This window comes from uncultured Rhodospira sp., assembly GCF_937138205.1.
GTDB lineage: Bacteria > Pseudomonadota > Alphaproteobacteria > Rhodospirillales > Rhodospirillaceae > Rhodospira.
Map to the genome: position 1 here is coordinate 1 of NZ_CAKZOT010000075.1, position 42,674 is coordinate 42,674.

Here is a 42,674-nt window from a genome sequence, read left to right on the forward strand (position 1 = left end):
CCGCGTTTCCGGTCAGGACGGATCGGCCGGTCGCCGTGCTGTCGGTGATGTCGGTGGAGACCACGGCACCGCCGCTGATCGGTGTTTCCCAAACCGTGCCACCTGCCCCGTCGGAGGTGAGACGGTCGCCGGTATTACCGGATGCGGCCGGGGCACGAAGGTTAGCGAGTCGTCGAGGTAGAGACATTGTGATCTCCCTCCTATGCGGGCCAATACGCGTTTGACCTGAGGTCGCTCGGGATCGGCTCCATGGCCAGCAGCGCGTCCTGGGCCGCCAGAATGGTGCCGGCAGCGACGGCGTGCGCATCGCGGCGGGACAGCACGAGCGACGCCATGTCGGTCACGGTCAGGCCGCGCGCCGACGCCCGGGCCGACAGCAGCGGCGCCGAGGCCTGGGCGTCGGCCGTCACCGCCAGGGCCTCGGCCACCTGCTGGTGCCAGGTCTCGCGCTCCTCGCGCGTGTACGCACTGGCCAGGGCCTCCAGTCGCCGCGCGCCCTCGGCCCGCACATCGGCCTCGGTGGGCGTAGGAGGCACACGCGCCGCGATTTCCTCCGCCGTCATGTCGCGGACGACGGTTTGTCCACCAGATACGATGGCTTTCTTAGGCATGATTACCTCGCAAAGATACGGATTGTCCCCGCGTCAATTTCATCTGCACCGAGGGAAACCTTGAGCGCGTTTATGCCATCGTCGTGGCGGACGAACACATGGCGCAGGTTCGCACTTAGAGTATTCGCAGCAGTTAGATTCGACGACAGCGCGGCATAATCTACTGCATAGAACAGAGAACTGTATTTCTCTGCGTAGCCATCAAAGATGTATGTTGCATCAACCGAAACACCCGCGCCGTGATTGCTGCCGCCTACAAGTCCGACTGTATATGTCGTGCCGTTATCGTCTGATACAGCAATAGAGAAACTTGTATCGCTCGCATTATTGTGCGAAAGGTCATCGAACTGCACCATCAGGCTGGAATATGACCTATCAAGATCAGTGAACTCTACTTCGGACACGTCCGTGCTGTGCGTCCATGATGCCAGTTCGACCCACCCGCTCGCAATGGGGTCAGCCGGCGTCCACTCACCCGCGCCATTGTCCCACGTCAGGACCTGTCCATCCGTCGCACCGGCCTGATCCATGTTTGACGGGTCGGTTGCGTCTTCGTTGGGAACGTTACCGAGTCCGACTTGCGATTTGGACAAGCTCGTCAACTGACTGCCGTCGATGGCAGGCAACCCTGTCGCGTCGGCCTGGATAATCTTGCCGTTGGTGGTGCCGACGTCGCTATCTCTCAGGACATCAGCGACATCGCTGGTGCGGACTACATCCGAAATGTCGGCGATGCGGACCATATCGGCGACCGCGAACACCCCCCACCCGGTGATGACCACAGTGTCGCCGGCCGAGGCGGGCGACGTCAGGACGATGGATGTTCCCGTATCTGCCGCGTAATCGCCCCCGGGACTCAGGTGCACACCGTTCAGGAACACGTCCACGTGAGGTGGCGGGCCGACATCGTAAGCGGCTGCGAACGTGTCCTGCCCGGCGGTCGCGGTGTAGGTGCGGCGATCCGTGGTCGCACCGGCCGCCGCGTTGATCCACACCTCGGCCGCGCTCTGCGCCGCCTCGGCCCCGGCGCGGGCGACTTCGGCCCCGGCGCGGGCGGCTTCGGCCCCGGCGCGGGCGGCTTCGGCCCCGGCGCGGGCGGTCTCGGTATCGGCCAGCAGGCCGGACCAGGTGACATTGGCGGCCTCCACAGCCAGCGCGCCGGCGTAATGCAGTGCCGCCCAGCGCGGCAGTGACACACCATCGACGGTGACGGGCGACACGAGCGCGAAGTCGGTGGTGAAATTCGCGGTGTCCCAGGTGACACCGTACAGATCGAATGCCGCCATCAGGCCACCTCCTCCAGGAATTTGAACGTGGTCGTGATCCAATCGTGCCGGGCCAATTCGCTCGACGGCAGGCTGGCCATGCGCGCAATGCCGGATCGGCGGTGGCGGTGCATGGTCTCAGTCGGGTCCCAGGTGACGTACATCTGGCCGCTGATGCCGCGCCGGCCGATCGCGTCATACACCTGCCTCATGGCTTCGGCCTCCGGCAGCCCGTCGATCCGGACGGTCATGGTGCGGCGCGTCGGGCCGATGTCGGCGTCGGTGCGGCCGGACAGCAGGGTGCGCAGGTCGGTCAGGTCCTCCCAGCCCCATTCGGCGGCATACTCGACGGGGACGCTGGTCTGCCAGCCGGAGCCGGTCCAGGCGCGCATCAGGGTCACCGATCCGGCGGGGTTGGTGGGGTCGCTGATGTAGATGTGCTCGTAGCGGCCGAGCTTGGCTTCGGGGGCGACGTCATGCCAAATCCAGCGCGGGTACTGGCGCAACTCGCGGTCGGAGATGCGGCCGTGGCCGTAGCTGGGATCCGCGCGGGGCAAGGTGAAGGCGCCGCCGATGACGGGGCACCAGTCGGTCCATCCGCCGTCGTGGACGATCTCGGTCCCGGCGGGATCGGTGGAGATGACGCGACGGACGCGAGCGAGCTTGGACATGCTGCCGATCAGCACGCACACGCGCAGGTCGGTCAGACCGCCGTAGTCGATGCGGAATTGGGTCGCGGCCTCGTCGAGACCATCCGAGACGGCCGTCAGGATGAAACGCCGGTCCAGCAGGTGAGATAAGGGGCGCTCCGCCAGCCATGCACCGCCGGTGATCGTGGCCGGGGTGCCGTCGCCGACGTCGTCCAGGCGATTATCGGGCACAATCAGCAGATTGCGGAGGGCCTGCGATGCCGTCTGGTCCATCGTCACCCCCACACCGTGATGCGCGGCTGGGATCGGTCGCGGCGCACACCCACCACCCACGCGCCGGACAGGCCCAGGCGGGGGATGGCGCTCAGGTCCACGCACGTGCCCAGGTCGCAGGCGCGGGCGGCGTCGCGCGTCACCCCCAGGCGCCACGCCCGGCGGGGGCGCTCGAATAGCGGCACCAGGTCGCCGCGCAGGGTCGCCGCGTCGGTGGCCGAGGCCAGCGCGGTCGTGCGCGCGGCGGTGCGGTATTCCGGCCAGCGGGCCTGGACGGCGGACAGATCGGCCGCGTTGAGGCGGTAGTCCCGCGTCACCAGGTCGCGCCAGGCGATGCGCTCCGGCGTGTCGGCGTCGACGAGCTGGTCTTCCGTGAGTGTCGTCCAGGCGCGGCGATACTCGATTTCGATCCGGCCCCCCGCGACCTCCAGGCCGGTGGCCACCAGCTCGGGCGCGCCGTGCAGGTCGTCCGTGGTCAGGACGGCGGTGGGCGTGGCCAGCTCGGGTGGCGTGGGGCGCCAGGCGGCGATCCGCCCCAGGGCATCGTCGTGCCAATACCCGACGCCGCTCATCAGGCCGTCGATCACCTGGCCCACGGTGGCGTCGGTGGCGCCGGTCCACCATCCGGCCTCCCACCCGGGCAGGGCATCCACCGACGGCAGGATGCCGGCCGGCGCGACTCCGCCCGCCCCCTCCAGGATCGCGCGGACCAGGGCCGGCAGGGTGCAGTCCGACTGGTGGCGCAGGCTGACCACCAGCGCGCCAGCGGCCGGGCCGTACAGCCGGATCAGGCCCTCGGTGGGGCAGCCGGCGACGGCGCCGGGGGCCAGCGTGGCGGCCAGCAGCGCGGCCCAGTCGGGATACATGGCACCGACGGTCAGGGGCGCGCCCATGTCGGCCGCGCCGGTCAGGGTGTCGTATGGCCCCACTCTATATATATGGTCATGGATATTGCCCTCGACGGGCGAGACGGCCTCGGCCACGCCATATCCCACGGGCACCGGGCGGCCGGCCAGGGACGGGCCGCCCTCCGGCGCCAGACCGCCGGCGGTGGCGGTGCCGGCCAGGGTCGCGGTGGTGAGCGGCCGGTCGCGCAGGGCCTGGAGCCGGTCGCGCAGGATCAGGTCCACGTCGCGCCAGCCGACGTCGCACCGCTCGGTGATCCCGGTCATGACGACGCTGAAATCCGCCGTGGGCGCGCCGGCCGGTCCCTCCAGCACCTCCACGTCGTAGCCCCACGCGGCGTCGCGCAGGGCGTCGTAGCGGCCCGACGCCGCCTCGCCGATCGTGATGGCACTGTATGACGTGTCGGCGCCGCGCGATGGGTCCAGCGCCGGGTCGATGGACCGCGACCAGGTCGGGCGCGTGAACAGGGCGCCGTCGTAGACGGCATATCCCTCCTCCGGCCCGGCCGCATAGCCGATGTCGGACAGATGCAGCGTCTGCATGGCGCCGTCGGCGTCCATGTAGTGGGCGCGTACCCTTGTTTCTGTGCGCTCCATCAGCGTCTCCCCCCGACGGCGGCGCGGCGCGCCAGGCTCGCGGCGCCGGTGGCGTCGGCCAGGGCCTCGCGGATGCCCAGCAGATGCCCGGACAGCTCGCCCGTCAGGGCGCCATCGGCGCGGCGGGTGTCGCGGGCCTCGTCGTGGAGGGCCGTTTCGATGCTGTCTAAACGGCGTTCAATGGCCTCCAAAAGGGCCACCGTGCGGCCGTCATCGGCCGGCGCCGGCGAGGCTGGGGCCTGATCCACCCACGGCAGCGGGACGACGACCGGCTGGACGATCTGCGACTGCGGCTCCACGATGCGCAGGGTGTTGTCGTTGATGGCTTCGAGGAGGCCGCCGTGCTGCGCGGCGGCCGCCGCGCGCACCACGTACTCGCCGGCGGACAGCCGCGCCGGCACCGCGTCGTCGGTGGGGCCGCCGGGGCCGTCGACCCAGCCGCCGTCGGCGTATGGCCAGGCGCGGCCTTCGGCAGCACCGTACAGAGCGTAGTGTGTCCGTGCGACGTCGAGCGCACTGCCACCCGAGGTCTGATCTTGCCACCAGTCTGACCCCACCGCCGCCGCCACGTCCGGGTTGGCGGCCAGGTACGATGCGGCCGCCAGGTCCTCATCGTTGACACCACCGCCACCACCACCGCCACCACCACCGCCACCACCCCCAGCGGCGGCGGTCACGGTCACCGATACCTCCATCTCCCTCACGGCTGTCTCGATCGCCGCCAGCAGACGCTGCTCTTCCGCCGCCGCCGCCTGCGCGTGGGCGTCCAGCGCGGCGACGGCCGCCGCGTGATGGGCGTCGGCCTGCGCGAGCTGGGCGAGATACCCGCGCTCCTGGTGCCAGATCTCGCGCGCCACGTCGGACGATGCGTCGATGGACTCGACGGCCGCCCACGTCGCCTCCTGGCCCGCCACCTCATCCGGGGATCCCAGCGCGCTGGCCAGCGGCTCCAGGAGCTGCTGGATCCGCTCCTCGACCCGGAAATACTCCGCCGAGCTGGTGTGGTAGGCGCGCGCGGCCTCGCGGTACGCCTCCGCGTATGTGGCCAGACTCTCGTATGCCGCGCGGGCGGTCTCAGGGTCATCCGACTGTGTCAGATGGATCTGGCGGGCGAAGTCCTGCTCGGCGGCCTGCAGGCGGTCGCGCTGCGACAGCGTGGAGCCCGACCCGCCGGTGATGTCGTCCAGATAGCGGCGCAGGTCCTGGCCGACGGCCGTCGCGACCGACGCGAGGTCCTGCCAATACTCCACCGCCGCCCGCAGGGCATCGCGCTGCGCGGACTCGGCCTCGCGCCACGCGTCCAGCGCCGAGCGCGCGGCCTCGACCTGGGCCTGGGCGGCGGCCCGCTCTGCCTCTCGGGCGACCTCGCGCTCCTGGCCCATCAGGGCCGCCGCCAGCCCGGCCACGGCGACGTGCCCGCCCTCGACCGTCGCGGCCCATGTCTGGATCTCGCCGATCAGGCGGGTCAATGTGATCTGGTCGAGACCTTCCCCCAGCGCCCGGATGCGCTGGATCACGGTATCCGTCACCAGCGCCGTGTCGCCGCCCACGGCCGCCATGTCGGCCAGCGCCTGCTGGTACGCGGCCACCTGGTCCCGGATGTCGTTGACGTAGCCCCTGCCGCGCGAGTCCTCCAGCGCCCGGACCCACTGATCCTCCAGCCCGGCCCGGGCATCGGCCATCAGCTGCTCGCGTAGGCCGGCGACCGTGGCCGCCGCGTCCTCGGCGGCCGTGCCAGTGGCCACCAGGATGCGCTCCAGTTCGGCGAGGCGCGCGTCGGCCTGGGCCACGGCGGTCTCGACCGCCGACAACGTGCCGCCGCCCTCGCCCAGGCCCACCATGGCGCGGACCAAGCCCTCCATGTCGGCCGCCGCCTGTCCGGCGTCGAGCTGCCCGGCAGCCACCAGGATGTCGCGGACCTCGATCGCGGGCCGCAGCATTGCCTCGGCCTGCTGGCCCCACGCGGCCGCGTCCGCCTCGATCGCCGCGCGCTGGGCGGCGGCGCCACTCGACAGCGCGGCCACGGCCTGGTCGATCGCGCCGGACCAGTCCGCTGCGATCGCGATATGCTGTGCCAGTTCCTGCGCGGATGAGGCCGCGCCGGACTCGACCACGGCCAGGGCACCTGCCAGACCGTCCAGCGACTGCCCGGCGGCGGCGGCCTGGGCGGCGGCATCCCGGACGACGCGGCCGGTGATATCGAGACTGGCCCCCGCCAGATCGTCCTCGGCATAATAGGTCTCGCCAACCGTGCCCCCGAAGACGCCGATCCGGCCCTTCTTCGTGTTCAGGGCATACGGCTCGGCGTTGCCAGCGAAATCCAACCCGTACCCGATGGCGGCCAACGCATCCGCCGCCGACTGCATCGGCGCCAGCACGGCCTGTGTGACGGTATCGCCCCAGGCCTGGCGGTCCTCGCCGTCCACGAGGCGCCCGCCGATCGTACCTTGGGCGAATTGGCCGTCGGTGTAGCCGAGCTTCTGGGAAATGTTCGGGAGCGGCGCGCCGAACATGCCGCCGATCATGCTGCCCGCCACCGCCGCCAGGAAGGCCCCGGCCGCCGCGCCGATCGGTCCGCCGACGCTGCCCAGCGCGGTGCCGGCGGCAATCGCCGAGCCGGCCATGCCACCGCCGATGCTGCCCAGCGTCGACAGGCCCATGTCGGCCCACTGGTTGCCCGTCCCGCCGAACCCCAGCATCGACGCGCCCAAGGTCCCGACCATCCCCCACGGCGCGGCGTTGATGCCCGACGCCAGTAGGCTCCCGGTTGTCGTCGCGATCACGCCCGCGCTGGAGCCCGCCACGCCCCCCAGGCTGGCCGGCCCGGCGGCCACGCCGGCCGGCGCCGTGAAGGCTGACGACAACCCCAGCCACTGCCCGACCTTGGAGGTCACCAGGGACGTGCCGATGGACGATCCGCCGGAGCCCAGCCCCACCAGGTCCAGGATGTTGCCCAGACCGAAGCCCCCACCGCCCGCCGCCTGCCCGCCGGCACCGCCGGCCGCCGCCGCCGCCGTGCCGCCCAGGCCGAGCACCGAGCCGACGGTGCGCGCCAGCGACGACGTGATGCTCTGCGCGGCGATCTTGGTGATCTCATTGAGCACCGCGTTGCCGAGGCTCGACACCAGGTCGCCGATGTCGGCGACGCCCCGGCTGAAGTCGCGGAAAAACTCTTGAAAGGAGTCGGTCCAGCTCTCGAAAACCCCCGAGAACGCCTCCTCGGCGATGGCGGCGTTGTCGTTCGCCGCCACGGCGACGTCATGGATCGCCGCCACGGCCCCGTCGCGCCACGACGTCGACGCCGCCCGCGCCAGTTCCACCGCCCGCGTCTGATCGGCGATGGCGTCGGCCAGGCGCAGTTCCTCGCGCGCCTGTTTCGACGTCAGGTCGATCTGGCGATCGGTCAGCGACGCGATCACTTCCAGCTGATCACGGGTCAGCGACCGCTGACCGGCGACCCGCGCGAGGTACGCCGCCTCGGCCTCCAGCACCGCCAGCCGGTCGCGCGCATCGCCCAGCGGCGCGGCCTGTTCGCGCGCCTCCCGCTCTTCGTGCAGGCGCTCAATGAGGTGGCCGATCAGCTCGGCCTCCTCGGTCCCGGCCTCGATCGCCAGCGCGCGCAGGGTCTCGTGGGTCTCGCGCGCGATCGTCGCCTGTTCGATCGCCTCCGCGCCCTCGGCCGTCGCGGCGGCCAGGGCGGCCTCGGTGTCGATGGCCCGCTCCAGGTCGTCGACCTGGCGCGCGATCTCCAGGCGCTGGCGGGCGTCGGCCTCGGCGGTGACCAGGGCGATGATCTCGGCCCGGCGCTGGGCGCCGAACTGCAGGACGAACCCCTCGGCGGCCGCCGCGATCTCCGCCGCGCGCGTCGCCGCCGCGCCCTGCCCGGCGGCGACGGCCAGGGCCTCGTGCGCGGCGGTGGCGAGGCGGATCTGCGCCACCCACCGGGCGTAGCCGTCGGCGGCGGGCGGTTTGGGGGGATCGTTGTCGTTGTCACCGCCGCCACCACCGCCACTATTGTCGTCGTCCATGTCGTCGCGCGCCGCCAGATCGCGGGCGTTGAGGGCGATCAGCTGGTTCTGGAGAGCCGCCGTGTGGGCCTCCAGTTCCTCGCGTTCCGCGATGAGATCGCGCCGCGCCTGCCCGCGCACGCCGCCCGGCCGGATCATGGCCCGCACGACCTCCAGGCGGGCGAGTGCGTTCTCCAGTTGAGCACGCGTGTTGGTGCGCGTCTCCTGGCTCTCGTCCAGGAGGGCGTCGGTGGACAGACCGATCTCCTCCCGGTACCGCTTCATCTGCTCGCGCAGGCTGGTGGTCGCCCGGTATTTTGCGTTGACCTCGGTGACTACGTCGTATGTGGCGCCGGCGAGGAGTACGAGGCCGGCGGCGGCGGCGGTGTAGGGGTTGGCCAGGACCGCCGCGTTCAGGGCGAGGATGGCGGTCCGCGCCGCAGCGGCCCACTTCACGACCTGGATCGTGATCAGCGCCCCGACGGCGCCGGCCAGGGTTTCCCAGTGTTCGGCCGCCCAGCGCGCGGCATCGGCCAGGACACCGATCGCCTCGCCGGCGGTGGCGGCCCATTCCGCGATTTGGCCGCTGTCGCGCGCGGCCAGCACCATGGCGGCCATATCCTGCGCCAGACCCAACAGCGCCGGCGACAACTCGGCGCCGATGACGGTCGCGGCCGCCGTCCAGGTGTTGCCGATGACCAGCCATTGGGCGGCGGCCGTCTGCCCGGCACGCTCGGCCTCCTGCAACAAGGCGATGTTGTCGCGCCACGCTTGGTCGGACGTACCCAAGGCGTCCGCCAACGTCTCGGCGCTGGCGGCCAGCGCGCCCATCACCCGCGCGTCTTCGCCGGCCTCCAGGCCCAAAGTCTCCAGTGCGCCCGCCACGTCGCCGCCGGCGTCCTTCAAGCGGGCGAGACCCTCGACCAGGTCCTGGAACACACTCATGGCGTCGTCGGCCCAGGCCTGGCGCAGGGCCTCGGCCGACTGGCCGGTCAGGGCGATCAGCGCCCGCAGCTCGTCGCCGCCCTGGCGCACGGCCTCGTCGATACCGAGGAACGCCCGGCCCACGGCACCGCCGGCCAGCTCGGCCCGCACGCCCATGGCGGTCAGGGCGGTCGCCAGCCCGGCGGCTTCGGCGGCGGAGGTGTCGAACAGAGCGGTGGCCTGCGCGACGTACGTCGCCGCGTTGACGACCTCGCTCTCGGTGGCCGCAAAATTGTTGCCTAGCCCCACGATCGCCGCGCCGAGGCGGTCGATGTTGTCGGTTCCCTCGCCGGTTACCTCCAGGATGCGGGCCAGGGCCATGGCGCCGGCATCGCCCACCAGGTCGGTGGCGCCCTGGAGCATGGCGACGGTAGAGGTGAACTTCAGAAGGGACTCGCTGCCCGATACACCGAGCTGCCCGGCGGCCTGGGCGATGCCCAGCAACTCTTGTGTCGTAGCCCCCATCTCGGGGCGCAGGGCCAGGGCGCCGATCTGTTCGCCGAGGGTGGTGAGGGCCTGCCCGGCGAGATCCGTGGTCTTGCCGACGCCGACCAGGGCGGCCTCGTAGGCGTGCCACGACGACAGCGCGGACTCGCCGATTTCCAGCGCGGTCCAGCCCCCGATGGCGGCGTACATCGCCCAGATCAGGGCCGTGGTGCGGTCGGCCGCGCCGCCCAAATCGTCGAGATCGTCGCCGGCGTCGCCGGCGGCGTCGGCCAGGTTCTCGATTTCGTCGGCCGCATCACTGGCGGCCTCGCCGGTGGCACCGACGTGGCGCGAAGTGCTGTCGGCGCGGGAGCCCGCCTCGTCCAGGCGGTCGGCGGTGTCGGCGGCGGCATCGCCCGCCGCCTCCGCCGCCGCGCGCCACTTCTCCAGATCCTCGCGCGACACGCGGAACTGGGCTTGGAAATCCTCCGTGTCGGCGCGGAGGGTGACCGAGACCGTCTGGTGGGCGCCGCCGCTACCGACCATGGCCGCGCCCCCGGGCCATGGACCGCAGGGCCGGCTGATCGCGCCGGCGCTCGGCGTCGCGCTCCTGCCGGCGGGCGATCAGGCGGTTGGCCTCGGCGATATAGGCGTCGGAAATGGCACACGCGCGGGCGACATGCGGCGCCAGACGCGCGGACCCGATCGGGTACCCCGCCATCCGCCACACGCTTTCGCACGCCGTCATGTCCCACCTCTCGATCATGCCGGCCATGGGGCCGATCACCCACTCCCGCTGGGCCAGCAGCCACAGCCGCACCGCCTCGGCGTTGTCCGGGTGGACGAGGATTTCGGCCTCGTCCGCCGGCGCCGGCCGCGCCATTGCGGGCGGCAGGCTGGCCCGGCCGCCCGACAGCACCCTCAGGTCTTCTTCGATTTGGTCGCGGCTCTCCGCGCGTGCCGGTTGGCGGGGGGAGCCCCCGTGGTGGGCACGGGCGAGGGCACGCCCGATGTCAGCGCGTTTTTTGCCGTTGCCCCCCCGACGCTGTCACCGTAGGCCTTGATGACCGTCAGCCCGAACCACCCCATACTGAACAGGCTATCCGCCACCTCACCGTCCAACGGTACCGGGCCGTCGTCGTCCGCGACATCCCAGGCCACAAGGAATGCGCGGATGAAGTCCCCGATGCTCACGTCGCCCCCCGCGAGATCGGCCACGAGGGCGTCGTAGTTGTTCAGGGTCTTGAATGTGGCGGTGAGCGTCTCCGCCCCCCGGCCGGGGGCCGTGACCTCAACCTCCTGATCCCAGGTAAACACACCATCTTTGGGGACGCGGAACTGTGTCATTGAAGGACCTCTTAAGCGGTCGTTGAGGGAGTGTTACCGGCCTCTTTCAGAGGCCGGCCGGCGCGACCGCGCCGGCGCCGCCCCGGCGCCGCTGCGCGGCGCCTGTGTCGTGGTCTCGGCGCCCTTTGGGCGCCGGGGGCGGCGGAGGCCCGCGCGGCCCGAAGGGTCGCGCTGGGCCGATCAAACTCAAAAAAACCTGATACACACCTCGTCGTCGCCGGCGCCCTGGGGGGACAGGCACCGCATCGGCAACGTCGCCATCACGTCCCCGCCATCCTCGCGCAGGGACACGGTGCCGATCTGGCCGTTGGCGACACAGATCTCGCAGCGCTCGCCCAGGCGCGTGCCGCTGGTGGCGCGCACGCGGCGGCGCATGTTCGACAGAGCGAACACGTCGATGGTCGAGATGCGTTCCAGTTCGACCAACAGGCTGGCCGTCAGTTCGTGGTTGACGATCTCGACGTTGTTGAGGTTTGTGCGGGACTTGTCCCGCACGTCGGCCCCGCCGGTCAGATCGAAGCTCTGGCCGGTCGGCGACCACGGCGCGGCCGACAGGTCGGTCGGCTCGACGTGGATTTGGAAGCTATTGGTGTCGAGCACCTCGGGCTCGCGAATGGTGCTGAAATCCGCGTCGCCCAGAGCCACCTCGGTGGGCGCGCCGTACAACCCGCGCCCCCGGAAATTGAGCAGGGGCCAGCCGCCGATCTGCCACTGCGCGCCCAACTGGAAGCGCGCGCCCCGAGCCTCGAACATCACCTCATCGACGTTGTATTTGGCGACAAGGCTCTTGTGACCGGCGCGGTCACTGGACGGCCAGTACTCAATTCCCGGCGGCACCAGCTCGATCACCCACTGATCACCAACCTCCCAGTCCGCCGAGAGCGTCGGCGTGATCTCTGCGCCGCCCGGCAGGGTGATCGGTGTGGCATCGGTGATCGCGACCCCGGTGACCTCATAGGCCGCCTCGGCCGTCTCGCCCAAACCCACGGCAGGCGCGGCCACGGTGGCCTGGGCGGTGCCCGACGCACCCGCCGTGGTGCAGATCACCGTGACGCGACGGCGATTTGCGCCGGTGAACCCGGCGCCGACGGTGTAGCTCCACGACCCCGTCGGCGTGCCCACGGCGATCGGCGCAGCCTGGACCGTGGCGGTGCCGGTGAGTTGCACGCGCGCCCACCCGGCGGCCTGCAGCATGGCGTCAAAGTGGGGCTCCACGGCCACATCGCCGGAGCCGACGGCCTCGACCCCCCACACCAGGGGCACGCGCTCCTGCCAGGGCTGAGCCGGACGCGAGCCCAGGTGTGGCTGGATGATGTTGCGGGTCGCCTCTTGCGCGGCCATGCCGGGCAGGTCCGCGTTGGCCACCAGGAGATAGATGAAGGCGCCCGGATCGGCACCCACGCCGTAGAGAGCCTCCAGCGCCGTCTGGATCACGCGATTGTTTGACGAGAGCGCCATGGATCAGGACTCCTTCTTCTTGGCGCCACCGCGCCGGCCGGTGCCGGCGCCGGTGTCGGCGGGCGCGTCATCGGCGCTTGCCTCGACCGGAGCGTACACAGTGGGCGGGCGCAGGCCGGTGCTCTCGGGTGCAGCCGGCGGTGGCGCCTTCGATGTGGGACGCGGGGCCTCGCCCGCGCGGTCATGGATGAACGTTCCGGCTTTGCGCACGGTCAGGCCCTCCGCTGTGTGGTGGTCTCGAAGTGGATCGTCAGGAACACGCCGCCCTCGCGGTCGCTGCTGGCCGCGCGCACCTGCTGATCGGCGCCGCGATAGCCGAGCTTGCGCCAGTCCGGCGCCGGCGACACGCCGTCGAGAAAGGCGATCACGGCGGCACCCAGGGCATCCAGCGGGCGGTCATCCGGGCCACGACGGCTCTCCGACGTGACCAGCACCACGGTGATGTTCGTGGTGATGATGGAGCGGTGAACGGTGCGTTGGGCCTGTTCGGCCACCTCGGCGGTGGGCAGCACATAGGCGGCGGGCACCCGCTCGGGCAGGCGCCGCGCGGCGACCAGGGCGGCCAGGTCATTGGCCGGGCCGATGTACCGCAGGTCCGGGGCTGCGGCCCGCACCAGGGCGATGACGGGATCGACGAGCGCGGCACCGATCATGACAGCGCCCCCGTGATCCAGTCGGCGATGATCTCGCCCGCTTCGGCGCGGTCCTCGGCCGAGAGCCCAAGGTACGGACGCGCCGGAATAGAGACTTGCTGCACCTGAACCATCCGGCCGCCGATCTTGAACATCAGCGCCTTCGCGGTTTTCGCCCTGATCGTGCCGCCCAACTGGTGGATGCGGGCGTAGACCAGATTGGTCCCCTGGCGCACTGACGTGGGGCCGGCCTCGTGCGTCACGCTGTCGCGCAGGTGGCCGCGATCGACCAGGGTTTGCCCGCCCTCCGCCAGCGCCCGCACGGACGGCGGCCAGGGGTTGCCGTCGGGGTCGACCCCCGCCTCGAACCGATGCTGGACCGAGGCCCGCATCATCTGGCCGACGCTGTCCATCGCCGGCGTCAGGTCGCCGGCGCGCGCCACGATGGCGTCGATCCCACGCGCGGCGATGTCGGCGGCGCTGACCTGGATGGAAATACCGGTCATGGTCAGTAGTCCCGCAGGGTGTCGTCGGTGAACACGCGCCCCGGGCCGACCGCGACCGGCCCGCCGCCGCCCGCCTCACCGCCGGTGTCGATCGGCCGCAATGCCGTCTTGCCCTGGGCGACGTCGCGCAGGTAGGCGATGGCCCGGTCGAAGTCCTTTCCCACACGGCCGTCCGGCGGCGCCCCGGCCGACAGGCGATAGCGGGCGATGGCAATGCAGTGCACCCGCGCCACACCGGTGGGCAGGACGTAGCGCCCGCCCAGGTAACCGTCGATTTCCTCGCCGGCATCGGCCAGGGCCGCGTCGAGCGCCGCCGTATCCACGCCGCCCCCGTCGGCCGGCGCGAGGTCCTCGGCCTCGTGCGCGCCGATCTGCGCGATCATCTCGGATGCGGTGGCGTAGGGCATGATGGGCTCCGGTCAGGGGAGCCCGGGCGGCGCGATCGCCGCCCGGGGGTCGGGGTCAGGCGGTGCGTGCGCTGGCGGCGGCATCGAGGTCGATCTTGCGGAGCGTTTCGCCGGTCTCCGACATGATGTAGACGACGCCGTCCGTCATGCGGCGCACCCGCACGTCGTGGACCGTCAGCGCATCGGCCACCGGCGGCTCGCCGGCGGGGCCGCCGGGACCGACGACACGGTGGGCAGAGAACGTCTCGATCGGGCCTGCCGCGCGATACCAGCTCACGTACACATTCGGGATCGGGGTGTGCATCTGTCTGTCTCCTATCTCCTGTCTGGGGATCCCCGCCGGAGCGTCACGCCCCGGCGGGGGGTGCGCCGGCGTCCGCCCGCCGGCGAGCCTACTCCCCGGGTTCCCCCGGCCGACGCCTCGCCGGCCGGGATCGACACCCGGGTTTCGCGGGGGATCACTTGGCCGGCGGCTTTTCCTTCGGCGGCGGCGGCATGGGTGCCGGGGCAGTCTCGACGACGACCAGGTGCGGCTCGGCCTTTAGGGCCTCGACTTGCTCGGCCGTGAACGTGCCCGGCGGATGGGTGACCGCGCGCGCGGGGTGGTGCACGCCGGCGCGGCGGAAGCCCTTTTCGGGCCGGGCGGTGATGGTCAGGGCGGGTGTGGTCTCGCTCATGCGTCCGGTCTCCCTCAGGCCAGCCAGGCCGTGGACAACAGTTCGGCCGCGTTGCGAAGCACGTTGGTGGTGCCGCCGATCTGTTCGGCCTGGAGCAGTTTCCGCGCCGTGTATTCGAGGCTCGGAGGCACGACCAGCAGCGTGGGCTTGATGTTCAGCGGCTTGCCCTGGTCGCCCTTGATCGACCGCATGGCGGCCAGCGCGGCGGCCAGATTGGTCTCGTTCAGTTCGAGCTTGGAGCCGAACGCCATCTGCCACAGGCCGTAACCGGCGGCCACGCGGCAGTCGACGCCGTAGCGAAACTCCTTGCGCGAGAACACCGCCTCGTCATCCGGCGTGTCCATGGCCACGAAGTCGTAATCGCGGCGCTTCTGGAACAGGAACGGGCGGATGGGCTTGGACGTGTCCAGCAGGAACCACGGCGTCTGCGAGCCGGTTTGCATGTTGGAGACGCTGACCGTGCTCCCATCGGCCTCCAGCACGGGATGATCCGTGTCGAAAAAGTTCTGGCCGTCGTAGCACAGGGTGCCGAAGCCGTTGCTCAGCAGCGGAAAGATCAGTTCGTCCGGGTGGGTCTTCGCATCGTAGCCGAGCTGCTGGATCATCGGCTTGTAGACGCCCAGCTTGTCGTCTTCGATGTCGTCCCGGTCGACGCCCACCGTGTTCTCGAACGGCTCGTTCTTGATGACGTACGAGTGGGCGGAAAGGTTCTGGATCACGCGGTCGCCGAGCCACTTCCGGAACCGCGTGGTCTTGCCCATCCACTTGTAGTCTTCCTCGGACGTCGCACTGGGGACGTCCATGGCCACGCGCTGGTACTCGCTCTCGGCCGTGTTGAAGGCGTCGTTGAAGATCGTCTTGAAGCCGACGAAAGTGTCGGACAGGTTCGTGCGGTTGATCAGCATCCGTCAGCCCTCTCAGATGGTCACCCAGACGCCGGCATCGTCGATGTCGGCGATGGTGCCGATGGCGGAACGGGTGCCGGACCCGTCCGTGGCGGCCACCGTCTGGTCGTCCTCGGCGTAGGCCGCCGCTCCGATGTGCGTGCGGTCGATCGAGCCGTCGTTCGCCCAGCGGAAGCAGCCGCGCCAAACCTCCACGCTCACGTCGCCGGCATCGCCGCCGGCGTTGTCGGCGGGGGCCCTGGCGCAGCCAAGGCCCCGCAAGCCGGTCGCCGTAGCGGCGGGCACGGCGTGCCCGGTGGCGGTATCCAGGGCGACGATCGCCCCGGCGAAGATCGTCGCGTCGGCGGCCACCGGATGGGTGGTGACCTTCAGGTCACGTGCCGGCGTGTTGCGATCAGCGGTCAGCGCGGCCATCAGGCGGTCTCCTTGTCGTCACCGCCCAGGCCCAGGGTCTGGGCGTAGGCCTTCGGGGCGAGCCCGAGCTGCGAGCAGACGGCGAGTTGCCCGTCGTCCAGGCCGTGCGCATCCTTGCGCGGCGTTGGCGCGATGGCGGTCGCGCCCTGGCCGCAGGTCTGGCCGGTGGCGACCAGCACGGGCGCCTGGCTGGCCCAGGCCCAAAAGCCGTCCAGGTCGCGGCCGGCGTATCCCTTGGCCCACTCCTCCAGCGCCGGCGGCAATTTGCCGTCCACCTTCGCTTTGGCCACCGCCTCGGCGGCCTTGTCCTTCGCCATGTCCTGGGACATGGCGGCCACCTGGGTTTGCAGCTCCTGGAACGCGGCCATCGGCACGTATTTCGCCGGGTCGGGATCGGCCCCCTGGTCGATCTTCTGGCCGGCGGCGGCCAGCACGTCGGCCGGCGTGGCGTCGGCGGCCAGCTTGACCTTCGGCGCCAGGGCGCCGGCCGCCTCGGCGGTGGCCCTGGCACTCGTCGTCAGGCTCTGCGCGTGCGCGACCACCTGGTCGGCAGTGGTCGCCTCCGGCAGGCCGCAAGCCTCCCGCAGGCGCTTCAGGAACGCTTCCAGGTCCATGGCGGACTCCTCGTGGTCGGGATCGGAAAACAGATCGGCGCTGGCGACGGCCGCCAGCTCCAGGTTGGGCAGGGCCGTCAGGGCGAACGCGACCAGGCGCGTCACCGTGCCGTCGGCGGTGTGGCGGAACACGGGGCTGATGTAGCGGTACTCGCGCGCCGCGATGCCCTGGCCGGCGGCGGCGGTCCATTCGACGCGGCCGTAAAGGCCGTCGGCGCGGGCCTCCAGGTCACGGATCCAGCCCGAGGCCGGGGCCTGACCGCCATGCCGCGCGGCGCGCAGGAGCTGGTGCTCGTAATCGCCGGGAATGTCCGCGCCCTTCTGGTGCGCTGTTGTTGCGGCGATGACGTCACGCGCATGGTCGGCGTTGCGCAGCACGTACGGGCCGCGCCCATCGCGGCCACTGAACGTGCCGTAGGGCAGAAGCTGCACCCAGTCAGGCGCGCCACCACCGTCGGCGGGCGACGGCAGTGCGGCGGCATGGGCGGCCAGGAGGGCCGGGGTATGCGTGGGCGTCGTGTCCATGAGAGGCGTTGTGCCACGCATGACGACGGGCCGCGCCCGGACGGATGTCCGGGCGCCCTAGCAGGCGCGCGAGAGGGGAGACCCGGGCAGCATCACCCCTTCATCGCCCGGGGTCAATCCGGCGCGCGCACACGCCATCTGGCGGGCGCGCGACCCCGCGCCCGCCAGATGGTGTTTTCACCCCGATTAAATGCGGTTTTAAATGGGATCTCTGGCCGCCGGGTCCCTTGGGTACCCCTGACGCTCTCGCGCGTCCTGCGGCGCCCTACGGGGCCGGTGCAATCCGGGTGGGGATGTGCTATATAGTAAGAGCCTGCCGCTGATGCCGGGTAGACGGGCCGGTTCGGACGCCGCTCTCGCGGCCTCTGGTTAAGTGGATTTTCCGCGCCACCGGCGGCAGGTCTTTCTACCGAAGGCGCGTGAAGCGCCGGCTGGTGGCCAACGCCACAGCCCGTTCATACCCGGTCGAGATGACCGTGTTGGTCTCGGTTTCGACCCGTCTGCCCGCCTCGTCGCGATGCCGCAGCACGTAGTTCACCCGGACCACGAGCTTTTCGGCGCGGCCATCGGCCGCCGGAACCGTGTATATGAGCGACTTGGTCTGGCGGTCCCAATAGATCGCCTCCGGTGCAGCCAGGATCTCGGGGAGGCGCATGACCTCCTCGACAGGCCACGCCTTGGGCAAACCTTCGGCCGTGACCGCATCGGCCTTGGCGTCGCGCAACATGTGAATGATCTGACGATCAGCCACCATGATTGTGGCCGAGGACACGCCCTCCCCGACGACGACCGGCAAGCTGGCCACCACGCCCGGGGGCAGCAGCCCGACGGCGCGCGCCACCCCTTTCGGTCGCGGCTGGCCGTCCAAAATTTGCCGCTCGATGTCCCCGACCCACTGCCCGAACTCCCGCACGAGTGCCGGCGTCAGGCGCGGATTGACCAGCGGCGCCACCGCCGCCAGATCTGGCGGTAGCGACGCCAGGCGCGCGACGGCCTGCGTGGCCGTGTGCTGGGTGCGGCCGGGGTTGTGTGCCCAACCCGGGTCGATGCCCGGCGGCACCCGCGTCACCTCGCCCGTGCGGGGATTGCGGTACAGGCGGTCGGGCTCCGGCTCCGACGGCGGCCCTTCGTCGGGGGTGTAGCCGTACCGGCGCAGGTCCCGCTCGGTCAGCGCCAGGGGCGAACAGCGGCACCGCCAGCCATTCGGGGGCGTGTGCGTATCCCACCAGGTGTGATCGTGCGGGAGCACGGTGCCGTGCCAATGCCGGTGGGATCGGCGGGTGCGCTCGTCCCGCACGGCCACGTATCGCAGGTACAGGGTGCGGCCGCGCGACCGCTCCCGTTCCGCCGCCCGCTCGATCTGCGCCCAATGGCCGGCGGCCCGGCTGACCCGCATGTTGACGTCGTAGATCGTGCGCAGGCGGCGTGGCGAGCCGAGTTGGGCGGTCACCACCTTCCCTGTGGCCGGGTCGGTCACGTCCTCGCGACCCCACCAGCCCTTGGCCCGAAGGATCGGCGTCAGGCGCTGGCGCCAGCTCTCGAAGGTCTCGCCGTTTTGGAGGGCCTCGGTCAGGCTGGCGTGGATGTCGCCGAGAATATCGAAGCCCGTGGACTTGGCGACCGTGAACGCCTTGCCATGTTCGTCCTGCCACACGTCCTGCCAGGCGAAGGAGGGATCCAGCCGCCGCCCCCGGGTCGCCAGGGCGGCCAGGGCCTCCTCGGGCTGGACACCGAACGGCGAAACCTCAGGCATTGTCGCCTCCCGGGCTGGCCCCGGGCTCGCTCTCGCCCTCCAGACGGGCGGCGAACAGCACGCGCGCCAGGCTGTCGGTCAGGGCATCGGTGGGCAGGTCCCGCGCCAGGTCGGGCAGGGACGCCAGGAAGGCCTCCGCGTCCGGCGCGGCGGCGGCTGCCTCGCGGATGCGGGCGATGATGGGGTCGAGCACCTCTTCCCAGGTGTCCTCGACCTCAGCCAGCGTCGCGTCTGCCAGGGGGTCGGCGTCGTCGGCCGAGTTCTGCGCCTGCGCGCTGGTGGTCTCGTCTTTGGGGGGCTGATCCGCCGGAGGCTCGGGTGCCGGGCTCGATGCGGGCGCGGTCAGCAGCTCGGCGTTCTCGTCGGGGTCCGGGATACCCCACTTGTCGGCGACCCACGCGCGCTCGACCTTCAGGCCGAGCGGCACCAGGTCGACGATCACCGACCGCAACTCGGCCAGATCCTCCTGGTCGGGCCGCGCGATGCGGATGCGCGGGTAGCGCCGGCGCGGTCCCATGTTCAGATCGACGATGGGCCGCACCAGGTCGCGGGTCAGGGTGCTGGCCAACTGGCCGGCGTCCGCCTTCTCGATGTCCTCGCGCACCTGTTCGTGGGCCTGGGCGGTGCCCACGTGCTGGCCGACGTCGGTGGTGCCGGTCTGCCCCAGGACGGCCTTGCTGACCTGGCGGTCGATCCAGGTGGCCAGACGCTCGAACAGTTCGATATTGCCGGTGACCTTGGCCTCGATCAGTTCCACCATCATGCTTTCGGGGATGATGGCGGCGAGATCGCCCATCAGGTCGCGGACGGCGCGCAAAAGCACGGCCTTGTCGGCCGCCGAGGCCCCGGGGCCATACTTGCCGATGCGGATGGGCTTGCCGTAGGTCTCCGCGAACTGGATCCACGACCGGATATCGAAGTTCTTGAACAGGTACATCCAGGCCACCGGCCGGGCCAGGCCGCCCCGGATCGGCAGACCCGACTTGGATTTGTGCGTGTGCTGGATGTAACCGTAGGGTTTCAGGGGCTCAAGGACGCCGCCGGCGCCGCGCAGCATCAGGGTCCGCCCGTCTGCGCGGTCGAACTGGAACCAGCGAGGATCGCGCCATTCCAGGCGCGCCGGCATCCACGGGCCACCCGTGGTGTCCCAGACGATTTCGGTGGCGGAAAACCCCTTGCCGACGGCGTCAAGGACGTCGAACAGCTCCTCCTGGAGCGTGTCACGCCACAGGACCTCACGGACCAGGTCGGCCGCCTTCACGTCGTCGGCCTGGTCGCTGGCCGCCTCGACCGAGATGTCCAGCCCGGCGATCTGGTTCTTCCGCGTGGCCAGGACGGAGCGGTAATGGAGGTCCTTCTCCTCCATCTGCTCCGCTAGCTCCAAGTAGGCCGTGGCGTCGCCGTCCTCGGCTTCGCGCAACAGGCGGGCCAGGCGCCCCGGCGTCAGGCCATCCGCCGGATGCCCGGTGACCACCTGGCGCACGCCGGTGGTGGTCGGCACCGCCTCCTCTTTCCGGAGGCGGGACGTGTCGACGGGGTTGCCGAACTGATCGAGCAGACGGGCCATTTCGGGCTCCCTTACCAGGCACCGGCGCCGAAACCGATGCCCGGGGCATCGTCGTCCGGATCATCGTCTTCGTGGTGGTGATGGGCCGATCCCGCGCGCCCAAAGGCGGGGGTGTAGGCGTATTCACCGGCGCCGCCCATGGCCATCGACCACAGCATCTCCAGCGCGTCCGGCCCGTCGTCGTGATCGGCGTTCGGAAAGTGGGTCAACTGTTCGATCAGCGTCGTCTGGCTGGGATGCAGCAGGATCAGCCCACCGGTGACGTAGGGCTGGAGCGCCTCGATCCGCAGGGCCTTGTCCGTGTGCGGGGTGACGGCGACGGCCGGTACCGGGCAACCTTCCTTGACCGATCGCTCGATCAGGACCTGGCGCAAGAACTCCTGGAACTGCACGGCCTCGACCGCCCAGCGGACGCATTTGTAGGCCCGTTGAAGGGCGATTACGTCGGTGATGATCTTGTCCGGCACCCGTCTGCGGATCTGGGCCTCGACCACCCACAAGCGGCCGGACCTTTCGTCCTTCGCGCCCACCAGCAGCGCGGAGGGATCGCGGGACCGGTTGTTCTTACCCAACGATGGATCGCAGGCGCCGTAGTACAGCCACGTCCGCCCGATGGCGGCCCGGTCGGTCCAGTATTGGACCTGGTCAAACGTGGCATCCTCGGCGGTCGGATCGTTCTGATACTCGCTGGAAAACGCCGCCCGGCCGATGCGGGCGCGGATCGTCATCAGCCGGTCGAACGGCTGCACCTCCGGCCACAGCACCTCGGCGCCGGCCATCATGTCCGCCCGGTGTGTGTCCAGGAACTCGGCCGCCGCGTCCTGGCCCTCGTTGTGGAGAACACCCTCCCACTGGTCCCACAGGTCCATGCGGTCGGGCCAGCGGATCACCGCCCGGAAATGCGTCGCCCGCCACATCGGGTTCGCCAGCTTCCGGCTCAGCACGCCGTCCACGTGCAGCACGGTGCCGACGTAGATCAGGTCCATGGATCCGTCGGGCGGGCCGATCGGTTCCACCGCCCGATCCACCCATGTCTCGCGCTTGTCGCGTTGCTCGGGGCTGCGGACGTTCTCGTCGTTCTCGATGTCGTCTAGCACCGCTAAATCGGGTCTTTGGCTGCCGTGCCGGGCGCCTCGGATGCGCTTGCCCGCACCCCCGGCCTGCACCTTGGCGCCGCCGGCGGTGACGATCACGCCCACCTGCCACGTCGGCCCCTGGCCGACCGCCTGCGGGAAGTCGTGCGCCAGGCGCGGGTTGACCTCCAGTTCCGTCTTGATGCCTTCCAGCATCATCGCGGCAACCTCGATCGCGTCCGACAGGATCAGCACGTACCGGCGCCGGCGGGTCAGCAGGCACCACAACGGAAACAATTCGGTCCAATAGGTGCTCTTGGCGTTGCCCCTCGGTGCGGCCACGACTTCCCGCGCGCCGCCGGGGCCGTCGGCGATCTCGCCGGCGCGGCGGAAGATCCAGCGGTGGAAGGCGGAGGGTTCGGCCCGGCCCCGATGCGGGAAATACGTCCGGCAGAAGGCGCCGAAATCGGCGGTCGTTTTGGCGCGGCGGGTCTTGGTCGCGGCCGGCCGGCGGTCGAAGTCCCCCAGCTCCGACGCCTGGGCGATCTCGTCGCGCAGGGTCTGTGTGAAGTCCCGGATCTCGTCCAGGAAGTCCGCGCTGCCATAGCGGTTGACCGGGCGCCGGGCCATGCGTCACCCGTACTTCTTGGCGACGTGGGTGGCGAACGGCTCCAGCAGCTCCAACATGGCCTCGACGTGCTCGGGGTAGTGCTCGCGGGTGAAGCCGGCCAGATCGCGCAGCAGCTCCGTCGCGACGGCGTAGCGCGCCAGATCGGGGCTCGCCTTGGCCACCGCGTTCATCGTCTTGGTGAAGGCATCCGACAGACGCGACAGCGCCTCGGCCCGGTCCATGGCCGGGATCTCCGGGTTGTCGCGCAGGTCCGCGACGGTGGCCTGGTACAGGGTCAGGAAGTCGGAGAGGACGAGCTGGGCGATCGTGCCGGCGCCTTCGGACGACAGGCTGGCGGCGGCGCGCGCCCGATCCCAATCGTCGCCCGACGCCGCCGCCTGTGTGCGCCAGCGCCGCACCGTGGCGACGCCGATGTCCAGGTGATCGGCCGCGCCCTCCAGGCTCATGCGCTGGAACACATAGGCGGACCGGGCGGCCTGGCGCGTCTCCGGATCGTGGGCCATGTCAGCCCCCCAGGATGGCGCGGGCACCCGCGCCGGCCAGGCGCATGACGGTCTCGGGCGACGGCGCGTGAATGCCCGGCACCGTCTCGCGCCCCTGTGCCACCAGCCGGCCGCGCGCCGTGATGGTGTGGCGCGCATCCACGAGGTCCCGTTCATGCAGCCACGTGAGTTGGTCGGTCACGTCCGATACGGTGACCTGGAGCGCCACGGCCGCGAGCGCGGCCTGGATGTCCTCGGCACTCCCCGCCGGCGGCGCGACGCCGTCCACGGTCTCCAAGCCCTGGGCCACCTCCACACCCGGGGTCAGCAGCATGGCGCCCAGCACGCCGCGTTCGCGGGTGCGCCGCACGAGTCCCTGATCGGACAGCCAGGCCAGATCGTCGACGACCGTGGCCCGGGGCAGGTTCAGCACCTCGGCCAGGAGACTGACATTGGCCCCCCGCCCGGGCATTTCCGCCAGTGCCCACAGGACGTGAGCGCGCCGCAGGGCATCGGGAGACGCCTTCGCCAGCACGATCAGCATGGCCAGCCGCACGTGTGCGATCCACTGGTCACGGAACGACGTCATCGGTCGGACCCCTCGTTCAGCTCATGCCGGACCAACAGCTGCACCTGTTCCCGGATCCAGACGTGTGTCTCCCGCACGGCGGCCATCTCGGCTCGCAGGGCGGACATGGTCTCGCGCACGTCCTGGAGGTCCCGGGCCGTGGGCAGGTATGCCAGGTGGCTCTCCACATTGGCAAACCGGGCCTCACCCCGATCCAGGCGGCCGGCGATGTCGGCGTGGGCCTGCTTGTGATCGGCCTGCCAAGCCAGCACGTCGCGGCGCAGGGTGTGCACATCAGTTTGCGACGCGAACACCCGGCCCAAACGCCACAACACGCCGGTGATCAACAGGCTCAGCACCAGGGCCGCCAATGGCGCCACCTTGCCCGACCATTCAATGACGTCCCACACGTCCATCACACCCCCGTCCGTCGCTTGCGGGTGGCCCGCACCTCGGCCGCCGCCTGGCAGGCCGCACAGCGGGTCGCGCCGGGCCGGGCGGCCCGCCGAGCCGCCGGGATCGGCTGGCCGCAGCTCACGCACCGTGTCGTCGGCGTGGCGGTGGTGGGCGCGGGGGGCATGGTGCGTCGACGAGCCAGGATCGCGCCCCGCTCGGCCTCGACGCGATCGGTCACGATGTCCACGACGTCAGCCACCGGCGGCCCCCACCAGACAGTCCCGCGCGGCCTCGGCCGCCGCCATCACGTCGTCCCACTCCGGGCTGGTCGGGTCGCGGCCCTCGGCCACCATCAGCGCCAGGTCACCCTTCAGGCCCGCCAGCGCGGCGCGCAGGTGGGCATAGCCGACGGCCACCTGCAGCGCGCGGTCGACCGCGTAGGCCGCCATGCCGGCCGCGCCACCGCCCGCGACCTCAGAGGCGTCTACGGTCACCTCCAGCACCTGTGTGGCCAGCCCGGTCATCAGGCCGGACAGCGCGGCCAGGCCGGCAGCCGGGTCACCGAAAGCCCCGTAGGCCCGGGCCTCGACCAGGGCCTCATAGGCCGCGTCGCCCGCCTGGGCGAGGCGGGCCGAGGCGCCGGAGAGCGCCGTCGGCGTCTGGACGTACTCGCACGCCAACCCGCCGATCACGCCGTAGGCGCCGGCGGCCCGGTAGACGCGCTGCTGCGTCGTCTCCACCGCGCCGAGCCAGCGATCGGCGACCGAATTGCCACAGCCGGACAACCACAGGCTTGCGGCGACCACGACACCCACCAGGGCGACGCGGACGCCCCACAGCAGGCGGTTCAGGGTTCGCAGGGTCATACTCATCCCTCCATCACACGGCGGAGCTGCTGCCAGCAGCCCTCGCACAGGACACACAGCGCGGCGGCCGTCTCGGCCTCCAGCGTCAGACCGGCGAGCTGATCCAGCAGCCCCACGGCCACCAGCGCGGCGGCGGCGCCCAGCCCCAACTGGGGCGCGGCGGCGGCGCGCTGGGCCTTGGACATTTCCGGCCCGCTGGGGCCGGGGGTGGGTTTCGTCGGCATCAACCCTCCTCCTCATCGCGCAGCGCCATGGTGACGATCTCGAGGGCAGACAGGATCTCGTCCGCGCTCAGGCCGGTCGCCCGGGCCTTGGCCACCACCTCATTGAGGCGGTCCTCCACATCCGTCTGGGTCATATCAGTCCTCCTCCGGCCAGAACCGGGCGCGCGTGCGCCAGCCGCGCCGGAACACGGCGAGGCTGGGGCGGCGCTCGATCAGGTCGCGATAGAACGCATACTGCCGGCGGCACATCGCCGCGCGCAGGCAGGCGGTGGCACAGGCGTCAAGCGCGGCGGCGGTGGCCGGGCCGAGCACGCCGTCCACGGTCACGGGACGGCCGCAGTCGGCGGCGGCCTCCTGCGCGATCCGCACGGCGCGCGACATGCCCATGTTGATGCCCATGTCGATCAACTTGATCGCGGGGGCGCTTTGGTGGATCAGGTTCAGGCGGTACCGGTCCCACCACCGCTCGCGGTAGTACCGCGCGGCGTCGTCAGGCGTCAGGGCGCGGACGTCGGCGGCGTCCACGTCGCCGTCCCGGTCGACATCCCAGTCCAGCAGGCCGTCGCCGTCCAGGTCACCCTGGGCGCGCAGGGTGCGCAGGCTCATCCCGTACTTGGTGGCGCCGCCGGGATCAGCGGCGTGATCAACGTAGCCACCCTCGTGGCGCATGATGTAGTGCAGCGCCTCGGGGAAATGGTCATGGGGCTCGATATGCGCGGACACGGCGGGGCCTCCCTCACGGCGTGGAGCGTGGGGAGAGCATCGCAGGCGCGCGCGCACGGCGCGCCCGGACGCATGTCCGGTCAGTCCGTATCGGGAGGGGAAAACAGGTCGAGCTGGCGCGGATCGGCCCGGCCCATGTCGGCCAGCAGGCGGCGCACGTGGCGCTGTGTCAGGCCGACGGCCTGGGCGATGGCGCCCAGCGGCTCGCCGCTGTCATACATGCGCCTGATCATGGCCCGATGGTGGAGGGTCCGGCAAGAGGGCACGCAAATCCGCTCACCGCCGCGCCGCTCGATCAGCGCCGTCGCGTGCTCGCCCATGGCCTGGACCAGCGGGTGCTCGGGGTCCGCGCGGACCGGCACATACAGGTCCAGCCCGCCGCGCACCTGGACGAGGCGGACGGCCGCCGCCTCGCCGATCTCCTCGGCCAGGTCCAGATATGACTGCGGCAGGGTCATTCGGCGCCCCCGTCCCCGGCCGCCGTCTCCCCGTCCAGGCGGGCGATCCACTGTTTCAGGGACTCCACCAGCAGGCGCAGGTCGTTGTTGGACAGAATGTCCGGGTCCAAGAGGACGTCGGCGCCCGGCTGGAGCTGGCGGCCGCACCAGGTGCGGAGCGCGGCGCGCCGATCGGCGGCGGATTTGGCACGCACGGCGCCGCGCCGGCACAGCTCGCCCCATTGGGCGTGGACCTTGCGCGCCAGCGGATTGGCGGCGGGCCGGTAGGGTTTCCGCCGCCCGCCGCGCAGCCGGTCATATTCGGCCAGCACGGCGCCGAGCTGCGCGTCCGTCATCTCGCGGGCGGAGCGGCACCCGGTCAGGCGGTGCATCAGATCGCGCCGGGCCTCGTCGTCCAGGCCCAGCTCGCGGGCGCCGGCGTGGATCGCGCGCATCCGTGCGGATCGGTCGCTCATGGCCTCCCCCTCCGCGTCTGGGCCTGGGCGCGCCAGCCCCCGTCCGGCCGGGGCGGGGCGGCCACGCCGAACTGATCCTCCAGCCCCGTCGTGCCGGCGGCAGGCCCCGGCGGGCAGTGTGTGACCTGGCCGCCGTTGGCCAAGTACGCCGCCACGGCCTCGGCGCGCTCGGCCGCCGGCGTGCGGGTCGGCGGGAGCGGCCGGCCGAACCGGAAACCACGACGGACCGGCGCCGGCGCCGGTGCCGGTGCCGGAGGTGGTGGTGGTGGTGGGGCGGACTCGGACTCGGACACGGGCTCAGGCACCGGCGGTGGCGGCGGCGGTGGCGGGGGGCACAGCGCGGTGACGGCGCGCGCGGCCGCCTGATAGGACACGCCACAGCGCACCGCGATCGAGACGGCATCGTGCCCCCAGGCCAGCAGGGCGCGGACGCGCGGGGCCGAGATGTGGCTCATGGCTCGGCCCTCCCCTCGACGCGCAGCACATGGGTGGCGGTGACGCTGAGATTGGCGCCGCTCGGATCGCGGCGACGCCAGACGAAGCGGATGGACACCCGCCCGTCCTGGCGGCGGTATGGCCGCACGCGCGGATCCAGCGCATAGCCGTCGGCCACCAGCACCTGGTGCAGATCGGCGGCCTCGCTGATCAGGCCCAGCAGGCTCGGCGCGTCATGCGGCGGCAGGTGTCGGCCACAGCGGGGAATGCGGCGGCGAGAGGTCATGACGGAACCCTCCGTCGTGCCTGACGCCACCAGGCGCGTTCCTGGCGTCGGCCCAGGCAGTGCCACAGCGCCAGTTCGAAGTCTCCGTTGGTGCTGGACAGCGCCCGCGCGAGATCGTCCTCGGAGGTGGCCTTGATCAGCCGGGCGAGCTGGCGGCCGTGCCCGGCGCGGGCGCGCTCTGTCGCCCGGACCAGGTCCGCCTCACCCCAGTCCCACCGCGCGCTCATGTCACCCACCCGTCACGCCAAAGCGTGTGGATCGCCTCCAGGCCCCGGTGCCCCCGCTCCCACACGTACCAGGCGTGGGGGATCGGTACGTTGCCGCCGCGCTCCTCGGGCGGGATGCTGAACAGCCAGCAGGTGGCCCGGTCCCCGCACAGCCAGATGCGCGCCGGCGGCCGACGGAGCCACCATTCTCGCCGTTCACGGCTCTCACGCCACGCGAACCGCTGGAAGCAGACGATCTTGCGCGCGCCCAGCGCGGCCGCATGGTCCACGAACTCACAGGCCAACCTGAACGGCGGGTTCATGAAGACGCTGAAGGGCTCCTCAGACGGCGGCTCCGTCAGGCGGAGAAAGTTTTTCTCTCCGGATTGACCATCGTAGCCCCAGTCATGCAGGTCGGTGGACAGCACCGCGTATCCCGCCGCCGTCGCCGCCTCGCTCAGGACTCCCGTGCCGCAGCACGGGTCCCAGACGCACGGGGTCAGGATCTCCACGTCCAGGATGCGCGCCGCCGCCCAGGCCGGCGTCTCGTAGCACTCGGCCGCGCGCGCCTGCTGTTCCAGTGAGGCGTATTCGGGCGCCGGGGTCACGCCCGCCAGGTGCTCGAACAGGGAGGATTGGGTGCTCATCACGGCCGCCCCTCTGACTGGGCCGGCTGCGCCGGTGGGGCGGCGCGACGCCGCGCCCAGTACTTGCACGCGGGCGTGTGGCTCTCGGCCGTGCCCAGGCGCGTGGCCGGCAGGCAGGTCTGTTCCGCCACCTTCTCGCACACCATGGCGACGCGCTGGCCAGGGCGCGGATCGACGACAGACGGCACCCAGTGGTCGCAGGTGGCGCAGCGCTGGCCGGCCGGACCGGAGCCGGCGACATTGGCATAGGTCGGTTTGGGCATGATGGCCTCCTACCAGTCGGTTAGATCGTCGATGGAGATCCCGCGCAGGCGGCTGATCGCCGCCACCAGGGCCTCGTGCGTGCCGCCGCAGGCGAGGTACGCCCGCACCAGCGCCTCGGCGTCCGGCGGGCCGTCGGGCGACGCGGGGGTCCCCCGCTCCGGCGCCAGCACCGCCAGCGCCCGGCGCCACGCCGCCCGCGCGCGGCGCTGCACGGCCGTGCCCTGCCGTCGCACCAGAGGCTCGACGGACAGCGCTAGGTCCAGCAGGGCGGCGCGGGGGTCCATGTCAGCCGTCCAGCACCGTGCCGGCCGGGAGGTCCGGACGGAAAAAGCCCAACTTCCCGCGACAGGCCACGAACGGCAGCGGGCGCGGATCGCGCAGCACCCATCCCCAGGGGCCGCACCACCACCGGCTGTCGGAGTGGTCGAGACAATCGACGATCTCCACCGACCCGACGATGCCGCCCAGGGGCAGACCAAGACGCCGGATCGTTTCCGGGGCCTCAACCGTCGTGAGGCCGGCGTGGATTAGAACGCGGCCCCGGACTTTGGTCGGCCACGACCGATTCTCGACGTCCTTGCCGTCGTGCAGGATGTGATGCGCCCATGGCTGGCGGATGGAGATGGCGATCACGGCATCACCTCAATCTCGGGCATGTGGCCGAGCGCGCGCCGGATCAGGTGATCCAGGCGCGTTTCCAGCCACTGGGCATGGAAGGCGTGCGGCGCCCACATCTCCGTGACCTGGCCGTCTGACCCGGTCTCGATCCGGCACGGGCGGATCCAGCGGTCATAGGCTCCCCGGTCCATGCCGGCGTCGCGGAAGTGCGGCCACCACAGGTCCTCGGCCTCGGGAGGCTCGAAGGTCGGCCCGGCGGGCACTTCGGGCGGATCCTGAAACGCCTCGTCCTCGAACCTCCGATCCCGAAGCCACGTTTTGGCGTGGGGGATGTAGGTCCGCTCCAGTTGGCGCTCCCGGCACTGGTCCGCGTGGCGCTGGGCGGCGCGGACCAGGAACGCGGGATCGACACCCCCGGCCGGGCCAGCGCCGATCAGCCGGGCGAACACCTCCCGCGCGGCGGCCTTGCCGTCCTTACGCGGATACGCCGCCCAGAAGGCCGCGAACGCCGCCTCCTGCGCGGTCGTCAGTTTCGCGGGGGGCTTCATGCCGCACCATCCCCGGCCGGCTCGGCCTGGTGGGCATCCTGCCTGTGCATCGTGTCCAGCGCCGCGATCAGCAGAGCGGCGGCCTGGATTATGTCGCACCGGGCCGTGTCGCGGTAGCCGGGTCCCTGAAGGCGCAGGTCGATGGCCGCCCCCTCCACCCGACCGCGCGCCAGATCCAGCAACGGGCGCGGGCCGAGCTGATCGGCCGCCTCCCCCGAGTACCCCAGGTCCACCACCTGCCGGGCGCGCTCGACCAGCGCGGCGGCCGCGCCGGGGGAGATGCGCAGGAGGCTGTACAGCCAATCCTGGGTATGGGACTCGTGGTCGCACCAGCACGGCACCCGGTCAGCAGATGTCATGCGTGCCACCACAGTGATTGCGGCGTCGGAGACCCCGCCTCGCGGATCCGCCACATCGATCATCGGCATGACCCGCCCCTCCCTACGCCGCCGTCTCGACAGCGGCGGCGTCCTTCAGCAGGGCATCCACCATCTTGTCGATCTCGCTGTCGGTGACGCGCACGACCACCTCGTCGCCGGCCTCCACGACCGTGACGCCGATGCGGCGCAGCTCGGCGACCGAGAGCTGGTTCAGGGCGCCCTTGACCGGGGTTTCGCTGGTCTTGACCAGGGTCTCGACCTGATCGGGGAAGTGCTTGCGGATCAGATCGCAGACCTTCGCGGCGTCCGCGTATTCCAGCTTTCCCTTGCCCTTCGCAAAACCGACCTTGATGCCGTGCAGGGTGAGAGTCCGGGGCGACTGGAACAGGTCCGACGCCTCGCCCACGGCGGCGGCCAGCCGATCCCGCGCGTTGGACGCGCCGTCCACCAGACGGCGGATGCGGGCCAGGTGCTGGCGCTTGACCCGCGCCATCTCCTCCTCGACCGCGCGGACCTCGTCCGCGAGCTTGCCGTGGGCCTCGCTGTAGGTCTTGGCGAGGGCTTCAATGTCTCCCAGGGTGGGCATTAGCGTCTCCTCAACAGGCGTTTGAACAGTCTCTGAAGGGCATTCGGGCGCCGCCTCGGCGGCACCGGGACCAGCGTCCCGCCCACCAACAGGCGCACCGGCACGCCGGCGGCAGGACGGCGCGCGTCCACGATGATGTGCGCCGGCCGGGCGCGGCGGGGTCGGCTGGCGGCGGTCATGACGCGGGCTCCTCGGTCGGCGCCGGCGCCACCATGGCCCGCACGGCCTCCATCCGCGCGGCCACCTCCGGGTCGCCGGCGGCGCGCTGCGCCGTGCGTCGGCACGCGTGCATCACGGTGGTGTGGTCGGACCGCCGGAAGGCGCGCGCGATCGCCGGGTAGCTGGCCAGGGTCAGGTCACGGGCCAGCGTCATCGCCGCCTGGCGCGCCGCCACGATTCGGCCCGCCCGGCGATCCGACAGCAGGTCGAGGACCGACACCCCCCACACGTCGGACGTGGCGAGGACGATCCGCCGGATCGGCGGCGGGAGTGGTGCGGGGGACGTCATGACGCACCTTCCCCGGCCGGCGCCTGGACGTTCAGGGCGATCACCGCAGCGCTGAGGGCCTGCAACTGCTCACCCACCGACCCCACCACCGGCACGCCGGCGGCGATGTGGTGCGCCAGCTCGACCGCCCGAGCGCGGCTGTCGCCACCGACCAGGGTCACCGCGCCGTCGTCGCCGATGTCGACGGTGACAAACAGCATGTCGCCGGCCGTCTGTTCGGCGGACGCGGAGACAGCCTCCAGCCGCAGGCCCCAGACCTCCCGACCGGGGCCGATCTGCCGCGCCGTATGCAGGACCGCCGACACCGGCCGGTCCTTGGGCCGCACACCCAGGCGCAGTTGGACGCGCTCCCCAAAGGCCACCGGCCGACGCCGGGGTGGGGAGGAGACAACGCTGGGGCTCATCATGCCGCGTCACCTCCCGTGTCCGCCGCGCGCCCAAGAGTCCGCACGACGGCCAGGTGCCCCTGGAACTCGGCCTCGGCCGCGTCTTGGGCCTCGGCGCGGCGCCGCGCGTCGTCGAGGGCACGAATACAGCGGATCTTCGCGTCGCGGCTCAGGGCCTCCGAGAGGTCCACGACCGGCACCACATCACACCCACTGCCGGGCGCGAGGTCGGCGAGCGAAAAGACTGGCACCACGTCCAGGTCGATGACCTCGGGCGGCGGCTCCGCGCCGGTCCCGCTGACCGTGATGTGGGCGGCGATCTCCGGCCAGTCGGCCGTGGCGGCGCCGGGCAGCGGCCCGCCGGCCGTCTCCATCGCCTCGGCCTGGGCGATGCAGTCGGACATCGCGCGCGCCCAGTCGGCCAACACGCCGATGGTGGGCATCGGCCGGCCGCCGGACAGGGTGGCGCAGATCACGTCATGCAGGCTCTTCAGGTCATGGCTCAGCATCACTCATCCTCCTCGCTTTGAAACACGGGACAGTCCTTGCACGCCCGGCGCATGGCCATGCGGTGGGAGCTGGTCGCGGCGGCATCGGCGCGGGCCTTGACCTGCCAGTCCCAGCAGGCCTCGGCGCTGATCTCCCCGCCCACCCCGGGGCACTCCCAGGCGTCGGCGATCAGCGCGGCCGAGACGGCGGCCAGCACGGCGTCCATGTCGCCGGGGTAGGCCCGGCCCAGCACCTGGTTGATGACGGTCGGGCTGTAGTGGCCCCGGCCGTCGCGGCGCCGGATCGTCGCGGCGACGCGGCCCTGGCTGGATCGGTCGCAGGCTTCGGCCAGGGCGCGGACCGACGCCGGCATGTCGTCGCCCCAGGCGGCGCTGGCGCGGGCGATCGCGCGTCCATCACCCATGGCCACCCCCCGCGACGTCTACCGACGCCTCGCCCATGAACTCATTGCGGTTCGGGTCCCAGACGGCATGACTGATCCGCGCGATCATCGGCGCCGCCGGCCCGGTGTTCATGCCGGCCCGCAGGGCGTAGCGGGTCAGCGTGCCCGTGCCGGGCTTGTGCCCCGGCCGGCCCTCCTCGACGACGCGCAGATATCCGGCCCGGCACAGATGGCCCAGATAGCAGTGCGCCGCCCCACGACTGACCGGACGCGTGTCGGTGGACGCCATGACCGCCATGTCGTCGGCCGTGACCCCATCGCGCCCGATCATCCGCAGGGTGCGCCACATAGCCTCCTGCCCCGTGGGCGGGCTCTCCGTGCCGTCGCGGCGCAGGCGCGGCGCTTCCGGCCCCGCGTCGCGGACCAGGCACCACAGGGCCGCCCTCGCGCGGCTGGTCCGGCCACCCTCGCGCTCCACGTGTCCCACGCGCTCCACGTATCCGGCGAGCTCCAGACGCCGGACATAGTCGCGCACGCTGTCGGGCGCCTGGATGTCGGTGTCGATCCAGATGTCGCGCACGGTCCACGGCGCGCCGCGCCGCTCCCGGATCGCCTCCCAGATGCCCTGATGCCCGCGCTTGACCTTCACGCGCAGCGCGCCCTCGATATGACAGGGGTGCCGGCTCATGGGCGGCCTCCCCGGGCGGGCACCCGCTCGCCGGCGCGCATGGACGGCACCTGACCGGTGTACAACTCGCGCTCGCCCCAGCTGGCGAGGCCCACCGTGTCCCAGCCCTGGGCCAGCGCCTCGGTCGCCACCTGGTGCAGGTTGACCACCGCCCGCCGGATGCGCCCGGCCGACGCGGTGGTGACCCGCTCGATCAGGTCCGCCGCGATAACTAGGTCCGGGTAGTACAGGCGGGCGACCGTCGCGACGTCCTCGGCCGTCACCGGCTCCGCCGCCGCCCATTGCAGCACGCGGTTGTGGGTGCGCTCCGACCGCGCCGCGATCATCTGCGGCAACGCCTCCTCGCCCACCAGGATGATCGGCACCCCCGCCCGATCCGCGATTTCGCGCACGGTCTCGATGTACCCGCGCCGCACGACGTGGTCGGCCTCGTCGATGATGACCGGCCGGTCCTGCGCCTCGCAGGCCATGATGATCCGGTCCACCACGTCGGCCGCGCGGCCGCGTCCGTCCACGCCCACCTCGACGGCCAGCACGGACAGGAACCGCGCCCGCGTCCAGCTCTCGCCGCATTCCACGTACCGCGCGCGGGTGCGGTGGGCGGCGTGGGTGGCTGACCAGGTCTTGCCCAGGCCCGAGTGGCCGTAGAACACGCCCAGGCCCGGCAGGTGCCGGGGCCGCTGGACACACGCATCCACCAGCGCGCCGAACCGCAGTACATTGGTGAGCGGCGCTGTGGTGGCGTTGACGGTGGGCTGTTTGTCGGTCATGCTTCCCTCGTGTGCTGTTGATGGCCCGTGTCGGGGATGCCGCCCCGCGCGGGCCGTTTGCTTAGGCGGACGCCTGTCCGCCACCCAGGCCGGACAGGAAGATGTCCGCGCCCCATTCCTCCAGCGCCGCTTCGTGGCTCCGGTATTCCGGCGTCTGCGAATACCCCCGCGCCCAGCGCAGGGCCTCGGCGTCCACCGGTCGGCCGGCGGCGTGTGCCTCCAGCGTCTGGTGGGCGCGCCACCAGCGCTCTTTCGGGGTCTCGTCTCGCTTGGGCGGCGCGGCCATCTCGGCCGCCAGCCGCTCTTTCGCGGCCAGCTCGTCGGCCGTCAGTTCGCGCGGCGCCGGCGCCGGCGGTTCGGCCAGCAGGATCGGCGCGGCGCTCTCGTCGCGCAGGGCCATCGCGTCCTGCGCCGTGGCGCGGCGCTCTCTGGCCTGCTGCACATCGTCATCGTTGAAATACGGGCGCGTGTTGCCGTTCTCGGCCGCCTCGCAGATCAGGCGCCCATCCAGATCGCGGATCCACACCCGGCCCATGTCGCGCGGGTCGTACTCGACGCGCACTTCCTGGCCGTGCATGTCCAGGTCATCCAGGGTCTGCGAGAAGTATTTCCGCGCGCCGAGCTGCACCCACGCCCGGCGCACCGTGCGGATCTCATGCGGCCGGAACAGGTCCCGCGCCTCGGCCTCGCTCAGGCGCGGCGGCACCACGCCCAGATCGTCCGCCGACGGTAGCAGCGCGACCCACTGTTCGGCCGGCGTGCGATGCCGCATCTTGCCCGTCTCCGGGTCGCGGACGCGGGGCAGGCTGCTGTGTGGCCGGTTGTTGTAGCGCGCCCGGCAATCCTCGACCCATGCCAGGAAGGCGTCCCAGGTCTGAATGACGGGGGAGTGACCGTAGGTTTTGATGTCCTTCCGCGAGGCTTTAAACGCGATTTGCTTGGCCTCGCGGTCCATATCGTGCCCGACATAGGCCGCCGACTGCCGCGCCGGCGCGATCAGGCCGGTCTGGTGGAACCGCTCGATCACGCCCCGGGCCTGCGAGTTGTACGGGATCGAGTTCCGGCTGGTGATACCCAGCCGGGCCATCAGGCCCGTCACCGGGTCGTTATGGGCGCGATTTCGAAATCCACAGCCATTATCGACGTACCAAATGGCCGGGATCCCGGCGCCAACCACCGCTGTCCGCAGCGCCGCCGCCACCAGCCACTCGGCCTCGTCGGTCCAGGCCGACCAGCCCACCCAGGCCCGCGTCGCCACATCCAGCACGCTGATGATCTCCGGCCGCTTCGGCCGGCTCGGGTCGAGCGGGTGCGCCACCTCGCGATCGTGACGGTGGCCGTCCGACGTGTACACGTCCCCGGGCAGCAGGTGGTCGAAGCTACGGATTGCCAGCGCCCTGAACCGCTTCAGGTCGCGCGGGCCGACCCGGCCCTTGTTCTTGCCGACCGCCCCCAGGCTGGCGATGAACCGCCGCGCCTGGTCATAGGACGGCGCCGCCACCGGCGCGGTCTCCGGCCACCATTCCAGGCACGCCGCGATGGACGGCTTCTGGGGCCGGAGATACAACTTCATCAAGGGATAGGCCCACGCTGGCGCCTCTCGCGGCAACTCCTCGGCCGGCGCCAGGGCGGTGATATCGCCCGCCGCCCGCGCCGCCAGCCACCGCTGGACCGACCGCAGCGACAGCACGCGCGAGCCCGAGGAGCCGCGCCGGGCATTGGCCCGGGGCACCATGCGCATGAGATGCTCGGGCAGCTTCCCGGCCCGCGCCTGATCGACCAGCGCCTGCGCCGCCTGCCGCTCCGACAGGCCGTATTCCAGGCACAGCCGATCCACCTCCTGGCACAGCGCCGCGCGGGCATCCATGCACGACCGCGTTCCGTCGCGCATGTCCGCCGGATCGCGCTGCCCGCGCTCGGCCGCCACCACCGCCGGCGGCGGCGCCTCGGCCGCCAGCTCGCGCCGCGCCAGCGCCGCCCGCGTCGTCTCGGGCAGCGCCGAGACCGGGTACTCCCGCCCGCCGCCCCGCCCCTGACGGGGACGATAGGGCCATTCTTCCCGCCGGGCCTTGATCTGCACCGCCCGTTCCGTGCCGGGCATGTCGGGCAGGGCGAGCTCCGCCAGTTCGGCGGCCGTGTACCAGCGATCTGGGGTGGGCAAGGCCGGCATCACCGGTGCCCTCCGCGCCAGGCGCGCCGCGCGATTTTCCGCTTGGCCTCCAGATGCTCGATCTGCTCGGCCGTCATCGCCTCCTCGACCGCCCCCAGGTACCGGTCGGGGATCACCGCATAGCCCAGCCGCCGCAGCTCCTGCGCCACCACCCGCACGTCGCCGGTCACCTCCATCAGGGCGATGGCCCGCGCCAGACTGATCGCGTGATCGCCGCGCGACGGCGCGGCGTACCCGTCCAGGGTGTTCTTGGGCATCCGGTGCCCCAGCACCGCCCCCATTGCCTCGGCGATCTCCTCGCGCGACCGCCCGTCGTCGCTCAGCGTCCGGCTCACCGCCTGGGCGATCCGCTGGTCCAGGTCCGGGCCGCGCGGCGCCGTGTCCCCGTCGTAGTGGACGGTCACGTCCGGCGCGGTCCAGTCGTCCAGCAGGTCGAGCGTGCGGGCGTCGGCGCGATCTTTCATGACGTGGCGCCCCCAAAAAGACGGGCGGGCGCCCCGCGCGAAACGGAGTCGCCCGCCCGCAGGCTCGGCATGAGCGCCCGGACGGCCGCACCCCTGGCGCGCGTGGAGGCATACGCGCGCGTGATGGAGACAACCGTCCGGGCGATCCCTACACTCGGGGTTGCCACACCACCGAGGAGGGAACTGTGATCAAGATCGAAATGACCGGAATACGTCTGTTTGCGACCCGTGCTCGGGAACACGTTGCAGCGTTCGAAATCTTCGACGACGAAACCGGCGACCGCGTCGGCCGCCTGGACATCGCGGTCGATGCGGTGGAGGGAGGATTGGGCGCCACACACGTTCGAGCCTGGGATCGCCTGAAGGCCGCCAAATTGGTCGAAGGCATCAATCATGACGACGAGCCTTCGGCGCCGACGTGACCTGGCGCAGGTCACCGATCTCGCGCGTGAGGTCTTCAACCGCCCAGGCTAGGCGTTCCGTGGCGCGTGTCAGGCGGTCCAGATCGGAGCCACGAGGGCGCCTCTTCCCGCCCAGGGCCAGCGCGCACCAACGCAGCCACCCCGTGTCAAACACGATGCCCGAGCCCCCTTCCGACACCGAGGGTTTCCCGCTGCGGCGCCGCTCGCCCCTGACACGATCCGTGCTCATGCCGCGTGCTCCTTTTGCCGCTGACCACCGGGGGCGGTCTGTGTAGGGTGATGGGGTAGGCGCCGCTTCCGGGGGTGCCGGACCTGCGCCAGACGCCGGCCGGTCTCGGGGGACCAGCGCTCGGGCCACACGTCCCGGGGCGTCAGCCCCAGGGCCTCGGCCAACACCGGCTCGATGTTGGCGTTTGGTGCGTCGATACAGGCGGCAATCGTCTGCGGCGCCACGCCGACCTCCCGGGCCAGCGCGCGCAGGGTCCAGCCCCGCCCGCGCAACCGCTGGATGATCCACACCCGCCGCTCGGCGGGGTTTTTTGGGACCGCAATGGGTGTCGCTTCCTGTGTCATGGGAGGGAGCCGATTGCCATTTTCGGGCACACGCAAGCGTGAATTTCCGTTTCGGACTTCCGTCGTTCCCGAAATCGGCATTACCGCTCGCAATACGTTGAAAACGATGGAAAAAATGGAAGTCCGAAACGCGCACCGCTCCCTTGCACAAATTTCGGAGTTCGGGCCGTGAACTCCGAAATGGACACGGATGCCGGCTTTCGCGCGCGGCTCGGCGACCTGGTGGGCAAAACACCGCCGTTTCAGTGGGCGAAAGGCGCTGGCGTCCCCACCAGCACCTGGAACCGCGCGTGGAACGAGGGTGGCATACCCAAGGCGCCGCACTTGGTGCGGATCGCCCAATACGCCGGCGTCACGGTCGACTGGTTGCTCACCGGCGAAGGCCCGATGCGCCGGGACCAGGTCGCGGCCGAGTCCCCGCCCGAACCGGAGCCCGAGCCGGCCCGCCAGACCGTCGCCGAGCGCGTGCGGATCCTGCGCGGCACCATGCTCCTGGAGCGGTTCGCCGCCGATGTCGGTCTGAAAGTCGTGGAAATTCAGGCCCTTGAGGCCGGAGCGAGCGAGGACCGCCGGCACCTGGAGGCGATCGCCACGGCCATCGGCGTCCGCCTCGACTGGCTGCTGACCGGCGCCGGCCCGGCCCACATCCGCGCCGCGCCCGAGTCGCCGTCCGCCCCGTCCGGCGCCACCACGGCGGGCGCCACTGACGCCGACCTTTTAGGCCTGTGTTTGGAGGGATTACAGCGCGTTTACAGGGAGTTAAACGCCCGGATCGACGACCGCTCGGCCGGCCGGCTGGCCGCCCGCCTACACGACGACGTCCTGGCCGCGTGCCAGGGCAACGCGGATGCCCAACGCGCCGCCCTCAACATGGGGTTAGCCCAACTGCGCCGCGACGTATTGGCGTCGCCAACGACCGCCGAGCATGGTAAACACTCGGCTTGAGGTTGGTTCGCGCCTGACCCTACGTTGCCTAGCGCGATTTCGCGTGTGCAATCAACGTTCCGCACGTATACCTTCGGTCTATCTGTCTTTCGGAGGCCCCCATGCCCCGCCCGCTCTTCTCCGCCACCCTCCTCGCCGCCGCTCTCACCCTGGCCACCCCGGCGGTCGCCTACGACGATCCGGAGTCCGCGCGTGCCGAAAGCGCCCAACTCCTCGGCATGATGGCCCTTAACGGTAAGGGGTTCTTGATGCTAAGTGGCGACGAAGACGATATGATCGCCGGCGCCAAAACGGCCGTAAGGCAAAAGCTACGCGACCCGGACAGCGCGCAGTTTCGCAATATTCGAATTGTAGAACACACCGCTGGCAAGCTCGTGTGCGGCGAAGTTAACGCCCGCAACGTCTTCGGCGGTTACGTCGGTTTTCAACTGTTTGCGTCCAGCGGCCAGTCCGCCCGTATTTTATTTACCGACCTGGATCCCGCGATTGAGGCGGCCCTTAACGCTCCGCTTATGGAGGCCTGCGGCGATTGACCGCGCTTGATCGGCGATCGGTCGTGTGCCAATTCCCTGCCGATCGCCGATCAAATCCGATCAGAGTGTGCCAAATCCATTTTTGCCCGTCGGCCCAAATTTTTTAGGTATCCCAATATGTTCCGGTAAATCTTTCAATATCCCGCCTGTGCCATACCGATCACCCCCCCACAGGGACGGACGGGGTGTAAGCGGCCGCTCTGGGCCGCGGGGATTGGGGCTTGGGGTTACGCGGCAGCGGTGTGGCGGGCGTCGGTTGCGCGCCAGTTCCAGGGCAGCAGTTCGTCCAGGCGGTTGATCTTGTGATCGTTGATCCGGGCCAGGATGTCGGTGAGGTAGGCCTCGGGGTTCAGGCCGCTCATCTTGGCGGTCTCGATGAGGGTCATGGCGTCGGCCAGGACCTCGCCGCCGCTGTCGGACCCGGCGAACAGAAAATTCTTGCGGCCCAGGACCACGGGTTTGATGGCCCGCTCGGCCGGATTGTTGTCGATGGCCACCTCGCCGTTCTCCAGGAACAGCGTGAATGCGGACCAGCGCCCGAGGGCGTAGCGCATGGCCTTGGCCAGGTCGCTCTTGCCGGGGATACGCGGCAGCTGGGTCTCGCACCACGTCTTGAAGGCCTCGACCCTGGGGCGACTTTCGGCCTGACGGATGGCAAGACGCTGTTCCGCAGGCAGCCCGGTGATGCGGCGCTCGATGTCGTACAGCGCGCCGATCTGTTCGAGCGCGTCCCGGGCGAGGGGCGAGTCCGTCGCTTTCCAGACATCATGAAAGTCGCGCCGCAGGTGTGCCCAGCATGCCGCCTCACGCACACGCGGAGCGGTGCCGTCCCGAGCCTCGTACAGCTTGCGGAACCCCGCATAGGCGTCCGCCTGCAGGATGCCCCGGAAGTTGGCCAAATGTCGTTGCGGATGTTCACCTTTGCGGTCCGGCGAGAAGAAATACGCGACCGCCGGCGGGTCGGTGCCGCCCCAGGGCCGGTCATCATGGACATAGGCCCAGATGCGGCCTTCCTTGACGCCGGGTTCGTCGCCGGTCGCCTTGCGTCGGCCCGGATCGAGCACCCGGATCGGCGTGTCGTCGGCGTGCAGGCGGTCGGCCGCCAGGACCGAAGCCTTGATGCGCTCGATCAGCGGGCGCAGCGTCGCAACGCCCTGGCCGCACCAGTCGATCAGCGTGGAGCGCGGGATGTCGGCGCCGTGGCGGGCCAGGATCTCGGCCTGACGGTACAGCGGCAGGTGGTCGTCGTACTTCGACACCAGGATATGCGCCAGCAGACCGGGGCCGGCCATGCCGCGTTCCACCGGCCGCGTCGGCGCCGGCGGCTGCACCATGGTCTGGCAGTGCCGGCAGGACTTCTTCAGCCGCGCCGTCTCCACCACCTTCAGCTTGGCCGCGATGAAGTCCAGGATCTCGGCCACGTCCTCACCGACCAGACGCAGCGGCCCTCCGCAGTCCGGGCAGTGCTCGCCGGGGTCCAGGACGATGCGCTCGCGCGGGGTGTCCGGCGCCACCTTGGGCTTGCCGCGCCGGCGCGGTGCGGTCTTCTGGCTCGGCTGGTCCGTCTCCGATGCGGTGCTGGTCTCGGGGGACGGGGCGGCCTCTTCGTCCTCGGCCGGTGCCGGTTCGGCCACCGCCCGCGCCACCTCGAGCCCTTCCAGGGCCAGTTCCAGTTGCGCGATCTCGCGGTCGATCTTCTCGGAACTGCGCCCGAACTTTTGCCGCTTCAGGCGGGCGATGCGCAGCTTCAGCGCCTCCACCATCGCCTCGTAGGCCCGCAGCGACGTCGCCATGCGGCTGACCTCTTCCGTCTTGGCCAGCAGCATCGCCTTCAGAACGGCGGGATCATCGGGCAGGGTGTCGGGCGTCGTCGTCATGACCGGATTATACCCGGCCGGGATCCTCTGCTCCAGCTTTACCTCGCTGATTCCGTTCAGAAAATCACACCACGCGGGCAGGCGGCGCGGTCCACGCCGGGCGCCGCCAGTCGATCCCCTCCCACAGCATCGCCAGCTGGGCCGGCGTCAGCCGGACCGTCCCGTCGGCCGGCGACGGCCAGGGGAAGCGGCCATGCTCCAGCACCTTGTAGTACAGGCAGAAGCCCTGGCCATCCCAATACAGCAGCTTCACCCTGTCGCCACGACGACCCCGGAAGGCGAAGACCGCCCCCGACGTGTCCGTAGCACGTGATATGTCCGGTTTCTGTAGCACACGATCTGTCCGGTTTTTGGAGAGGTTCCAGACCGGGGGGATCGGATGCTACCGGAGGTCAGGATGGCCCGGATGGTGGAGGCGCTGGAGCGCCATCGCGGAGGGCGATTGAGCTGCCTTGAGGCGGCGGAGTGGCTGGGGATTTCGGAGCGGCACTTTCGCCGACTGCGGGACAAGTACGAGGCGGATGGCGCGGAAGGGCTGATCGACCGGCGCCGTGGCCGGACATCTGGCCGGGCTGTGCCGGTGGACCGGATCGAGTGGATGCTCGAGCAGTTCGACACGCGGTATTTTGACTTCAACGCCAAGCACTTCCACGAGCGGCTGAAGGCGGATCACGGCTGGCCCTTCAGCTACACGTTCACGAAGACCCAGTTGCAGAAGGCGGGCCGATTGAAGCCGGGCCGGCGGCGGTCACCGCACCGGCGGCGCCGGCCGCGTCGGCCACTGCCAGGGATGATGCTGATGCAGGACGGGTCGCCTTACCGCTGGATCCCGGGGCTGGAGCGGGACTTTGACCTGATCGCGACGATGGATGACGCGACCGGCACGGTGTATTCGGCCTTCCTGGTGGACGAGGAAGGCACCATGAGCACGCTGCGCGGCCTCGGCGAGGTGATCGCGGCGCACGGGCTGTTCAGTTCGCTCTATACCGACCGGGGCAGCCACTATTTCCACACGCCGAAGGCTGGCGGACCCGTGGACAAGACGAAACCGACCCAGGTCGGCCACGCGCTGGCGCGTCTTGGCATCCAGCACATTCCCTCCTACTCGCCCGAGGCGAGGGGGCGCATGGAACGGCTGTTCCAGAGCTTTCAGGGACGGCTGCCGCAAGAGCTGCGGCTGGCGGGGATCGAGTCCGTCGCCGACGCGGACCGCTATATCCGCGACGTTTTCCTGCCGGCCTACAACGCCCGCTTCGCCGTGAAGGCGGCGGAGGACGGAACGGCGTTCGTCCCCTACGTCGGCCCGCCGCTGGCCGAAGCCCTGTGCGTCCAGGAAACCCGCCAGGTCGGCAAGGACAACTGCGTGCGCTACGACGGGTTGGTGCTGCAAATCCCGCCCCAGGCCCACCGCCACCACTTCGTCAAGGCGACGGTCCTGGTGCGCCGCTATCCGGCCGGCGGGCTCGCTCTGTTCCATGGGCCGCGCTGCCTGGCCCGCTACACCGACGACGGAACCCTCGTTTCCGGCGCCGACGCCAGACAGGCCGCTTAACTCCGCTCGGCGGCCCGGCCTGTGGATTTGTGGACGGCGCTGCGCCCCGCCCACAACCCCACAGGCCCAACATCAGCAGCGGACATTTGATGTGCTATGAAAACCGGACATCTTCAGGTGCCATTGACAGGCCGCCGTCCGTGCGCCGTCAGCAAGTCAGGAGCCGGTGTCGTCACTTGGCTCCGGCAAACCCAACACGGCGTCCCAGGGCGCTGTGCCGTCGTACCAGACCACGCCGACCCCCGGGCTCAAGCGAATGAACCGTTTTTCGGAGACGGTATTCCCGGGCCAGCCCGTCGAAGAGCTGGCGGGGGAAATCTGGACAGGGCGATAAGTGGAATTCGTGCCCGAGATCGGCGACGATGCCGAGACAGGAGACATCTTATGGCGAGACGACCGCGCCTGAACCACGTTCCGGCTTTCAAGGCGAAGGTGGCCCTTGCGGCCATCAAGGGCGAGAAGACGCTGGCCCAGGGCAATCGGGTGAATTAGGGCGTGACAACGCGCGAAAGTTCTGAATCGATC

Annotated in this window: 57 protein-coding genes; 4 read left to right on the top strand and 53 right to left on the bottom strand. The window is 70.8% G+C overall.

Going from position 1 to position 42,674, the window contains the following annotated elements; all coding sequences use genetic code 11:
- The 50 genes from Q0309_RS10045 to Q0309_RS10290 form a co-directional block, all read right to left on the bottom strand.
- Window positions 1-187, bottom strand: a 187-nt coding sequence (locus tag Q0309_RS10045; RefSeq protein WP_299440148.1) for a hypothetical protein, incomplete at its 3' end; no start/stop codon positions are given.
- 13 nt (window positions 188-200) lie between these two features.
- Entirely contained in the window at window positions 201-611 is a 411-nt protein-coding gene (locus Q0309_RS10050; protein WP_299440150.1) for a hypothetical protein, read from the bottom strand.
- 2 nt (window positions 612-613) lie between these two features.
- Window positions 614-1,897, bottom strand: coding sequence for a hypothetical protein (locus tag Q0309_RS10055; protein ID WP_299440152.1), 1,284 nt, complete (start codon window positions 1,895-1,897; stop codon window positions 614-616).
- Window positions 1,897-2,799 carry a hypothetical protein gene (locus Q0309_RS10060; protein WP_299440154.1) on the bottom strand — a complete coding sequence of 301 codons (903 nt, stop codon included), beginning with the start codon at window positions 2,797-2,799 and terminating at the stop codon, window positions 1,897-1,899. The genes Q0309_RS10055 and Q0309_RS10060 overlap by 1 nt, the downstream gene beginning before the upstream one ends.
- Before the next feature lie 2 nt (window positions 2,800-2,801).
- The gene (locus Q0309_RS10065) at window positions 2,802-4,301 is read right to left on the bottom strand and encodes a hypothetical protein (protein WP_299440156.1); all 1,500 of its coding nucleotides are present in this window, start codon (window positions 4,299-4,301) and stop codon (window positions 2,802-2,804) included.
- Entirely contained in the window at window positions 4,301-10,264 is a 5,964-nt protein-coding gene (locus tag Q0309_RS10070; protein WP_299440158.1) for a phage tail tape measure protein, read from the bottom strand. The genes Q0309_RS10065 and Q0309_RS10070 overlap by 1 nt, the downstream gene beginning before the upstream one ends.
- Complete coding sequence (locus Q0309_RS10075) at window positions 10,254-10,637, bottom strand: hypothetical protein (protein ID WP_299440160.1); 384 nt, start codon at window positions 10,635-10,637, stop codon at window positions 10,254-10,256. The genes Q0309_RS10070 and Q0309_RS10075 overlap by 11 nt, the downstream gene beginning before the upstream one ends.
- Before the next feature lie 2 nt (window positions 10,638-10,639).
- Window positions 10,640-11,065, bottom strand: coding sequence for a hypothetical protein (locus tag Q0309_RS10080; RefSeq protein ID WP_299440162.1), 426 nt, complete (start codon window positions 11,063-11,065; stop codon window positions 10,640-10,642).
- Between the two features lie 186 nt (window positions 11,066-11,251).
- Entirely contained in the window at window positions 11,252-12,523 is a 1,272-nt protein-coding gene (locus Q0309_RS10085) for a hypothetical protein (protein ID WP_299440164.1), read from the bottom strand.
- A 3-nt stretch (window positions 12,524-12,526) separates the two neighbouring features.
- The gene (locus Q0309_RS10090) at window positions 12,527-12,733 is read right to left on the bottom strand and encodes a hypothetical protein (RefSeq protein WP_299440166.1); all 207 of its coding nucleotides are present in this window, start codon (window positions 12,731-12,733) and stop codon (window positions 12,527-12,529) included.
- A 2-nt stretch (window positions 12,734-12,735) separates the two neighbouring features.
- Window positions 12,736-13,176, bottom strand: coding sequence for a hypothetical protein (locus tag Q0309_RS10095; RefSeq protein WP_299440168.1), 441 nt, complete (start codon window positions 13,174-13,176; stop codon window positions 12,736-12,738).
- Window positions 13,173-13,661: a phage virion morphogenesis protein gene (locus Q0309_RS10100; RefSeq protein ID WP_299440171.1), complete on the bottom strand. Its 489-nt coding sequence runs from the start codon at window positions 13,659-13,661 to the stop codon at window positions 13,173-13,175. The genes Q0309_RS10095 and Q0309_RS10100 overlap by 4 nt, the downstream gene beginning before the upstream one ends.
- 2 nt (window positions 13,662-13,663) lie before the next feature.
- Window positions 13,664-14,068 (bottom strand): phage protein Gp36 family protein, encoded by a 405-nt coding sequence (locus tag Q0309_RS10105; RefSeq protein ID WP_299440173.1) that lies wholly within the window; start codon window positions 14,066-14,068, stop codon window positions 13,664-13,666.
- Between the two features lie 55 nt (window positions 14,069-14,123).
- Complete coding sequence (locus tag Q0309_RS10110) at window positions 14,124-14,372, bottom strand: hypothetical protein (RefSeq protein WP_299440175.1); 249 nt, start codon at window positions 14,370-14,372, stop codon at window positions 14,124-14,126.
- 154 nt (window positions 14,373-14,526) lie between these two features.
- Window positions 14,527-14,745 carry an HI1506-related protein gene (locus tag Q0309_RS10115; RefSeq protein WP_299440177.1) on the bottom strand — a complete coding sequence of 73 codons (219 nt, stop codon included), beginning with the start codon at window positions 14,743-14,745 and terminating at the stop codon, window positions 14,527-14,529.
- A gap of 14 nt (window positions 14,746-14,759) precedes the next feature.
- On the bottom strand, window positions 14,760-15,650 hold the full coding sequence (locus Q0309_RS10120) for a Mu-like prophage major head subunit gpT family protein (RefSeq protein WP_299440179.1): 891 nt from the start codon (window positions 15,648-15,650) through the stop codon (window positions 14,760-14,762).
- Between the two features lie 12 nt (window positions 15,651-15,662).
- Window positions 15,663-16,064 carry a hypothetical protein gene (locus tag Q0309_RS10125; RefSeq protein ID WP_299440181.1) on the bottom strand — a complete coding sequence of 134 codons (402 nt, stop codon included), beginning with the start codon at window positions 16,062-16,064 and terminating at the stop codon, window positions 15,663-15,665.
- Entirely contained in the window at window positions 16,064-17,203 is a 1,140-nt protein-coding gene (locus Q0309_RS10130; protein ID WP_299440183.1) for a phage protease, read from the bottom strand. The genes Q0309_RS10125 and Q0309_RS10130 overlap by 1 nt, the downstream gene beginning before the upstream one ends.
- A gap of 406 nt (window positions 17,204-17,609) precedes the next feature.
- Window positions 17,610-18,956, bottom strand: a complete 1,347-nt coding sequence (locus Q0309_RS10135; RefSeq protein ID WP_299440185.1) for a phage minor head protein — start codon at window positions 18,954-18,956, stop codon at window positions 17,610-17,612.
- Window positions 18,949-20,523, bottom strand: coding sequence for a DUF935 domain-containing protein (locus Q0309_RS10140; protein WP_299440187.1), 1,575 nt, complete (start codon window positions 20,521-20,523; stop codon window positions 18,949-18,951). Before Q0309_RS10140 ends, Q0309_RS10135 begins: the two co-directional genes overlap by 8 nt.
- Before the next feature lie 11 nt (window positions 20,524-20,534).
- Entirely contained in the window at window positions 20,535-22,226 is a 1,692-nt protein-coding gene (terL, locus tag Q0309_RS10145; RefSeq protein WP_299440189.1) for a phage terminase large subunit, read from the bottom strand.
- A gap of 3 nt (window positions 22,227-22,229) precedes the next feature.
- The gene (locus Q0309_RS10150; protein WP_299440191.1) at window positions 22,230-22,730 is read right to left on the bottom strand and encodes a DUF1804 family protein; all 501 of its coding nucleotides are present in this window, start codon (window positions 22,728-22,730) and stop codon (window positions 22,230-22,232) included.
- Between the two features lies 1 nt (window position 22,731).
- Entirely contained in the window at window positions 22,732-23,298 is a 567-nt protein-coding gene (locus tag Q0309_RS10155) for a hypothetical protein (protein WP_299440193.1), read from the bottom strand.
- Window positions 23,295-23,693 (bottom strand): DUF2730 family protein, encoded by a 399-nt coding sequence (locus Q0309_RS10160; protein ID WP_299440195.1) that lies wholly within the window; start codon window positions 23,691-23,693, stop codon window positions 23,295-23,297. The genes Q0309_RS10155 and Q0309_RS10160 overlap by 4 nt, the downstream gene beginning before the upstream one ends.
- The gene (locus Q0309_RS10165) at window positions 23,693-23,932 is read right to left on the bottom strand and encodes a TraR/DksA C4-type zinc finger protein (protein ID WP_299440197.1); all 240 of its coding nucleotides are present in this window, start codon (window positions 23,930-23,932) and stop codon (window positions 23,693-23,695) included. Before Q0309_RS10165 ends, Q0309_RS10160 begins: the two co-directional genes overlap by 1 nt.
- Window positions 23,925-24,539 (bottom strand): hypothetical protein, encoded by a 615-nt coding sequence (locus Q0309_RS10170; protein ID WP_299440199.1) that lies wholly within the window; start codon window positions 24,537-24,539, stop codon window positions 23,925-23,927. Before Q0309_RS10170 ends, Q0309_RS10165 begins: the two co-directional genes overlap by 8 nt.
- 2 nt (window positions 24,540-24,541) lie before the next feature.
- Complete coding sequence (locus tag Q0309_RS10175) at window positions 24,542-24,763, bottom strand: hypothetical protein (protein WP_299440201.1); 222 nt, start codon at window positions 24,761-24,763, stop codon at window positions 24,542-24,544.
- Complete coding sequence (locus Q0309_RS10180) at window positions 24,763-24,897, bottom strand: hypothetical protein (RefSeq protein ID WP_299440203.1); 135 nt, start codon at window positions 24,895-24,897, stop codon at window positions 24,763-24,765. Before Q0309_RS10180 ends, Q0309_RS10175 begins: the two co-directional genes overlap by 1 nt.
- Before the next feature lies 1 nt (window position 24,898).
- Window positions 24,899-25,486, bottom strand: a complete 588-nt coding sequence (locus Q0309_RS10185) for a glycosyl hydrolase 108 family protein (protein ID WP_299440205.1) — start codon at window positions 25,484-25,486, stop codon at window positions 24,899-24,901.
- An 80-nt stretch (window positions 25,487-25,566) separates the two neighbouring features.
- Window positions 25,567-25,944 (bottom strand): hypothetical protein, encoded by a 378-nt coding sequence (locus Q0309_RS10190; protein WP_299440207.1) that lies wholly within the window; start codon window positions 25,942-25,944, stop codon window positions 25,567-25,569.
- Entirely contained in the window at window positions 25,941-26,399 is a 459-nt protein-coding gene (locus Q0309_RS10195) for a regulatory protein GemA (RefSeq protein ID WP_299440209.1), read from the bottom strand. The genes Q0309_RS10190 and Q0309_RS10195 overlap by 4 nt, the downstream gene beginning before the upstream one ends.
- Window positions 26,396-26,854, bottom strand: a complete 459-nt coding sequence (locus tag Q0309_RS10200; RefSeq protein ID WP_299440211.1) for a hypothetical protein — start codon at window positions 26,852-26,854, stop codon at window positions 26,396-26,398. The genes Q0309_RS10195 and Q0309_RS10200 overlap by 4 nt, the downstream gene beginning before the upstream one ends.
- Window positions 26,851-27,120 (bottom strand): hypothetical protein, encoded by a 270-nt coding sequence (locus Q0309_RS10205; RefSeq protein ID WP_299440213.1) that lies wholly within the window; start codon window positions 27,118-27,120, stop codon window positions 26,851-26,853. Before Q0309_RS10205 ends, Q0309_RS10200 begins: the two co-directional genes overlap by 4 nt.
- The gene (locus Q0309_RS10210; RefSeq protein ID WP_299440215.1) at window positions 27,117-27,347 is read right to left on the bottom strand and encodes a hypothetical protein; all 231 of its coding nucleotides are present in this window, start codon (window positions 27,345-27,347) and stop codon (window positions 27,117-27,119) included. Before Q0309_RS10210 ends, Q0309_RS10205 begins: the two co-directional genes overlap by 4 nt.
- Window positions 27,344-27,973 carry a hypothetical protein gene (locus tag Q0309_RS10215; RefSeq protein WP_299440217.1) on the bottom strand — a complete coding sequence of 210 codons (630 nt, stop codon included), beginning with the start codon at window positions 27,971-27,973 and terminating at the stop codon, window positions 27,344-27,346. Before Q0309_RS10215 ends, Q0309_RS10210 begins: the two co-directional genes overlap by 4 nt.
- Window positions 27,973-28,236, bottom strand: coding sequence for a hypothetical protein (locus Q0309_RS10220; protein WP_299440219.1), 264 nt, complete (start codon window positions 28,234-28,236; stop codon window positions 27,973-27,975). The genes Q0309_RS10215 and Q0309_RS10220 overlap by 1 nt, the downstream gene beginning before the upstream one ends.
- Window positions 28,237-28,245: 9 nt before the next feature.
- Window positions 28,246-28,521, bottom strand: coding sequence for a hypothetical protein (locus Q0309_RS10225; protein WP_299440221.1), 276 nt, complete (start codon window positions 28,519-28,521; stop codon window positions 28,246-28,248).
- A 1-nt stretch (window position 28,522) separates the two neighbouring features.
- On the bottom strand, window positions 28,523-28,870 hold the full coding sequence (locus tag Q0309_RS10230; protein ID WP_299440223.1) for an ASCH domain-containing protein: 348 nt from the start codon (window positions 28,868-28,870) through the stop codon (window positions 28,523-28,525).
- A complete protein-coding gene (locus Q0309_RS10235; protein ID WP_299440225.1) occupies window positions 28,867-29,403 on the bottom strand; it encodes a hypothetical protein in 537 nt (178 codons plus the stop codon). The genes Q0309_RS10230 and Q0309_RS10235 overlap by 4 nt, the downstream gene beginning before the upstream one ends.
- Window positions 29,400-29,762, bottom strand: coding sequence for a hypothetical protein (locus Q0309_RS10240; protein WP_299440227.1), 363 nt, complete (start codon window positions 29,760-29,762; stop codon window positions 29,400-29,402). Before Q0309_RS10240 ends, Q0309_RS10235 begins: the two co-directional genes overlap by 4 nt.
- Before the next feature lie 82 nt (window positions 29,763-29,844).
- Window positions 29,845-30,369 carry a host-nuclease inhibitor Gam family protein gene (locus tag Q0309_RS10245; RefSeq protein ID WP_299440229.1) on the bottom strand — a complete coding sequence of 175 codons (525 nt, stop codon included), beginning with the start codon at window positions 30,367-30,369 and terminating at the stop codon, window positions 29,845-29,847.
- Window positions 30,369-30,548 carry a hypothetical protein gene (locus Q0309_RS10250; RefSeq protein WP_299440231.1) on the bottom strand — a complete coding sequence of 60 codons (180 nt, stop codon included), beginning with the start codon at window positions 30,546-30,548 and terminating at the stop codon, window positions 30,369-30,371. Before Q0309_RS10250 ends, Q0309_RS10245 begins: the two co-directional genes overlap by 1 nt.
- Entirely contained in the window at window positions 30,545-30,877 is a 333-nt protein-coding gene (locus Q0309_RS10255; RefSeq protein WP_299440233.1) for a helix-turn-helix domain-containing protein, read from the bottom strand. The genes Q0309_RS10250 and Q0309_RS10255 overlap by 4 nt, the downstream gene beginning before the upstream one ends.
- Complete coding sequence (locus tag Q0309_RS10260) at window positions 30,874-31,284, bottom strand: hypothetical protein (protein WP_299440235.1); 411 nt, start codon at window positions 31,282-31,284, stop codon at window positions 30,874-30,876. Before Q0309_RS10260 ends, Q0309_RS10255 begins: the two co-directional genes overlap by 4 nt.
- On the bottom strand, window positions 31,281-31,772 hold the full coding sequence (locus Q0309_RS10265) for a hypothetical protein (protein ID WP_299440237.1): 492 nt from the start codon (window positions 31,770-31,772) through the stop codon (window positions 31,281-31,283). Before Q0309_RS10265 ends, Q0309_RS10260 begins: the two co-directional genes overlap by 4 nt.
- Window positions 31,772-32,176, bottom strand: a complete 405-nt coding sequence (locus tag Q0309_RS10270; RefSeq protein ID WP_299440239.1) for a hypothetical protein — start codon at window positions 32,174-32,176, stop codon at window positions 31,772-31,774. The genes Q0309_RS10265 and Q0309_RS10270 overlap by 1 nt, the downstream gene beginning before the upstream one ends.
- Window positions 32,169-32,843 (bottom strand): hypothetical protein, encoded by a 675-nt coding sequence (locus Q0309_RS10275; RefSeq protein WP_299440241.1) that lies wholly within the window; start codon window positions 32,841-32,843, stop codon window positions 32,169-32,171. Before Q0309_RS10275 ends, Q0309_RS10270 begins: the two co-directional genes overlap by 8 nt.
- Window positions 32,840-33,613, bottom strand: coding sequence for an ATP-binding protein (locus Q0309_RS10280; RefSeq protein ID WP_299440243.1), 774 nt, complete (start codon window positions 33,611-33,613; stop codon window positions 32,840-32,842). Before Q0309_RS10280 ends, Q0309_RS10275 begins: the two co-directional genes overlap by 4 nt.
- Before the next feature lie 61 nt (window positions 33,614-33,674).
- Window positions 33,675-35,783: a Mu transposase C-terminal domain-containing protein gene (locus Q0309_RS10285; protein ID WP_299440245.1), complete on the bottom strand. Its 2,109-nt coding sequence runs from the start codon at window positions 35,781-35,783 to the stop codon at window positions 33,675-33,677.
- Window positions 35,783-36,247, bottom strand: a complete 465-nt coding sequence (locus Q0309_RS10290) for a DNA transposition protein (RefSeq protein ID WP_299440247.1) — start codon at window positions 36,245-36,247, stop codon at window positions 35,783-35,785. Before Q0309_RS10290 ends, Q0309_RS10285 begins: the two co-directional genes overlap by 1 nt.
- A gap of 185 nt (window positions 36,248-36,432) precedes the next feature.
- Between Q0309_RS10290 and Q0309_RS10295 the strand changes: the two genes are divergently transcribed.
- The gene (locus tag Q0309_RS10295; RefSeq protein WP_299440249.1) at window positions 36,433-36,669 is read left to right on the top strand and encodes a hypothetical protein; all 237 of its coding nucleotides are present in this window, start codon (window positions 36,433-36,435) and stop codon (window positions 36,667-36,669) included.
- Between the two features lie 225 nt (window positions 36,670-36,894).
- On the opposite strand, the gene Q0309_RS10300 is transcribed toward Q0309_RS10295, so the two are convergent.
- Window positions 36,895-37,242 (bottom strand): helix-turn-helix domain-containing protein, encoded by a 348-nt coding sequence (locus Q0309_RS10300; RefSeq protein ID WP_299440251.1) that lies wholly within the window; start codon window positions 37,240-37,242, stop codon window positions 36,895-36,897.
- A 168-nt stretch (window positions 37,243-37,410) separates the two neighbouring features.
- Here Q0309_RS10300 and Q0309_RS10305 point away from each other — a divergent pair, with 168 nt between their 5' ends.
- A complete protein-coding gene (locus Q0309_RS10305; protein WP_299440253.1) occupies window positions 37,411-38,187 on the top strand; it encodes a helix-turn-helix transcriptional regulator in 777 nt (258 codons plus the stop codon).
- A 101-nt stretch (window positions 38,188-38,288) separates the two neighbouring features.
- Window positions 38,289-38,720, top strand: a complete 432-nt coding sequence (locus tag Q0309_RS10310; RefSeq protein WP_299440255.1) for a hypothetical protein — start codon at window positions 38,289-38,291, stop codon at window positions 38,718-38,720.
- A gap of 227 nt (window positions 38,721-38,947) precedes the next feature.
- On the opposite strand, the gene Q0309_RS10315 is transcribed toward Q0309_RS10310, so the two are convergent.
- Together Q0309_RS10315 and tnpB are read right to left on the bottom strand one after the other, a co-directional pair.
- Window positions 38,948-40,597 carry an IS66 family transposase gene (locus tag Q0309_RS10315; protein ID WP_299440257.1) on the bottom strand — a complete coding sequence of 550 codons (1,650 nt, stop codon included), beginning with the start codon at window positions 40,595-40,597 and terminating at the stop codon, window positions 38,948-38,950.
- A gap of 64 nt (window positions 40,598-40,661) precedes the next feature.
- Window positions 40,662-40,931 carry an IS66 family insertion sequence element accessory protein TnpB gene (gene tnpB, locus Q0309_RS10320; RefSeq protein WP_299440259.1) on the bottom strand — a complete coding sequence of 90 codons (270 nt, stop codon included), beginning with the start codon at window positions 40,929-40,931 and terminating at the stop codon, window positions 40,662-40,664.
- Between the two features lie 63 nt (window positions 40,932-40,994).
- Here tnpB and Q0309_RS10325 point away from each other — a divergent pair, with 63 nt between their 5' ends.
- The gene (locus tag Q0309_RS10325; RefSeq protein WP_299440261.1) at window positions 40,995-42,149 is read left to right on the top strand and encodes an ISNCY family transposase; all 1,155 of its coding nucleotides are present in this window, start codon (window positions 40,995-40,997) and stop codon (window positions 42,147-42,149) included.
- The last annotated feature ends 525 nt before the right edge of the window (window positions 42,150-42,674 follow it).

Excerpts from the sequence above, each read along its gene's own strand:
- Q0309_RS10170 (WP_299440199.1), bottom strand. The coding sequence starts at position 24,539 with ATGACCCTGCGAACCCTGAACCGCCTGCTGTGGGGCGTCCGCGTCGCC.
- Q0309_RS10325 (WP_299440261.1), top strand. The coding sequence starts at position 40,995 with ATGGCCCGGATGGTGGAGGCGCTGGAGCGCCATCGCGGAGGGCGATTG.
- Q0309_RS10220 (WP_299440219.1), bottom strand. The coding sequence starts at position 28,236 with ATGCCCAAACCGACCTATGCCAATGTCGCCGGCTCCGGTCCGGCCGGC.
- Q0309_RS10300 (WP_299440251.1), bottom strand. The coding sequence starts at position 37,242 with ATGACACAGGAAGCGACACCCATTGCGGTCCCAAAAAACCCCGCCGAG.
- Q0309_RS10280 (WP_299440243.1), bottom strand. The coding sequence starts at position 33,613 with ATGACCGACAAACAGCCCACCGTCAACGCCACCACAGCGCCGCTCACC.
- Q0309_RS10150 (WP_299440191.1), bottom strand. The coding sequence starts at position 22,730 with ATGGCCCACGATCCGGAGACGCGCCAGGCCGCCCGGTCCGCCTATGTG.
- Q0309_RS10065 (WP_299440156.1), bottom strand. The coding sequence starts at position 4,301 with ATGGAGCGCACAGAAACAAGGGTACGCGCCCACTACATGGACGCCGAC.
- Q0309_RS10130 (WP_299440183.1), bottom strand. The coding sequence starts at position 17,203 with ATGGACACGACGCCCACGCATACCCCGGCCCTCCTGGCCGCCCATGCC.
- Q0309_RS10210 (WP_299440215.1), bottom strand. The coding sequence starts at position 27,347 with ATGAGCGCGCGGTGGGACTGGGGTGAGGCGGACCTGGTCCGGGCGACA.
- Q0309_RS10265 (WP_299440237.1), bottom strand. The coding sequence starts at position 31,772 with ATGCTGAGCCATGACCTGAAGAGCCTGCATGACGTGATCTGCGCCACC.
- Q0309_RS10290 (WP_299440247.1), bottom strand. The coding sequence starts at position 36,247 with ATGAAAGATCGCGCCGACGCCCGCACGCTCGACCTGCTGGACGACTGG.
- terL (WP_299440189.1), bottom strand. The coding sequence starts at position 22,226 with ATGGCCCGGCGCCCGGTCAACCGCTATGGCAGCGCGGACTTCCTGGAC.
- Q0309_RS10215 (WP_299440217.1), bottom strand. The coding sequence starts at position 27,973 with ATGAGCACCCAATCCTCCCTGTTCGAGCACCTGGCGGGCGTGACCCCG.
- Q0309_RS10200 (WP_299440211.1), bottom strand. The coding sequence starts at position 26,854 with ATGAGCCACATCTCGGCCCCGCGCGTCCGCGCCCTGCTGGCCTGGGGG.
- Q0309_RS10100 (WP_299440171.1), bottom strand. The coding sequence starts at position 13,661 with ATGACCGGTATTTCCATCCAGGTCAGCGCCGCCGACATCGCCGCGCGT.
- Q0309_RS10225 (WP_299440221.1), bottom strand. The coding sequence starts at position 28,521 with ATGGACCCCCGCGCCGCCCTGCTGGACCTAGCGCTGTCCGTCGAGCCT.
- Q0309_RS10115 (WP_299440177.1), bottom strand. The coding sequence starts at position 14,745 with ATGAGCGAGACCACACCCGCCCTGACCATCACCGCCCGGCCCGAAAAG.
- Q0309_RS10080 (WP_299440162.1), bottom strand. The coding sequence starts at position 11,065 with ATGACACAGTTCCGCGTCCCCAAAGATGGTGTGTTTACCTGGGATCAG.
- Q0309_RS10275 (WP_299440241.1), bottom strand. The coding sequence starts at position 32,843 with ATGAGCCGGCACCCCTGTCATATCGAGGGCGCGCTGCGCGTGAAGGTC.
- Q0309_RS10095 (WP_299440168.1), bottom strand. The coding sequence starts at position 13,176 with ATGATCGGTGCCGCGCTCGTCGATCCCGTCATCGCCCTGGTGCGGGCC.
- Q0309_RS10245 (WP_299440229.1), bottom strand. The coding sequence starts at position 30,369 with ATGCCCACCCTGGGAGACATTGAAGCCCTCGCCAAGACCTACAGCGAG.
- Q0309_RS10050 (WP_299440150.1), bottom strand. The coding sequence starts at position 611 with ATGCCTAAGAAAGCCATCGTATCTGGTGGACAAACCGTCGTCCGCGAC.
- Q0309_RS10055 (WP_299440152.1), bottom strand. The coding sequence starts at position 1,897 with ATGGCGGCATTCGATCTGTACGGTGTCACCTGGGACACCGCGAATTTC.
- Q0309_RS10270 (WP_299440239.1), bottom strand. The coding sequence starts at position 32,176 with ATGGGTGATGGACGCGCGATCGCCCGCGCCAGCGCCGCCTGGGGCGAC.
- Q0309_RS10085 (WP_299440164.1), bottom strand. The coding sequence starts at position 12,523 with ATGGCGCTCTCGTCAAACAATCGCGTGATCCAGACGGCGCTGGAGGCT.
- Q0309_RS10315 (WP_299440257.1), bottom strand. The coding sequence starts at position 40,597 with ATGACGACGACGCCCGACACCCTGCCCGATGATCCCGCCGTTCTGAAG.
- Q0309_RS10160 (WP_299440195.1), bottom strand. The coding sequence starts at position 23,693 with ATGGACGTGTGGGACGTCATTGAATGGTCGGGCAAGGTGGCGCCATTG.
- Q0309_RS10255 (WP_299440233.1), bottom strand. The coding sequence starts at position 30,877 with ATGACGTCCCCCGCACCACTCCCGCCGCCGATCCGGCGGATCGTCCTC.
- Q0309_RS10195 (WP_299440209.1), bottom strand. The coding sequence starts at position 26,399 with ATGAGCGACCGATCCGCACGGATGCGCGCGATCCACGCCGGCGCCCGC.
- Q0309_RS10310 (WP_299440255.1), top strand. The coding sequence starts at position 38,289 with ATGCCCCGCCCGCTCTTCTCCGCCACCCTCCTCGCCGCCGCTCTCACC.
- Q0309_RS10190 (WP_299440207.1), bottom strand. The coding sequence starts at position 25,944 with ATGACCCTGCCGCAGTCATATCTGGACCTGGCCGAGGAGATCGGCGAG.
- Q0309_RS10240 (WP_299440227.1), bottom strand. The coding sequence starts at position 29,762 with ATGACATCTGCTGACCGGGTGCCGTGCTGGTGCGACCACGAGTCCCAT.
- Q0309_RS10140 (WP_299440187.1), bottom strand. The coding sequence starts at position 20,523 with ATGGCCCGTCTGCTCGATCAGTTCGGCAACCCCGTCGACACGTCCCGC.
- Q0309_RS10250 (WP_299440231.1), bottom strand. The coding sequence starts at position 30,548 with ATGACCGCCGCCAGCCGACCCCGCCGCGCCCGGCCGGCGCACATCATC.
- Q0309_RS10135 (WP_299440185.1), bottom strand. The coding sequence starts at position 18,956 with ATGCCTGAGGTTTCGCCGTTCGGTGTCCAGCCCGAGGAGGCCCTGGCC.
- Q0309_RS10285 (WP_299440245.1), bottom strand. The coding sequence starts at position 35,783 with ATGCCGGCCTTGCCCACCCCAGATCGCTGGTACACGGCCGCCGAACTG.
- Q0309_RS10205 (WP_299440213.1), bottom strand. The coding sequence starts at position 27,120 with ATGACCTCTCGCCGCCGCATTCCCCGCTGTGGCCGACACCTGCCGCCG.
- Q0309_RS10120 (WP_299440179.1), bottom strand. The coding sequence starts at position 15,650 with ATGCTGATCAACCGCACGAACCTGTCCGACACTTTCGTCGGCTTCAAG.
- Q0309_RS10175 (WP_299440201.1), bottom strand. The coding sequence starts at position 24,763 with ATGCCGACGAAACCCACCCCCGGCCCCAGCGGGCCGGAAATGTCCAAG.
- Q0309_RS10235 (WP_299440225.1), bottom strand. The coding sequence starts at position 29,403 with ATGAAGCCCCCCGCGAAACTGACGACCGCGCAGGAGGCGGCGTTCGCG.
- Q0309_RS10070 (WP_299440158.1), bottom strand. The coding sequence starts at position 10,264 with ATGGTCGGTAGCGGCGGCGCCCACCAGACGGTCTCGGTCACCCTCCGC.
- Q0309_RS10125 (WP_299440181.1), bottom strand. The coding sequence starts at position 16,064 with ATGGCCGCGCTGACCGCTGATCGCAACACGCCGGCACGTGACCTGAAG.
- Q0309_RS10155 (WP_299440193.1), bottom strand. The coding sequence starts at position 23,298 with ATGACGTCGTTCCGTGACCAGTGGATCGCACACGTGCGGCTGGCCATG.
- Q0309_RS10110 (WP_299440175.1), bottom strand. The coding sequence starts at position 14,372 with ATGCACACCCCGATCCCGAATGTGTACGTGAGCTGGTATCGCGCGGCA.
- Q0309_RS10260 (WP_299440235.1), bottom strand. The coding sequence starts at position 31,284 with ATGATGAGCCCCAGCGTTGTCTCCTCCCCACCCCGGCGTCGGCCGGTG.
- Q0309_RS10060 (WP_299440154.1), bottom strand. The coding sequence starts at position 2,799 with ATGGACCAGACGGCATCGCAGGCCCTCCGCAATCTGCTGATTGTGCCC.
- Q0309_RS10105 (WP_299440173.1), bottom strand. The coding sequence starts at position 14,068 with ATGCCCTACGCCACCGCATCCGAGATGATCGCGCAGATCGGCGCGCAC.
- Q0309_RS10180 (WP_299440203.1), bottom strand. The coding sequence starts at position 24,897 with ATGACCCAGACGGATGTGGAGGACCGCCTCAATGAGGTGGTGGCCAAG.